At 74.1% G+C, this 53,704-nt stretch carries 57 protein-coding genes (1 of these 57 cut by a window edge); 25 read left to right on the forward strand and 32 right to left on the reverse strand.

From position 1 onward, the window contains the following. A partial coding sequence (locus AB0J46_RS45160) for a transposase (RefSeq protein WP_364341630.1) occupies positions 1 to 317 on the reverse strand: 317 nt, incomplete at its 3' end. A 395-nt stretch (positions 318 to 712) separates the two neighbouring features. Beyond that, entirely contained in the window at positions 713 to 1,216 is a 504-nt protein-coding gene (locus AB0J46_RS45165; RefSeq protein ID WP_364341632.1) for a GNAT family N-acetyltransferase, read from the reverse strand. Between AB0J46_RS45165 and AB0J46_RS45170 the strand changes: the two genes are divergently transcribed. Then, positions 1,215 to 1,451 (forward strand): hypothetical protein, encoded by a 237-nt coding sequence (locus tag AB0J46_RS45170; protein WP_364341634.1) that lies wholly within the window; start codon positions 1,215 to 1,217, stop codon positions 1,449 to 1,451. The two genes, AB0J46_RS45165 and AB0J46_RS45170, sit on opposite strands and share 2 nt — an antisense overlap. Before the next feature lie 426 nt (positions 1,452 to 1,877). On the opposite strand, the gene AB0J46_RS45175 is transcribed toward AB0J46_RS45170, so the two are convergent. Then, on the reverse strand, positions 1,878 to 2,459 hold the full coding sequence (locus AB0J46_RS45175) for a TetR/AcrR family transcriptional regulator (protein WP_364341636.1): 582 nt from the start codon (positions 2,457 to 2,459) through the stop codon (positions 1,878 to 1,880). A 149-nt stretch (positions 2,460 to 2,608) separates the two neighbouring features. On the opposite strand from AB0J46_RS45175, the gene AB0J46_RS45180 reads away from it, so the two are divergent. Genes AB0J46_RS45180 through AB0J46_RS45195 form a run of 4 tightly spaced genes read left to right on the forward strand, consistent with a single transcriptional unit; the run spans position 2,609 to position 6,509 of the window. Next, positions 2,609 to 3,217, forward strand: coding sequence for a CatB-related O-acetyltransferase (locus AB0J46_RS45180; RefSeq protein WP_364341638.1), 609 nt, complete (start codon positions 2,609 to 2,611; stop codon positions 3,215 to 3,217). 57 nt (positions 3,218 to 3,274) lie between these two features. Continuing rightward, positions 3,275 to 4,561 (forward strand): erythromycin esterase family protein, encoded by a 1,287-nt coding sequence (locus AB0J46_RS45185; protein WP_364341640.1) that lies wholly within the window; start codon positions 3,275 to 3,277, stop codon positions 4,559 to 4,561. Continuing rightward, positions 4,558 to 6,105: an FAD-dependent monooxygenase gene (locus AB0J46_RS45190; protein WP_364341642.1), complete on the forward strand. Its 1,548-nt coding sequence runs from the start codon at positions 4,558 to 4,560 to the stop codon at positions 6,103 to 6,105. The genes AB0J46_RS45185 and AB0J46_RS45190 overlap by 4 nt, the downstream gene beginning before the upstream one ends. Beyond that, a complete protein-coding gene (locus tag AB0J46_RS45195) occupies positions 6,102 to 6,509 on the forward strand; it encodes a VOC family protein (protein ID WP_364341644.1) in 408 nt (135 codons plus the stop codon). Before AB0J46_RS45190 ends, AB0J46_RS45195 begins: the two co-directional genes overlap by 4 nt. 65 nt (positions 6,510 to 6,574) lie before the next feature. Here AB0J46_RS45195 and AB0J46_RS45200 read toward each other — a convergent pair whose 3' ends face one another. The 3 genes from AB0J46_RS45200 to AB0J46_RS45210 all read right to left on the reverse strand — a co-directional run bounded on the left by AB0J46_RS45200 (position 6,575) and on the right by AB0J46_RS45210 (position 10,796). Further along, positions 6,575 to 7,357 carry an endonuclease/exonuclease/phosphatase family protein gene (locus tag AB0J46_RS45200; protein ID WP_364341646.1) on the reverse strand — a complete coding sequence of 261 codons (783 nt, stop codon included), beginning with the start codon at positions 7,355 to 7,357 and terminating at the stop codon, positions 6,575 to 6,577. A gap of 209 nt (positions 7,358 to 7,566) precedes the next feature. Then, on the reverse strand, positions 7,567 to 9,831 hold the full coding sequence (locus AB0J46_RS45205; RefSeq protein ID WP_364341648.1) for an alpha/beta fold hydrolase: 2,265 nt from the start codon (positions 9,829 to 9,831) through the stop codon (positions 7,567 to 7,569). Continuing rightward, positions 9,828 to 10,796 carry an ATP-binding cassette domain-containing protein gene (locus AB0J46_RS45210; protein WP_364341650.1) on the reverse strand — a complete coding sequence of 323 codons (969 nt, stop codon included), beginning with the start codon at positions 10,794 to 10,796 and terminating at the stop codon, positions 9,828 to 9,830. The genes AB0J46_RS45205 and AB0J46_RS45210 overlap by 4 nt, the downstream gene beginning before the upstream one ends. A 152-nt stretch (positions 10,797 to 10,948) precedes the next feature. Here AB0J46_RS45210 and AB0J46_RS45215 point away from each other — a divergent pair, with 152 nt between their 5' ends. Genes AB0J46_RS45215 through AB0J46_RS45225 form a run of 3 tightly spaced genes read left to right on the forward strand, consistent with a single transcriptional unit; the run spans position 10,949 to position 13,433 of the window. After that, positions 10,949 to 12,160 carry a sensor histidine kinase gene (locus tag AB0J46_RS45215; RefSeq protein ID WP_364341652.1) on the forward strand — a complete coding sequence of 404 codons (1,212 nt, stop codon included), beginning with the start codon at positions 10,949 to 10,951 and terminating at the stop codon, positions 12,158 to 12,160. After that, a complete protein-coding gene (locus AB0J46_RS45220) occupies positions 12,145 to 12,852 on the forward strand; it encodes a response regulator transcription factor (RefSeq protein ID WP_364341654.1) in 708 nt (235 codons plus the stop codon). Before AB0J46_RS45215 ends, AB0J46_RS45220 begins: the two co-directional genes overlap by 16 nt. Before the next feature lie 20 nt (positions 12,853 to 12,872). Further along, the gene (locus tag AB0J46_RS45225; RefSeq protein WP_364341656.1) at positions 12,873 to 13,433 is read left to right on the forward strand and encodes a GNAT family protein; all 561 of its coding nucleotides are present in this window, start codon (positions 12,873 to 12,875) and stop codon (positions 13,431 to 13,433) included. A gap of 13 nt (positions 13,434 to 13,446) precedes the next feature. Here AB0J46_RS45225 and AB0J46_RS45230 read toward each other — a convergent pair whose 3' ends face one another. The 6 genes from AB0J46_RS45230 to AB0J46_RS45255 form a co-directional block, all read right to left on the reverse strand. Continuing rightward, positions 13,447 to 13,854: a nuclear transport factor 2 family protein gene (locus AB0J46_RS45230; RefSeq protein ID WP_364341658.1), complete on the reverse strand. Its 408-nt coding sequence runs from the start codon at positions 13,852 to 13,854 to the stop codon at positions 13,447 to 13,449. Between the two features lie 150 nt (positions 13,855 to 14,004). Continuing rightward, positions 14,005 to 15,009, reverse strand: coding sequence for a C-terminal binding protein (locus tag AB0J46_RS45235; RefSeq protein ID WP_364341660.1), 1,005 nt, complete (start codon positions 15,007 to 15,009; stop codon positions 14,005 to 14,007). Then, entirely contained in the window at positions 14,996 to 16,768 is a 1,773-nt protein-coding gene (locus AB0J46_RS45240) for an IlvD/Edd family dehydratase (RefSeq protein WP_364341662.1), read from the reverse strand. Before AB0J46_RS45240 ends, AB0J46_RS45235 begins: the two co-directional genes overlap by 14 nt. 103 nt (positions 16,769 to 16,871) lie before the next feature. After that, positions 16,872 to 17,651, reverse strand: coding sequence for an LLM class flavin-dependent oxidoreductase (locus tag AB0J46_RS45245; protein WP_364341664.1), 780 nt, complete (start codon positions 17,649 to 17,651; stop codon positions 16,872 to 16,874). Continuing rightward, entirely contained in the window at positions 17,651 to 20,002 is a 2,352-nt protein-coding gene (locus AB0J46_RS45250; protein ID WP_364341666.1) for an excinuclease ABC subunit UvrA, read from the reverse strand. Before AB0J46_RS45250 ends, AB0J46_RS45245 begins: the two co-directional genes overlap by 1 nt. A gap of 72 nt (positions 20,003 to 20,074) precedes the next feature. Then, positions 20,075 to 20,629: an NAD(P)H-dependent oxidoreductase gene (locus tag AB0J46_RS45255; RefSeq protein WP_364341668.1), complete on the reverse strand. Its 555-nt coding sequence runs from the start codon at positions 20,627 to 20,629 to the stop codon at positions 20,075 to 20,077. Positions 20,630 to 20,745: 116 nt separating this feature from the next. Between AB0J46_RS45255 and AB0J46_RS45260 the strand changes: the two genes are divergently transcribed. Beyond that, complete coding sequence (locus tag AB0J46_RS45260) at positions 20,746 to 21,663, forward strand: AraC family transcriptional regulator (RefSeq protein ID WP_364341670.1); 918 nt, start codon at positions 20,746 to 20,748, stop codon at positions 21,661 to 21,663. Between the two features lie 27 nt (positions 21,664 to 21,690). On the opposite strand, the gene AB0J46_RS45265 is transcribed toward AB0J46_RS45260, so the two are convergent. Continuing rightward, positions 21,691 to 22,209, reverse strand: a complete 519-nt coding sequence (locus AB0J46_RS45265) for a hypothetical protein (RefSeq protein ID WP_364341672.1) — start codon at positions 22,207 to 22,209, stop codon at positions 21,691 to 21,693. Positions 22,210 to 22,409: 200 nt separating this feature from the next. On the opposite strand from AB0J46_RS45265, the gene AB0J46_RS45270 reads away from it, so the two are divergent. The 3 genes from AB0J46_RS45270 (at position 22,410) to AB0J46_RS45280 (ending at position 24,730) form a co-directional block, all read left to right on the forward strand. After that, on the forward strand, positions 22,410 to 22,994 hold the full coding sequence (locus AB0J46_RS45270; RefSeq protein ID WP_364341674.1) for an isochorismatase family protein: 585 nt from the start codon (positions 22,410 to 22,412) through the stop codon (positions 22,992 to 22,994). 13 nt (positions 22,995 to 23,007) lie between these two features. After that, positions 23,008 to 23,910 (forward strand): DJ-1/PfpI family protein, encoded by a 903-nt coding sequence (locus AB0J46_RS45275; RefSeq protein ID WP_364341676.1) that lies wholly within the window; start codon positions 23,008 to 23,010, stop codon positions 23,908 to 23,910. A gap of 226 nt (positions 23,911 to 24,136) precedes the next feature. Then, positions 24,137 to 24,730: a pyridoxamine 5'-phosphate oxidase family protein gene (locus AB0J46_RS45280; RefSeq protein ID WP_364341678.1), complete on the forward strand. Its 594-nt coding sequence runs from the start codon at positions 24,137 to 24,139 to the stop codon at positions 24,728 to 24,730. A gap of 15 nt (positions 24,731 to 24,745) precedes the next feature. On the opposite strand, the gene AB0J46_RS45285 is transcribed toward AB0J46_RS45280, so the two are convergent. Continuing rightward, positions 24,746 to 25,723 (reverse strand): phosphotransferase, encoded by a 978-nt coding sequence (locus tag AB0J46_RS45285; RefSeq protein ID WP_364341679.1) that lies wholly within the window; start codon positions 25,721 to 25,723, stop codon positions 24,746 to 24,748. 105 nt (positions 25,724 to 25,828) lie between these two features. Between AB0J46_RS45285 and AB0J46_RS45290 the strand changes: the two genes are divergently transcribed. From AB0J46_RS45290 to AB0J46_RS45310, 5 genes are all read left to right on the forward strand, one after another. Next, positions 25,829 to 26,323, forward strand: a complete 495-nt coding sequence (locus AB0J46_RS45290) for a DUF6653 family protein (RefSeq protein WP_364341681.1) — start codon at positions 25,829 to 25,831, stop codon at positions 26,321 to 26,323. Positions 26,324 to 26,368: 45 nt separating this feature from the next. Next, positions 26,369 to 26,983 carry a TetR/AcrR family transcriptional regulator gene (locus tag AB0J46_RS45295; protein ID WP_364341683.1) on the forward strand — a complete coding sequence of 205 codons (615 nt, stop codon included), beginning with the start codon at positions 26,369 to 26,371 and terminating at the stop codon, positions 26,981 to 26,983. 99 nt (positions 26,984 to 27,082) lie between these two features. Next, the gene (locus AB0J46_RS45300) at positions 27,083 to 28,594 is read left to right on the forward strand and encodes a nitrilase-related carbon-nitrogen hydrolase (protein WP_364341685.1); all 1,512 of its coding nucleotides are present in this window, start codon (positions 27,083 to 27,085) and stop codon (positions 28,592 to 28,594) included. 77 nt (positions 28,595 to 28,671) lie between these two features. Continuing rightward, the gene (locus AB0J46_RS45305) at positions 28,672 to 29,889 is read left to right on the forward strand and encodes a histidine kinase (RefSeq protein WP_364341687.1); all 1,218 of its coding nucleotides are present in this window, start codon (positions 28,672 to 28,674) and stop codon (positions 29,887 to 29,889) included. A 44-nt stretch (positions 29,890 to 29,933) separates the two neighbouring features. Then, a complete protein-coding gene (locus AB0J46_RS45310) occupies positions 29,934 to 30,524 on the forward strand; it encodes a response regulator transcription factor (protein ID WP_357978136.1) in 591 nt (196 codons plus the stop codon). Here the strand turns inward: AB0J46_RS45310 and AB0J46_RS45315 are convergent. Beyond that, positions 30,514 to 31,158 (reverse strand): TetR/AcrR family transcriptional regulator, encoded by a 645-nt coding sequence (locus AB0J46_RS45315; RefSeq protein WP_364341689.1) that lies wholly within the window; start codon positions 31,156 to 31,158, stop codon positions 30,514 to 30,516. The genes AB0J46_RS45310 and AB0J46_RS45315 overlap by 11 nt on opposite strands. 99 nt (positions 31,159 to 31,257) lie before the next feature. On the opposite strand from AB0J46_RS45315, the gene AB0J46_RS45320 reads away from it, so the two are divergent. Further along, on the forward strand, positions 31,258 to 32,688 hold the full coding sequence (locus AB0J46_RS45320; protein ID WP_364341691.1) for an MDR family MFS transporter: 1,431 nt from the start codon (positions 31,258 to 31,260) through the stop codon (positions 32,686 to 32,688). On the opposite strand, the gene AB0J46_RS45325 is transcribed toward AB0J46_RS45320, so the two are convergent. Continuing rightward, on the reverse strand, positions 32,627 to 33,106 hold the full coding sequence (locus AB0J46_RS45325) for a MarR family winged helix-turn-helix transcriptional regulator (RefSeq protein WP_364341693.1): 480 nt from the start codon (positions 33,104 to 33,106) through the stop codon (positions 32,627 to 32,629). The two genes, AB0J46_RS45320 and AB0J46_RS45325, sit on opposite strands and share 62 nt — an antisense overlap. 95 nt (positions 33,107 to 33,201) lie before the next feature. Between AB0J46_RS45325 and AB0J46_RS45330 the strand changes: the two genes are divergently transcribed. Next, positions 33,202 to 34,608 (forward strand): FAD-binding oxidoreductase, encoded by a 1,407-nt coding sequence (locus tag AB0J46_RS45330; RefSeq protein WP_364341695.1) that lies wholly within the window; start codon positions 33,202 to 33,204, stop codon positions 34,606 to 34,608. A 46-nt stretch (positions 34,609 to 34,654) separates the two neighbouring features. Here AB0J46_RS45330 and AB0J46_RS45335 read toward each other — a convergent pair whose 3' ends face one another. After that, positions 34,655 to 35,257 carry an RICIN domain-containing protein gene (locus tag AB0J46_RS45335; RefSeq protein WP_364341697.1) on the reverse strand — a complete coding sequence of 201 codons (603 nt, stop codon included), beginning with the start codon at positions 35,255 to 35,257 and terminating at the stop codon, positions 34,655 to 34,657. A gap of 138 nt (positions 35,258 to 35,395) precedes the next feature. Here AB0J46_RS45335 and AB0J46_RS45340 point away from each other — a divergent pair, with 138 nt between their 5' ends. Further along, complete coding sequence (locus AB0J46_RS45340; RefSeq protein WP_364341699.1) at positions 35,396 to 35,977, forward strand: hypothetical protein; 582 nt, start codon at positions 35,396 to 35,398, stop codon at positions 35,975 to 35,977. Here AB0J46_RS45340 and AB0J46_RS45345 read toward each other — a convergent pair. Continuing rightward, complete coding sequence (locus AB0J46_RS45345; protein WP_364341701.1) at positions 35,946 to 36,734, reverse strand: class I SAM-dependent methyltransferase; 789 nt, start codon at positions 36,732 to 36,734, stop codon at positions 35,946 to 35,948. The genes AB0J46_RS45340 and AB0J46_RS45345 overlap by 32 nt on opposite strands. 203 nt (positions 36,735 to 36,937) lie before the next feature. Between AB0J46_RS45345 and AB0J46_RS45350 the strand changes: the two genes are divergently transcribed. Then, positions 36,938 to 37,387, forward strand: a complete 450-nt coding sequence (locus AB0J46_RS45350; RefSeq protein WP_364341703.1) for a hemerythrin domain-containing protein — start codon at positions 36,938 to 36,940, stop codon at positions 37,385 to 37,387. A 27-nt stretch (positions 37,388 to 37,414) separates the two neighbouring features. Here the strand turns inward: AB0J46_RS45350 and AB0J46_RS45355 are convergent, their stop codons facing one another. The 9 genes from AB0J46_RS45355 to AB0J46_RS45395 all read right to left on the reverse strand — a co-directional run bounded on the left by AB0J46_RS45355 (position 37,415) and on the right by AB0J46_RS45395 (position 46,971). Then, a complete protein-coding gene (locus AB0J46_RS45355) occupies positions 37,415 to 40,072 on the reverse strand; it encodes a multicopper oxidase domain-containing protein (protein WP_364341705.1) in 2,658 nt (885 codons plus the stop codon). A 57-nt stretch (positions 40,073 to 40,129) separates the two neighbouring features. Beyond that, entirely contained in the window at positions 40,130 to 41,125 is a 996-nt protein-coding gene (locus AB0J46_RS45360; RefSeq protein ID WP_364341706.1) for a hypothetical protein, read from the reverse strand. Positions 41,126 to 41,235: 110 nt separating this feature from the next. Next, positions 41,236 to 41,673: a hypothetical protein gene (locus tag AB0J46_RS45365; RefSeq protein ID WP_358300499.1), complete on the reverse strand. Its 438-nt coding sequence runs from the start codon at positions 41,671 to 41,673 to the stop codon at positions 41,236 to 41,238. Next, a complete protein-coding gene (locus AB0J46_RS45370) occupies positions 41,670 to 42,041 on the reverse strand; it encodes a hypothetical protein (RefSeq protein ID WP_364341708.1) in 372 nt (123 codons plus the stop codon). The genes AB0J46_RS45365 and AB0J46_RS45370 overlap by 4 nt, the downstream gene beginning before the upstream one ends. A gap of 7 nt (positions 42,042 to 42,048) precedes the next feature. Next, a complete protein-coding gene (locus tag AB0J46_RS45375) occupies positions 42,049 to 43,239 on the reverse strand; it encodes a TIGR04053 family radical SAM/SPASM domain-containing protein (protein WP_364341710.1) in 1,191 nt (396 codons plus the stop codon). Continuing rightward, on the reverse strand, positions 43,236 to 44,663 hold the full coding sequence (locus tag AB0J46_RS45380) for a nitronate monooxygenase (protein WP_364341712.1): 1,428 nt from the start codon (positions 44,661 to 44,663) through the stop codon (positions 43,236 to 43,238). The genes AB0J46_RS45375 and AB0J46_RS45380 overlap by 4 nt, the downstream gene beginning before the upstream one ends. Next, positions 44,656 to 45,213, reverse strand: a complete 558-nt coding sequence (locus tag AB0J46_RS45385) for a hemerythrin domain-containing protein (protein WP_364341714.1) — start codon at positions 45,211 to 45,213, stop codon at positions 44,656 to 44,658. Before AB0J46_RS45385 ends, AB0J46_RS45380 begins: the two co-directional genes overlap by 8 nt. A gap of 14 nt (positions 45,214 to 45,227) precedes the next feature. Then, positions 45,228 to 45,719 (reverse strand): hypothetical protein, encoded by a 492-nt coding sequence (locus AB0J46_RS45390; protein ID WP_364341715.1) that lies wholly within the window; start codon positions 45,717 to 45,719, stop codon positions 45,228 to 45,230. 85 nt (positions 45,720 to 45,804) lie between these two features. Continuing rightward, positions 45,805 to 46,971, reverse strand: coding sequence for a globin domain-containing protein (locus AB0J46_RS45395; RefSeq protein WP_364341717.1), 1,167 nt, complete (start codon positions 46,969 to 46,971; stop codon positions 45,805 to 45,807). A gap of 211 nt (positions 46,972 to 47,182) precedes the next feature. On the opposite strand from AB0J46_RS45395, the gene AB0J46_RS45400 reads away from it, so the two are divergent. Continuing rightward, entirely contained in the window at positions 47,183 to 47,608 is a 426-nt protein-coding gene (locus tag AB0J46_RS45400; RefSeq protein ID WP_364341719.1) for a pyridoxamine 5'-phosphate oxidase family protein, read from the forward strand. Between the two features lie 51 nt (positions 47,609 to 47,659). Here the strand turns inward: AB0J46_RS45400 and AB0J46_RS45405 are convergent, their stop codons facing one another. Beyond that, on the reverse strand, positions 47,660 to 48,415 hold the full coding sequence (locus AB0J46_RS45405) for a sigma 54 modulation/S30EA ribosomal C-terminal domain-containing protein (protein ID WP_364341721.1): 756 nt from the start codon (positions 48,413 to 48,415) through the stop codon (positions 47,660 to 47,662). Between the two features lie 122 nt (positions 48,416 to 48,537). Further along, complete coding sequence (locus AB0J46_RS45410; protein ID WP_364341723.1) at positions 48,538 to 49,005, reverse strand: MarR family transcriptional regulator; 468 nt, start codon at positions 49,003 to 49,005, stop codon at positions 48,538 to 48,540. 69 nt (positions 49,006 to 49,074) lie between these two features. Between AB0J46_RS45410 and AB0J46_RS45415 the strand changes: the two genes are divergently transcribed. From AB0J46_RS45415 to AB0J46_RS45425, 3 genes are read left to right on the forward strand one after another with little or no spacing between them, the layout of a single operon-like run. Continuing rightward, positions 49,075 to 49,851, forward strand: coding sequence for an SDR family NAD(P)-dependent oxidoreductase (locus AB0J46_RS45415; protein ID WP_364341801.1), 777 nt, complete (start codon positions 49,075 to 49,077; stop codon positions 49,849 to 49,851). 55 nt (positions 49,852 to 49,906) lie between these two features. Next, positions 49,907 to 50,731 carry an SGNH/GDSL hydrolase family protein gene (locus tag AB0J46_RS45420; protein WP_364341725.1) on the forward strand — a complete coding sequence of 275 codons (825 nt, stop codon included), beginning with the start codon at positions 49,907 to 49,909 and terminating at the stop codon, positions 50,729 to 50,731. Beyond that, on the forward strand, positions 50,728 to 51,369 hold the full coding sequence (locus AB0J46_RS45425; RefSeq protein ID WP_364341727.1) for an SDR family oxidoreductase: 642 nt from the start codon (positions 50,728 to 50,730) through the stop codon (positions 51,367 to 51,369). Before AB0J46_RS45420 ends, AB0J46_RS45425 begins: the two co-directional genes overlap by 4 nt. Positions 51,370 to 51,679: 310 nt before the next feature. Here the strand turns inward: AB0J46_RS45425 and AB0J46_RS45430 are convergent, their stop codons facing one another. From AB0J46_RS45430 to AB0J46_RS45440, 3 genes are all read right to left on the reverse strand, one after another. Then, positions 51,680 to 52,396, reverse strand: coding sequence for an alpha/beta hydrolase (locus tag AB0J46_RS45430; RefSeq protein ID WP_364341729.1), 717 nt, complete (start codon positions 52,394 to 52,396; stop codon positions 51,680 to 51,682). A 133-nt stretch (positions 52,397 to 52,529) separates the two neighbouring features. Further along, the gene (locus AB0J46_RS45435; protein WP_364341731.1) at positions 52,530 to 53,036 is read right to left on the reverse strand and encodes a GNAT family N-acetyltransferase; all 507 of its coding nucleotides are present in this window, start codon (positions 53,034 to 53,036) and stop codon (positions 52,530 to 52,532) included. Between the two features lie 82 nt (positions 53,037 to 53,118). Continuing rightward, positions 53,119 to 53,704: the 3' portion of an acyl-CoA thioester hydrolase/BAAT C-terminal domain-containing protein gene (locus AB0J46_RS45440; RefSeq protein ID WP_364341733.1), read on the reverse strand. 260 nt of this gene lie beyond the right edge of the window; the window shows 586 of its 846 coding nt (coding positions 261-846); its start codon lies beyond the right edge, outside the window; it ends in the stop codon at positions 53,119 to 53,121.

Genomic DNA, 53,704 nt, shown 5'->3' on the forward strand with positions numbered 1-53,704 from the left:
GCCAAGTGACCCCTACGGCCCATCGAGGCCGAACCCGAGCTACCTGTCTCACCCCGAACGTTCAGCACCACCTCACGCAATTTCGCAACAGCCACGGTGCCGGCGCGGGTGTCCCACTCGCGCCGGCGGTAGCCGTTACGGGCGTCGGTCCGCTCGTTGCTGCGCTCGCCGTACGGCGCTCCGCACAGGGTGTCGGCCTCGGCCGCCATCAACGCCTCGGCCATGGTCTTGACCATGGATCGCAACACGTCGGGGTCATCGGTCTGGATCTGCTTCGCCAGCCACTGCTGGGGCGTCACACTGTTGTCCGCGGCCATCGCCTTGATCTCCTTCGTTGTTCGCACTCGAAGGATCACGCGATGGCCGTCCTCATTTCACGGCTGCCACGCTTGTGACCAGGTCAAACTCGCACACCACTCCCGTGGACGCAACCGACACGAAAGTGCGACGTTGTGAACCCCGCCGCGAACAGGCATGGTCCGCGCGATATCGAAGCAGACGTGCGCCGACTCATGCCCGTGGCCCTGGCTTGCCTGATCCACGTGCGCCTGGTGCGCCCCCTACATCAGCTGTCCGGGGCGTGGCCGGCCGCCGAGCTACTGCAGCAAGTCCTGCCGCAACCGGGCCTGGGAGGTGCCGGACAGAGCGGCAACTTCTGAGTAGTCGGGACTACCTGGTGGCGGGGCCACGCTCGGGAGGAGGGGACGCCCAGTCAGTACGCACGACGAAGCTCCTCACCGATCGGCGAGGGTTGCCGCCGTGCCGCCTTGTCGAGCCAGACCCGGTCGCGCAGTTCGATGCCGTCGATGAGCAGCCCGGCGGGGTAGCCGGTGGCGGGGGTGAAGGCGTCCCGCTCGATCGCCCGCATGCGGAACCCCTGCCGCTGGTAGAACCGCAGATTGCCGATGTCGGCCGCGGCAGTGGCGACCACCAGCGTCGTGCCGCCCTCCCCCACGACGAGGTCGGTCGCGGCGCGAACGAGACGCGTGCCGATCCCCTGGCCCTGAAAGTCCTCGCGGATCGCCATGTTCTTGATCTCCACCTCGCCCGGCCGTCCGGTGTCGATCAACTGCAGGTGCCCGACGATCTCCTCCCCGGACCGCGTCACCAGCACGCGGCCCAGATCAAGATAGGAGTCCAGCTGCGCCGGGGAGTCCTCGGCCAGCGCGAACAGGGGACGTAGCGCTTCGCGGGCGCCGGTGTACAACTCCGTCATGTCTGGAGTGTCGCAAGCCGGCACCACGATCGGCTGCCGCCGTAAGCCCTTCGTAACAGCGCTGGTTGACGGTTGGCGACAGCTTCGGGAGAAGGACGCCTGTCTGCGCGACGGGGACATGCTGACCGTCCAGGCGGTCGACCGGCTCGGCCGCAACCTCCTGGAAGGGCTCATCGTCCTCAACGACCTGTTCAGCGCGGCATCGCGGCCGGTGAGCACACCGAGCGCTCCCTGATCCTCGACCTGTCCCTGGCACTGTCGGAGGACCGGCGCCGCGACATCGTCCGCAAGACCAGGAACGGCCTGGAGGCTGCCCTTCATCGCGGCCGGGGCGGCGGCCGCCGCAGACGCCGTGCCAGTGTCCTGGCCCGCCTGCTGACGCGTGGCCAAGAGCTGCAGGAGCTCGGCGCCGAGCCGGCGGTAGTCGTCAGCGACGGTGCCCGTGGCGGCTGCGATGCGCCGCTCAGGGGAAGCACAGCCTGATCTGGACGACCCGAACGTGGCGCGCCCCAAGTTCGGGCGGCCGCGGCTGGCGCTGCTCGGGCCGCCGGTCACGTCCCCGTCGATGGAGGTCGGGGAGTTCGGTCGCGAACGGCGCGCACCACGCACCGGCCGGTCGCGCCGCACTCACCGCAGCCTGGCCGCGCCCGGTCGCGTCCGCTCACGGGCGGGGCCTCATCCCGGCGAAGAGCGCATCGAGGATCCGGTCGACGTAGGCGTGGGTCAGCGGCTCCTGGGTGATCAGGAGCCGGAAGTACAGCGGGCCGGACAGGATCGCCATCGCCAGATCGAGATCGAAGCCGGGCGACAGCTCACCCTGGTCGCGGGCCGCCCGCAGCCGGGCGACGGTCTTGTCCGCCTGCGGGGCGATGAAGCGCTCGTTGAGCGCGGCGGCCACCCGGCCGTCGTGCTGCGCCTCGCCGACCAGGGCCTGGAACAGGGCGCCGTACGACGGCCCGGCCAGCAGGTCCACGGCCGCGTAGATCTGCGCGCGCAAATCGGCGGCCAGATCACCGGTGTCGGGGTAGTCCAGTCCGCTCTCGTTCAGCGACAGCAGGGAGTCGAGCAGCAGGGCGCCCTTGGACGACCATCGGCGGTAGAGGGTCTGCTTGCTCGCGCCGGCGCGGGCCGCGACCGCCTCCATGCTGAGGTTGGCGTAGCCGATCTCCTGGCCGAGCTCCAGCGTGGTCCGCATGATGGCCTCGGTCCGGTCGGCGCCGCGGCGGTGGGGTGTGCGGGTCATGAGGCCACCTTATCGGTACGGAACGTTCCGTACTTGACATCGGCGGGCGCACACCGACATCATCCTATCGGTACGGAACGTTCCGTACTGATAATGGAAAGAGCGGATTTGTGCTACCTGTTCCCGCCGACTCGACAGTGGTGCACCCGATGCCCGACCAGCCACGGGTGGTGCTGCTGAAACCCCTGGTCTCCGCACCGCTGATCGAGATCGGCGAGTTCTCCTACTACGACGACCCGGACGATCCGACCGCCTTCGAGACCCGCAACGTGCTCTACCACTACGGGCCCGCGAAGCTGGTCATCGGCAAGTTCTGCGCACTCGGCGAGGGAGTGCGGTTCATCATGAACGGCGCCAACCACCGCATGGACGGCCCCTCGACGTTCCCCTTCCCGATCATGGGCGGTTCCTGGGCCGAGCACTTCGACCTCGTCACCGGCCTGCCCGGGCGGGGCGACACGGTGGTGGGCCACGACGTCTGGCTCGGGTACCGGGCCATGGTGATGCCCGGTGTCCGCATCGGCCACGGAGCGATCATCGCCTCCGGCTCCGTCGTCGTGGACGACGTGCCCGAGTACGGCATCGCCGGCGGCAACCCGGCCCGGCTCATCCGCCGCCGCCACAGCGACGCCGACGTCGACCGCCTGCTGGCCGTGGCCTGGTGGGACTGGCCGCTCCCGCTCATCACCGAACACGTCCGCACGATCATGTCGGGCAGCGTCGGCGACTTGGAGAAGGTGGCGGCCACGCAGGCGTGAGACCGCCCGTCCACCTTCCAGCACCTGATCTTCCAGCACCGGAATCGAGCCATCAGCATGTCCACTTCGTCGCACCCCGACCCGTTCACGGGCTGGCTGGGCGGCCAGGCCGCCCAGCTCACCCACCTCGACCCCGAGGCGCCGCTCGACGACCTGGAGCCGCTGCGCGACCTCATCGGCGACGCCCGCGTCGTCGCGATCGGCGAGCACTCCCACTTCATCGACGAGTTCATCCGCATGCGCCGGCGCCTCCTGCGGTTCCTGGCCGAACGCTGCGGCTTCACCGTCCTGGCCTTCGAGTACGGCTTCAGCGAAGGCTTCCCCCTCGATGCCTGGGCCCAGGGCGAGGGCACCGACGGCGACCTGACGGGGCACCTCGCCGAGGCGGTCCCCGTGGGCGTCGACGACCCGCTGCGCTGGATCCGCCGGCACAACGTCACCGCCACGCGGCCGGTGCGTTTCGCCGGAATCGACATCCCGGCGGCCGGCGGCTCCCTGCTGCCCGCCCTGGCCCCGGTCGCCGACTACCTGCGCCGGATCGACCCCGAAGCCATGCCGTTCATCGAGACGGCGATGCGGATCGCCGGATCGTTCGCCGGCGCCTCCGCCGCCTCGGCCGCGCCCGCGTGGGCCCGCCTGCCCGCCGCCGACCAGGACGCCCTCACCGCCGCCCTGACCCGTCTGCTCATCCGCTTCCGCGCCGTCGAGCCGCTGTACGTCTCCCGCGGCGACCGGCCTGGCTTTGACATCGCCCTGCGCCGCCTCGAAGGCGCCTGCCAGGCCGACTACGGCTTCCGCGGCATGGCCGGCCTGTTCGCCGGGACCGGGCTGACCGCCGACACCTCGGCCCGCGACGCCTACATGGCCGAGTCGGTCCTGTGGCACCTGGAGCGCTCCGGGCCCGGAACCCGCATCGTGCTGGCCGCCCACAACGCCCACATCCAGAAGGCGCCCATCTCCTTCGACGGGCAGCTCACCGGCTTTCCCATGGGACAACGCCTGCACGACGCGCTCGGCGACGCGTACTTCGCCCTCGGCCTGACCAGCACCGGTGGGCACACCGGAGAGATGGTCCGCGACGAGGAGGCGCGCTTCGGCTTCCGCATCGAGGACACCGCGCTGGAGCCGCCCGAGCCGGGCAGCGTCGAGGCCGCCTTCGCCGGCGCCGGCCTCGGGCTCAGCCTCGCCGCCCTCCGCCCGGCGCGCGCCCAGGTGCCCGGCCCCGAGCGGATCCGCCTGCAGAGCACCTTCCTGCACACCCCCGTCCTGGACGCCTTCGACGGCATCCTGCACACCCCGGTCTCCACCGTGGCCCGCGACCTTGAAGAAGGAAGAACCCCGTGACCCGAACCGACGTGATCATCGTAGGCGCCGGCCCCGCCGGCCTCATGCTGGCCGCCGAGCTGCGGCTGGCCGGCGTACGGCCGCTGGTGCTGGAGCGCAAGCCGAAGCGCCGTGACGTCCCCAAAGCCGGCGGCCTCGGCGGGCAGATCCTGGAGCTGCTGCGCTACCGGGGTCTGCTGGAACGCTTCGAGGCGGCCTGCACCGGCCCCGTTCCGCCGCCCCGGTTCCCGTTCGGCGGCGTGCATCTGGACCTCACCCAGCTGGCCGACCCTCCGCTGCACGCCCTGCCGCTTCCGCAACAACGGCTGGAGCAGCTGCTCGACGACCGCGCCGGCGAGCTCGACGCCGAGATCCGCCGCGGGCACGAGGTGACCGGGATCAGCCAGGACGACGCAGCGGTGACCGTGGACGTGCTGGGTCCAACCGGCCCGTACCAGGTGACCGCCCGGTACGTCGTCGGCTGCGACGGCGCGCGCAGCCGGGTGCGTGAGCTGGCCGGCATCGGCTTCCCCGGCCTCACCTATCCGGAGGTCAACCGGCTGGCCCAGGTCACGCTGCCCGGCGAGGTGGGCGTGCTCGGCAACGGCGACCTCGACGTCCCCGGCTTCGGCACGATCAGCGCGGGCTTCACCCGCACGGACCACGGCCTGCTCGGCATCGGCTCCTCGCCCGGCTCCAGGTCCGTCTCGCTCTACACGATCGAGGACGAGAGCACCGAGTACGACGACGACGTCCCCATGACTGTGCCCGAACTCCAGGACAGCATCCACCGCGTTGTCGGCGCGCGGCTGCCCGTGGCCGAGGCGAGCCGGCTGTCGCGGTTCACCTTCAAGGCCCGCCAGGCCGAGCGCTACCGCCAGGGCCGGATCCTGCTGGCCGGCGACGCGGCGCACCTGTTCCCCGCCACCGGGGTGGCACTCAACGCCGGCCTGCTCGACGCGGTCAACCTGGCCTGGAAGCTGGCCGCCGACCTGCACGGCCAGGCCCCGGCCGGCCTGCTGGACACCTACCACGGCGAACGCCACCTCGCCGGCGCCCGTACCATGCTGCACACCCGGGCCCAGGTGGCGCTGCGGCGCGGGCACGACGCCGCCGCCGAAGCGCTGCGCGAGGTCTTCACCGAGTTGCTCAGCGACGAGCAGCCGCTGCGCCGCATGGGAGCACTCGTCGCCGGCACCGACGTCCGCTACCCCATGCCCGGCGCCGGCCCCCACCCGCTGGCCGGCGTCTTCGCCCCCGACCTCCCCCTGCACACCGACCAGGGCGTCACCAGCGTCGCGGTGCTCCTCCACGCGGCCCGGCCCGTCCTGCTCGACCTCGCCGGCCGTCCGGAGCTTCGCGCGGTCGCCGCGCAGTGGCGGGATCGCGTGGACGTCCGCATCGCCAAGACCGACGAGCGTCCGGCCGACGCACTGCTGATCCGCCCGGACGCCCACATCGCCTGGGCCGCCGGCCTCGACGAATCCGCGGACAGCGCCACGCCCGCGCTGCGTGAGGCACTCTCCGCATGGTTCGGAACGCCTTCGACACAGGAGGAGGCATGACGAGCAGACTCACCGAGTTGACCGTCGACTGCCACGATCCGGAGAGACTCGCGGCCTTCTGGTGCGCGGTTCTGGGCCTCAGGGTGATCGACCGGAACGGGCCCAAGGTCGAGATCGGCTCCTGGGAGCCGACCGTCGAAGAGGTCCGCGCCCGCCAGATGCCGCCCACTCTGCTGTTCATCCGGGTGCCCGAGGGCAAGACCGTGAAGAACCGGCTCCACCTCGACGTCAGCCCGATCGACTGCAGCACTGACGACGAGGTGACCAGGTTGCTCGGCCTCGGCGCCATCAGGAGAGACGTCGGCCAAGGCCCGGACCGAAGCTGGGTGGTCATGGCCGACCCTGAGGGCAACGAGTTCTGCGTCCTGCGCACCCTGGCAGTGACGCGCGCACAGCTGGCGTAGTGGACGCGTCCGGGCGTCGGATGTTCGTCCCCGGCGATGATCTCGCGGGCCTGACCGAGCTCCGGCTACCGCGTCACCCAGGCGTGCAGCGGGACGTGATCGGACCACGTGCTCCTGGCGTGATCGACGAAGCATTTCCGTACGCGACCCTCGCCGGCGAACACGTAATCGATCTTCCGCTTGCGGGTCACGTAGGTCCAGCGCCGGCGCGGGTCGCATTCGTCGCGGCCCTTGTAGGCCGCGGCGGCGTCGCGCGGCACCAGGTTGAGGTCGCCGCCGATCACGCCGCGGCCGAGCTTGAACAGCTCGCGCAACTGGATGTGCCGGTAGGGCCTGCCCTTCTGCCTGTCGTCGTAGCTCGATCCGGACGAGAAGTGCGCGGTGCAGAACGCCCGGTCGGCCGTGCAGACGGCGTACCTGCGGGCTCCCCACGGCGGCGAGGTCAGCGCGTGCGCGACGAGGCCGGTGCCCGCTCCGGCCACGGCCAGGGTGACGCTCAGCACCCCACGCGGCCTGCCGCTCGTGTCGGGAAGGCACTGGTACGGGGAGCCGTCCGGGTACACCAGCCCGGCCGACCCGACGCTCCACTCCCGGCCGGTACGGCGTTCGAACTCGTGTTCCAGGTCGGCGTCCGCGCCCGTGCAGAACTCCTGAAGGAAGACGACATCCGCCTCGGTCGCCAGCGCTGCCACGTGCCAGGCCAGCTCGGCGTTCGAGCGGCGGAAGAGCGCGCACCCGGGATTGGTGCCCGCGCAGACGTTCCACGTCATCACGTGGACGAGAGGGGGCTGCGCCTGTACGGACAGGCTCGGGAACAACAGCCCGGCGATCAAGAGCTGCCTGATCATCGTCACCGAGATCCCTCCACACATGATCGGAGCCATCAAGGACCGCTCAACCGGCAGGACAGCGGTCAACCGAAGTCCGACGCCTGCCTGATCAGCCCAATGCGGTCGGAGAAACCGCATTCGTCATTGTCCTGGCGGTGCAACATGAAGGCCAGGTCTGCGAGCGGCGCCGTGGTGCTCGTCCCTGGAAGACAGATCGGTGCCCGTGGTCATCCGGTGGGCGGGCAGGTGGTGCCGGGCGGCGGGAGTCTCAGGCTCGTCAGGTAGCGGTTGACGTGGGCGGTGACGCAGCCGGTGTCGCCGTAGAGGTAGAGCGTGTGGCCGTGTCCCTCGTACCGGACGCTGGACGAGCCCGGCACCGGGCGGACGATCTCCGCGACCTCGTCGTGGTCCGTCCAGCTGCCGACCCCCAGGAACGGCGGCAGGCCGCGGGCGGGCAGCGGCGCCGGCGGGTTGGTGACGGGCGCGGGCCAGCCGACGCAGGCCAGCGGCCACCAGGCCCGCTGCCCGGCGAAGTCCGGCGACAGCTCCGCCGCCCTCCGGAGCGCCTCGCGGTAGGCGGCGTAGCTGCCGTATCCCGCGCCGTCCAGGCATTGCGTCATGTTCTGCCCGGCGAGCGAGGGCACCTTGGGGCTGCCCGACGACTGCCGCACGTAGTCGGCGAACCCCGAGGCGTCGCCGCCGGCGGCCTTGTCGATCGCGGCGGCGAGCTGCACCCAGCGCGGCACGTCGGGTTCCCGGCCCGGCGAGGTGAAGCTGGGGGCGGCGGCGACCTTCAGGTCGAACCCGGTGTAGGCGGCCCCGGACGGATCGTTCTTCACCGGCACCGGTGAGCGGTCGGCGGCGGTCACCAGCCCGCGCCACACCTCGCCGACGTCCCGGCCGTGCAGGGCGCAGGCCGTGGCCGTGCGGCACCAGGCGGCGAACCGCTGCAGCTGACGCTCGGCCCGCGCGTACATGCGGGGCTCGCCGGCCGCGGTGTCCTCGGTGTGGCCGGCGGCGCCGTCCATCACCATGGCGCGGACGCGGGAGGGGAACAGGCGGGCGTAGGCCGCCGCGGGGCGTCCGCCGTAGGAGTTGGCGAGGAAGCTCAGCCGGTCCTCGCCCAGGGCGACGCGGACGGCCTCGATGTCGCGGGCGACGGAGGCCGAGTCCATGTGGTCGAAGAGCTCCGGGTCGGCGGCGCGGCACCGCTGGGCGTGCTCGCGGTTCGTCCGGGCGAGGGCGGCGTACTCGGCGCGGTCGCGCGGCAGGGTGATCCACGGGCCGGTGGCCAGGCATTCGTACGGCAGCACGCCGCCGGGTTCGACCGTGTTGCGCGGGGCGAGGCTGATCACGTCGAAGCGGTCGCGCAACGGCGTGAACTTCCCGTGGAACTGTTTCAGGTCGTCGATGCCCGACGCTCCGGGGCCGCCTGGGACGGAGAAGAGCGTGCCGATCCGGCGTGCGCCGCCGGAGGCGGGCAGGAGGCCGAGCGGGACGGCGATCTTCCGTCCGGCCGGCTTGCTCCAGTCCACGGGCACCTGGACGGAGGCGCACCGCATGTCCCGGGGGGCGTCCTTGTCCGCGCACGGCCGCCAGACCAGGGAGGACGGTCCGGTCGAGTCGCCGGCGGCGGGCACCGCCATCAGGCCCGCCAGGAGCGCGGCGGCGCCGACGGCCAGGACCCTGCGCCTGCCGCCCTTCGACGCGGTGACCGCGGCGCCCGCCGTCAGCGCGGCGGCGAGGTAGGCGAGCAGCAGCGCGGCCGCCGCCGGCGGGGACAGCAGGCCGCCGCCCACCCCGGCGATCTGGCCCGGCAGGTTCTCGATCATGTACGACCCGGCCCGCGCCCGCAGCGGCGACGGCAGGGTCTGGGCGGCGACCGGGAGCACCAGGAAGAGCATGACGAGTGCCACCAGGCTTCCGGGGGTGGACCGCAGCGCCGCGCCCACCCCTAGCCCGATCAGCGCCGCGGCCGTCATGGACAGCCCGGCGGCCACCACCGAGGTGAGCACCCCGGGGTCGGAGAGCGGTGTGCCCAGGGTCCGCCCGTCGAGCAACACCTGAGCGGCGCGCTCGCCGAGCACGGCCTGGGCGGCCAGGTGCATGGCGAAGGCCAGCAGCTGACCGGCGACCAGGGTGACGGCCGCCAGTCCGGGGACCTTGGCGAACAGGAACAGCTGCCGCCGGGGCACCGCCACCAGGCTCGTCCTGATCATGCCGGTGGCGTACTCGGAGGTGATGGTGAGGGCGCCCAGCGTGCCGAACACGAAGTAGGCGACCGGCAGGCCGGTGCCCAGGCCGTTGCCGTTGCCGGTGAAGCGCAGCCGCTCCTCGGCCGTCTGGTGGTCGAACCCCCGTCCCATCAGGTACGCCACCCCGGCGCAGGCCAGCACGGCGACCAGGGAGACGGCCAGCAGGTACGCGTTCGAGCGCAGCGAGCGCAGCTTGAGCCATTCGGCGGCGACGGCGTCCGTCGCCGGGGCGGTCATCGGGCCGCCTCCGCGGTGACGGGGCGGGCGCCGTACTCGACGCTGTCCTCGGTGAGCTCCAGGAACGCCTCCTCCAGCGACGCGCTGCGCGGGGTCAGCTCCCGCAGCGCGATCCCGGCCCGCAGCGCCAGGTCGCCGATCACGCCGGCCTCCAGTCCCCGGACGGAAAGGCCCGGGACGGGCAGGCCCTCGGTCCCGGGCGGGTCGTGCGCGGGCGGGTCCGCGGGCTCGGCGGTGACGGTCGCGCCGTGCCCGCGCAGGATCTCCGCCAGCCGTTCCGGGTCGGTGGCGCGCACCAGGACGTCGCGCTGGAACCGGGCGGCGAGCGCGTCCGTCGTCGTGTCGGCGATCAGCCGGCCACGCCCGACCACGACGACGTGGTCGGCGGTGAGCGCCAGCTCGTTCATCAGATGGCTGGACAGCAGGACGGCACGGCCCTGGGCGGCGAGCGAGCGCAGCAGGTCGCGGATCCAGCGGATGCCCTCGGGGTCCAGCCCGTTCAGCGGCTCGTCGAACATCAGCGCCTTCGGGTCGCCCAGCAGCGCCGCCGCGATGCCCAGCCGCTGCTTCATGCCGAGGGAGAACCCGCCGATCCGCCGGTCCGCGACGTCCGCCAGCCCGACCTGGCCGAGGACGGCGGCCACCCGCCGCGGGCCGATGCCGTTGCTCCGGGCCAGGCAGCCGAGATGGGCGCGGGCCGTGCGGCCGCCGTGCACCGCCCCGGCGTCGAGCAGCGCCCCCAGCGTGTGCATGGGCCGGCGCAGCGACGCGTAGGGGCGGCCGTCCACCACCGCCGCGCCGGCGGCGGGCGTCTCCAGCCCGAGCACCGCGCGCATGGTCGTGGACTTCCCGGCGCCGTTCGGGCCCAGGAATCCGGTCACCAGGCCCGGTCTCACGGTGAAGGTCAGGTCGTCCACGGCGAGTGTGCGGCCGTAGCGCATGGTCAGTCCTCTTACCTCGATCACGTCTCCCCCTCGTCGGCTGGTCTCGTCGAGCCTGGCGAGCCGCGGCCTCGGCCTCCATGGGTGCGCGCCCACCCCCGGGGGTGGGAAAACGCCACCCCGGGGGTGGGGCCGGCCCCACCGCCTTCTCCTCGCCGATCGGGCAGACTGCAGCTGTGACGGCAAGACGACCCTCGCCCGGCGGGCCGGCGTGGCGGGTGGTGGCCGGCCTGGCGGCGTACGCGCTGAGCGCGGTGGCCGGCCTGGCGCTGAACGCCGTCACCGGCGTGGCCGCGCTGGGGCTGCTCGTCCTGGTGCCGGTGAGCGCCGTCCTGGTGCCGGTGCCCGGTCTCGGGCGGGGGCCGCTCGGCCGGCTGCTCGCGGCCGCCCGCCGCCTGGCCGGGTTCCAGCGCCGCTGGGCGGGCCGGACGCTCGGCCTGGACGGCGACGGGACCAGCACGGGGAACAGCACGGGGGACAGCGACGGGGACGGCGGCGGCAGGTGGCGGGAGCTGGCCTGGCTGGCCGTGCACGGCGTCACCGGACCCGCCCCGTTGGTGGTGGTGTGGGCGATGTTGTCCGCCCTGGACTACGTCTTCCTCCGGCTGCGGCCGGCCGAGACGAGCCTGCTCAACACGTTCGCCCTGAGCATGTCCACCGTGGCCATCGCCGTGGTGGTGCTCCTGGCCGTCCCGCTGTTCCGTACCGGGCAGGCGCGGCTGGCGCGGCGGCTGCTGGACGCCCGGCCCACGCCGGACACGCGGATCCGGGAGCTGACCGCGTCCCGGGCCGCGCTGGTCGACGCGCGCGCGGCCGAGCTGCGCCGCATCGAACGCGACCTGCACGACGGCGCGCAGGCCAAGCTGATCGCCATCCGCATGCACCTGGGGCTGGCCCGCGGCTCCGGCGACCCGGAGGAGACCCTGCGGATGATCGACGAGGCGCGCGAGATCGCCGGCCAGGCGCTGAGCGACCTGCGCGACCTGGTACGCGGCATCCATCCCCCCGTGCTGACCGACCGCGGCCTGGCCGGCGCCATCGAGGCGTCCGCGCTGCTGTGCCCGATGCCGGTCGAGATCGACATCGACCTGCCCGGCCGCCCGCAGCCGCCGGTGGAGTCCGCCGTGTACTTCGCCGCGGCCGAGGCGCTGACCAACGTGACCAAGCACAGCGGCGCCTCCCGCGCCTGGGTGCGGCTGCGGCACACCGCCGGCGTGCTCCGGCTGACCGTGGGCGACGACGGCGGGGGCCCGGTCCGCCGCGACCGGGGCACCGGCGTGCGCGGCATCGAGGACCGCCTGTCCGCCTTCGACGGCTCGCTCACCGTCAGCAGCCTTCCCGGCGGCCCGACCGAACTGACCATGGAGGTCCCGTGCGCGTTGTCATAGCCGAAGATCTCGCGCTGCTGCGGGACGGCCTGGTCCGCCTGCTGTCGGCGCACGGCTGCACCGTCGTGGAGGCGGTGGACAACGGGCCCATGCTGCTGGCGGCGCTGGTCCGGCACCGTCCCGACGTGTCGGTGATCGACGTGCGGCTGCCGCCCGGCTTCACCGACGAGGGGCTGCGCGCCGCGCTGGAGGCGCGCGCCCGGGTGCCGGGGCTGCCGGTGCTGATCCTGTCGCAGTACGTGGAGCAGCTGTACGCCAGGGAGTTGTTGTCCGACCGCTCCGGCGGGGTCGGCTACCTGCTGAAGGACCGGGTGGGCGACGTCGACCGGTTCGTCGACGCGGTGCGCCAGGTGGCCGCCGGCGGCACTGCGATGGATCCGGAGGTCGTCTCCCAGTTGCTGACCCGCCGCGACAGGGACGAACCGCTGGCCGCGCTGACGCCCCGCGAGCGCGAGGTGCTGACGCTCATGGCGGAGGGCCTGTCCAACCTGGCCATCGCCGCCCATTTCCAGGTCACCGACAAGGCGGTCGGCAAGCACACGAACAACATCTTCGCCAAGCTCGGCCTGCCTCCCTCCGACGACCACAACCGGCGCGTCATGGCGGTGCTGACCTACCTGCAGGCCGTGCCCGCCCCGCCGAGATCAACGGGCCCGGCCGCCCGTGAGAGGATTCCCCCGCAAGACGGGTGAATCCTGGACGGAAGGCAGCAATGTTCGCGATCTCCCTGGGCGACGACGGCGCGGAGCTGCGTCCGCTGGAGCCCTGGCGGGCCGAGGAGTTCCTGAGCCACATGGACCGCGGACGCGAGTTCATCGGACGGTTCATCTCCCTGCCCGACCTCGTCACCGACCTGGAGTCCGCCAGGTCGGTGCTGCAGGCGTACGCGGACAAGGCCGCGGCCGACACCGGGCGGATCTACGGCATCTGGACCGGCGGCAGGCTGGTCGGCGGCGTGCTGTTCCGGACGATGGACGTCCGGCACGGCACCGCCGAGGCGGGCTGCTGGCTGGAGCCGTCGGCGGCGGGCAAGGGCCTGGTGACCAGGGCCGTCCGCGTGATCGTCGACTGGGCCGTCGAGGAACGCGGCATCCACCGCGTGGAGTGGCAGGCCGCGGCGGGCAACACCGCCAGCATCGCCGTGGCCCGGCGGCTCGGGATGAGCAGGGACGGCGTTCTGCGCGAGAGCTACCCCCACCGGGGCGTGCGGCACGACGTCGAGGTCTGGTCCGTGCTGGCCCCGGAGTGGCGGGCCGGCCGCCGGACGGGCTGAACCGCTCGCGCGGCTACCCGGCCTCGTCCAGTTGCCTGGTGGTCTGGTCGATCCGGCGGATTCGGCCGTCCGGGGCCAGGCGGCCGAACATGAAGACCTCCGCCGTGAAGGTCGTGCCCTTGCGCAGCCTCGTGCGCAAGGTCCACCGGGCGGCGATCCGGTCGCCGGAGACCAGCGTCTCGTGGATCTCGACCCCGGCCCCGTCGCCGGCGGCCATCGCCTCCTGGTCGACCTGCCGCCGGACAGGGCGGACGTGGTCGATCATGCGCTGCCGGTCGATCACGAACCCGTCGTTGCAGTACTCGAAGTCCGGGACGAAGTAGCGATCGATGATCGTGGCCGGCTCCTCGGGGGAGACGGCCATGTCCCGGGTGTAGGCGGTCAGGAAGTCGGCGAGGTCGCGCTCGCAGGTGATGCCCATTCGGCGTCCTTGAGGGTGTGGGGGTGGCTGCCGTCCCGATCCTCGCCGCCCGCGCCCGCCGCCGTCGTCGTACGGCCGGAGACAGTCGGCGCTACTCCCGCCGTCGTACGCTGCCGCGCGGCTACGGCGCCGGGACCATCCGACCGCCCGTCAGGGCCGGACCGTCACCTCGTTCACGGGGCTGCGCGGCGCCTGCCCGGTCAGGACCCGGACGGCCTCCTCCGCGGCGAACCGCCGCACCGTCTCCACCGCCTGCTCGGAGTAGTAGGCGGCGTGCGGGGTGACGATCACGCCGGGCAGCGTGAACAGCGGGTTGTCCGGACGCCAGTCGCGCTGCTTGGCCGGCTCCTCCTCCAGGTCGTCCATGGCCGCGCCGGCGATCCACCCCTCGGTGAGCGCCTGGTACAGCGCCTCGTCCTGCACGATCGGGCCGCGCGCGGTGTTGACGAGGATCGCGTCCGGCTTCATCCTGCGCAGCGTCACGCGGTCGAAGGCGTGGTGCGTCCCCGGGGTGAGCGGGGCCTGGATCACCAGGTAGTCGGCGCCCGCCACGAGCTCGTCGAACGACACCGGCCGCACGTGGTGCGCGAGGATCTGGGAGTCGTCCATGAAGGGGTCGTGCGCCCAGACCTCGACGCCGAAGGGCCGCGCGCGGGCGGCGATGAGCTGGGCGATGGCGCCGAAGGACAGCAATCCGAACACCCGCCCGCGCAGCCGCAGGATCGGCTCGCCGCTCTGCCAGCGCCACACGCCGCGCCGGGTGGCGCGGTCGTACTGGCAGATCTTGCGGGCGGCGGCGAGCCAGAGCGCGACGGCGTGGTCGGCGACCTCCTCGGCGCACCACTCGTTCGGCGCGTTGGTGACCTGGATGCCGTGCCTGGTCGCGGCGTCGACGTCGACGATGTCCACGCCCGTGCCGTAGCGGGCGATCACCCGGCAGCGGGTGAACGCCTCGACGGCGCGGGAGCCTATCTGCGCGTACTGGGTCAGCACGCCGTCGGCGTCCCGGCCCTTCTCGATCACCTCGTCCTCGCTCTTGCACTGCTCGGCGCGGAGCTCGAACCCGGCGGCCTCGACGATCGCGCGTTCGATGTCCACGTCGCCGAAGTCGGAGTCGGCGATCATGACGGTGCCTCTGGCGTCAGTGCGAGTCACGGGGAATCCCCTTGGTGTGTACGAGGTCCTGGTACGACAGGGCCAGCTCCAGGCATCCCCCGCCGTCGAGCTGCCCGACCGTGGCGCGGTAGATCTCCTGCCACGGTGTCTGGTTCTCCAGCGCCGGCGGCGTGTGACGGGCCCACCGTGCGGCGATCTCCTCCTCCGTCAGCAGCACGTCGACGCGGGCGTTGTCCACGTCGACGCGGACGAGGTCGCCGGTGCGCAGGATGGCGAGGTTGCCGCCGGCGGCGGCCTCGGGGCTGGCGTTGAGGATGGAGGGCGCGTCGGAGGTGCCGCTCTGGCGGCCGTCGCCGAGCGTGGGCAGCGTGGTGACGCCCAGCCGCAGCAGCGCGGACGGCGCCTCCATGTTCACCACTTCGGCCGACCCGGGATAGCCGATCGGCCCGGTGTAGCGGATGACGAGGATGCAGCCCTCGTCCACGCCGAGCTCCGGATCCTGGATGCGGGCGTGGTAGTCCTCGGGCCCCTCGAAGACGATCGCGCGGTAGTCGCGGACCGCGCGGAACTCGTCGCTGAGGACGGAGGTCTTCATGACGGCCGAGTCGAACAGGTTGCCCGTCATGATGAGCAGCCCGCCGCGCGCGGCGACCGGGTCGTCGTAGGGACGGATGACCTCCGGGTCGCCGGGCGGGGCGTCGGCCAGGTTCTCGGCCAGGGTACGGCCGGAGACGGTCATGGCCTCGCCGTGCAGCCGCCCGGCCGCCAGCAGCGTCCGCATGACGGCGGGCACGCCGCCCGCGCGGTAGAAGTCCTCGCCCAGGAACTCCCCGGCGGGGGCGACGTCGGCCAGCACCGGGACGTCGGCTCCGACGCGCTGCCAGTCGTGGATCGTCAGCGGCACCCCGGCGTGCCGGGCGATGGCGTTGACGTGGATGGGCACGTTGGTGGAGGCGGCGATGGCCGAGGCGACGACGATCGCGTTCTCGAAGGCCCGCATGGTCATGATCTTGCGCGGGGTGAGGTCCTCGCGTACCAGCTGCACCGCCCGCAGGCCCGTGTCGTAGGCCATCTGCGCCCGGCGGCGGTAGGGCGCGGGGATCGCCGCGCAGCACGGCAGCGACATGCCGAGCGCCTCGGCCAGGCTGTTCATCGACAGGGCGGTGCCCATGGTGTTGCAGTGGCCGATGCTGGGCGCGGAGGCGGCCACGCGCGCCATGAACTCGTCGTAGTCGATCTCGCCGGTGGCCAGCAGCCGCTTCGACTGCCAGATCACCAGCCCCGACCCCGACGCGGCCATGCGCCTGCCCTGGTGGTAACCGTTGAGCATCGGCCCGCCGGACAGGACGATCGCCGGGATGTTGACCGTCGCCGCCGCGGCCAGGCACGCGGGCGTGGTCTTGTCGCAGCCCGTCGTCAGGACGACGCCGTCGAGCGGATAGCCGTAGAGCACCTCGACCAGCCCGAGGTAGGCGAGGTTGCGGTCGAGGGCGGCGGTCGGGCGTTTGCCGGTCTCCTGCAGCGGGTGGACGGGGAACTCCAGCGGGATGCCGCCGCCGTCGCGGATGCCGTCCCTGACCCGGTCGGCCAGGGCGAGGTGGTGGCGGTTGCAGGGCACCAGGTCGCTGCCCGTCTGGGCGATGCCGATGATCGGCCGGCCGGACTGGAGCTCTTTCGGGGTCAGCCCGAAGTTGAGGAAACGTTCGAGGTAGAGAGCCGTCATCTCCGGATTGCCGGCGTTGTCCCACCAGGCCTGGCTGCGCAGGCCGCCGCTCTCGGGATGCCCGGTCGGGCGCATCAGCTCGCTCCTCACTTGCGCGGGCCGCCGGCCGGGTGCTGTCGTGGCGCACCTCAGGCGGGCGATGACTGGCCTACCCCGCCGGCGTCATCGCGCAAACGCCTCAGATCATCGCCGCCATCACCTGCTCGACGCTGCTGACCTCGGGAAACTCGATGAGGCACCACGTCGCGCCCGCGTCCTCGTACGGGCCGGGATGCACCCCCGGCGGGACCCCGACCGCGACCTCGAAGCCTTCGAGCCCGCCCCGGTGCTCGGCGACGACGGCCAGCATCTCCCGCAGCCCGATCGGGGTGGTCTCGGGACAGAGACCGTCGAAGCGGGCGGCGCGGCGGAGCGGTGCCTGCCGGACCGACTGGGCGGCGACCCAGACGGGGATCCGCGGCCGCTGCACGGGCTGGGGCTGGAACGCCAGGTCGTCGACGCGGTAGTGGCGGCCCCGGTGGCGGACGGGCAGGCCGGTCCAGAGCCGGCAGATGACGTCGAGGCCCTCGTCGAGCATCTCCGCCCGGACGCGCGGGTCGCCGGTCTCGCCGAGCCTGCTCAGCTCCCCGCCGTCGTCCGCGCCGAGCCCGACGCCGAGCACCATCCGCCCGCCGCTGAGCTGGTCGAGGGCGGCGGCCTGCCTGGCCACCTCGTACGGCCTGCGCCGCGCCAGCGGCGTGACCCTGGTGCCGATGCGGACGCGCTCGGTGGCGGCGGCGATCGCGGCCAGGGCGATCCAGGCGTCGCAGACGGCCAGCCCCGGGCTCAGCGGGCGCACGACGTGGTCCCACAGGAAGACGCCGTCGAACCCGGCGTCCTCGGCGCGGGCGGCCAGGTCGGCGAGCACCCGCGGGTCGGCCAGCTCCCCGAACGGCGGCAGGTACAGCGCGCGGCGCATCACAGCAGGCCCTTCAGGTGCGGCGCGGTACGGCTGCGCGGGCTGGCGGCCACCTGCGCCGGCGTGCCCGCGGCCACCACCGTGCCCCCGGCCGACCCGCCTCCCGGCCCGAGGTCGATGACATGGTCTGCGGTCGCCACCACCCGCATGTCGTGCTCGGCGACCACGACCGTGCCGCCGCCGCCGACCAGGTCGTGCAGCCGGTCCATGAGCACGTCGGTGTCGTGCGGGTGCAGGCCGGTGGACGGCTCGTCGAGCAGGTAGATCGTGGACTCGGCGCGGCGGCCCTGCAGCTCGGCGGCGAGCTTGATGCGCTGGGCCTCGCCGCCCGACAGCTCGGTGGCGGGCTGCCCGAGCCGCAGGTAACCGAGCCCCACCTCGTGCAGCGTCTCCAGCGGGCGGCGTACCGCGGGCACGTCGCCGAGGAAGCCGGTGGCCTCGTCGACCGTCATCTCCAGGATCTGGGCGATCGTGCGGTCGCGGTAGGTCACCCGCAGCGTGTCGGGGTTGTAGCGGGCGCCGCCGCAGTCGGGGCAGGGCGCGTACGTCGTGGGCAGGAACAGCAGCTCGACCGCGACGTAGCCCTCGCCCTGGCAGGTCTCGCAGCGTCCGCCGGGCACGTTGAAGGAGAACCGGGCCGGGCCGTAGCCGTGGGAACGCGCGCCGTCGGTGGCGGCGAACAGCTTGCGCACCGTGTCGAACAGGCCGGTGTAGGTGGCCAGGTTGGAGCGCGGGGTGCGGCCGATGGGCTGCTGGTTCACCCAGACCACCCGCCGCTCCTCGGCGGCGGCCTCGGCGACGGCCGCCAGCAGGCTGCTCTTGCCCGCCCCCGACACGCCGGTGACGGCGGTGAACACGCCCAGCGGCACGTCGACGTCCACGCCGCGCAGGTTGTTGCGGGTGAGCCCGCGCAGCTCCAGCCGGCCCGCCGGCCGGTGCGCCGGCCGTTCCGGCACGACGGTGTGGAACAGGTAGCGGCGGGTCACCGACCCGGCGACCTCGCGCAGCCCGGCAACCGGCCCGCTGTACAGGACGCGCCCGCCGTCGCCGCCCGCGCCGGGGCCGACGTCCACCACCCAGTCGGCCTGGCGCACGACGTCCATGTCGTGCTCGACCAGGCAGACGGTGTTGCCGGTGTCGCGCAGGCGGCGCAGCAGGTCCGACAGCGCGGCGGAGTCGGCGGGGTGCAGGCCGGCCGAGGGCTCGTCCAGGACGTACACGACGCCGAACAGCCCGGCGCGCAGCTGGGTGGCCAGCCGGATCCGCTGCAGCTCGCCGCTGGACAGGGTCGGCGCGGGCCGGGCCACGCTCAGGTAGCCCAGCCCCAGCTCGTCCAGCACCTCGATGCGGTCGAGGATGTCGCGGGTGAGCGCCCCCGCCGGTCCTGGTTCGTCCCGGTGCGGGCGGAGCACGCCGGCCAGTTCGCCCATCGGCATCGCGGCCAGCTCGACGACGGTGCGGCCCGCGTACGTGACCGCCAGCGCCTCGGGACGCAGCCGCCGCCCGCCGCAGAGCGGGCAGGTGCGGGCGGTCATGAACCGTTCGGCGCGCAGGCGGCTCTTCTCGCTGGCCGAGGACGCGTACGCCTTGAGCACCAGCCGCCGGGCGCTGGCGTACTTGCCCTGGTAGGGACGGTGGATCCGGCCCGCCTCGCGTACCGGATGGACGGTGACCACCGGCTCCTCGTCGGTGAACAGGATCCAGTCCCGCTGCTCCCGCGGCAGGCTGCGCCAGGGCGCGTGGATGTCGTAGCCGAGCGTCGCCAGGATGTCGCGCTGGTTCTTGCCCTGCCAGGCGCCTGGCCACGACGCGATCGCGCCCTCCGCGATGCTCAGCGACGGGTCGGGCACCAGTGACTCCTCGGTGACCTCGTGCAACACCCCCTGCCCCTGGCACTGCGGGCACGCGCCCGCGACGGTGTTGGGCGAGAACGCGTCCGAGTCCAGGCGCGGCGCGCCCGCCGGGTAGGCGCCGGCGCGGGACATCAGCATGCGCAGCGAGTTGGAGACCCGGCTCAGCGTGCCGACCGTGGACCGCGCGGACGGCGTGGACCGCCGCTGGCCGAGCGCGACCGCGGGCGGCAGGCCGGTGATGTCGTCGACGTCGGGCATCGGCAGCTGCTGCAGCAGCCGCCGCGCGTAGGGCGCGACCGACTCCAGGTAGCGGTGCTGCGACTCGGCGAAGATCGTGCCGAACGCCAGCGACGACTTGCCCGACCCGGAGACCCCCGTGAACGCCACCAGCGCGTCGCGCGGGATCGCCACGTCGACGTCCCGCAGGTTGTGCACCCGCGCGCCGCGCACCCGGATGCCGCTGACCACCTCGTCTTCCACTCTGCGCAATCTACCCATCGCCCGCCGTGCGACCGCCGGGCGGCCACCGTGTGGCTCCCGTGTGGCTCCCGTGCGGCTACCGGGGCGGGATCACGCCGCCCGCAGCGGGCGCAGCGCCGAGCCCCAGGCGAGGACCTGGTCGAGGACGGCGTTCAGCCGGTCCTCGTGGGCGGCGGCGGGCCGGAAGCCGTCGGCGAAGTCGGTGTGGATCGACAGCCCGACCTGGTTGGACACGGTGGCCACGCCGAGCAGGCCCAGCACGTGCCGCAGGTGGGCGATGGCCCGGGGCGCGCCGTCCACGCCGTAGCCGACGAATCCGGCCGCCTTGTTGGTCCACTCGGCGTACAGGAAGTCGAGGGCGTTCTTGAGCGCGCCCGGGTAGGAGTTGTTGTACTCCGGGGTCACGATCACGAACGCGTCCAGCTCCGAAATCGTGGCCGACCAGCGCCTGGTGTGCTCGTGCCGGTAGTTGCCCATGGCGGGGTGCTCAGGTTCGTCCAGGTTGCCCAGGTCGTAGTCCTTCAGGTCGATGAGCCGGTACTCGGCGTCGCCCCGCTTGGCCGCCAGATCGCGGACCCAGTGGGCCACCGCCTCGCCGTTGCGGCCAGGACGGGTGCTGCCGATGATGATGCCTACCTTGAGCATGTCCCTCTCCCTCAGTTCGGTTACGGAAACCAACCGTAGGGAGAGCGGCTGAGATACTGAATGCGCTGCTATCCACCATTTATACGCGAGCGTCTCAGCCCTTAGACTCGATCGTCATGGACGTGCTGAGCGACGTGATGGCCTTCATGCGGTGCGGGCGCCCTGCCTCCTCCCGCATCTCCTGGCGGGCGCCGTGGGGGGTGGCGTTCCGCTCGGTGCCGGGGTCGGCGGGGTTCCAGGTGGTGCTGCGGGGGTCGTGCTGGCTGATCCCGCCGGACGGCGAACCCGTGCCGCTCAGCGTGGGCGACGTGGTGTTCCTGCCGCACGGCGACGACTTCGGGCTGGCCGACGATCCCGCCCGCCCGCTGGCCGAGGCCGACTGCGAGCCTCACTCGGAGTTGTTCGCGTCGGCCGGGTTCGGCGGCACGGGGGCCGAGACGGTGGTCCTGTCCTGCGGCTACCGGCTCGACCTCGACCGGACCCACCCCATCCTGGGCTCGCTGCCCGGCGTGATCCACCTGCCCGCGACGCTCGGCAGCCGTCCGGAGCTGCGGGCCGCCGTCGAGCTGCTGGCCGCCGAGATCGACAGCCCGCGGCCCGGCACCGACACCGTCGTGTCGTCCCTGCTCGACATGTTGCAGCTGTACGTCCTGCGCGCCTACTTCGAGACCCAGGACGAGCCGTGCACGGTCTCCGGCTGGGCCGCCGCGCTGGCCGACCCCGTCGTCGGCCGGGCGCTCGACGCCATCCACCGCGACCCGGCCCGCCGCTGGACCGTCGAGTCGCTCGGCGCGCACGCGGGCATGTCCCGGGCCGGCTTCGCCCGCCGCTTCACCGGGCTGGTGGGGCAGCCGCCGCTGGCGTACCTGACGTGGTGGCGGCTGATGAGCGCGGCCCGCCTGCTGCGCGAGTCCGACGCGCCGGTGGCGCGGGTGGCCGAGCAGGTGGGGTACGGGTCGGAGTTCGCCTTCGGCAACGCCTTCAAGCGCGAGTTCGGCGTCGCCCCCGGCCGCTACCGCCGCTCGGCGGCCTGATCTTCCGGGCCGCCGCGGGCGGGCGGGTCAGGGGCCCCAGCGTTCCTGGGCGTACTGGCGGCGGACGCCGGCGGACTCGCCGATCCGGGTCCAGGAGCGGCCGTCCTTGCGGGCCGCGCGCACGGCGGCGTCCAGGTGGCCCTGGGCCCGGCGCACGGCCTCGGCGGCCTGCCGGACGGCGACCAGGCTCGGCGGGTCGAGGTGGGTCTCCCACTCCGCGCGGATCGCGACGGCCACGTCGTCGGGTGCGGCGCCGGACAGCAGGCATTCGCTCAGCGCGTAGATGCGCCGGGCCGCGAAGTCGTGGCGCGTCTGGGCCACGCGTTCCCACAGCGGCCCCTGCCATCCGCAGGCGCAGTGGCCGCGCCAGCCGATCGCGGTGCGGCCGTCCACGATGTCGCCGCGGCCGTAGCCGATGCGGCCGTCGGAGCCGATCGGGTGCACCCTCGCCCCGCCGTCGGCCGGGCCGGTGGAGACCCGCCCGTCCGGGAAGACGGCGGCATCCCAGCCTTCGTGGCGTCCGTCGTCGCCCTCCCACCACTTCATGACACGCCCCCTCCAGAGATCGTCCGGATCAGCTGGCGCCTCCATGGTGGCAGGCGGCACCGGCCCTTGCGAGGGCCCGCGGATTACGGTGTCACGCTGGGGGGATATCGGCCCGGCGGCGGGGCGCCGACTGGATCGGTCCACACGCTGACCAGGTCGTGCCTTCCGCCGGGGTGCCTCGTCCGGCCAGCCTGGGTGGCATGATCAGCGCCCTCGTCGTCATCGACGTCCAGAACTCCTTCCTGCAGCTGCCCGACTGGCGGCACACGTCCAGGCCGGACATCGTCCCGCAGGTCAACCGCCTGGCCGAGGCCGCCAGGCAGGCCGGGGACGCGGTCGTGTGGGTGCTCGGGTCGCGGCCCGGCTCGGGCACGGTCTTCGATCCGGCCCGCGGGTTCGTCCAGCTGATGGACGGCCTGGAGCCCCTTCCGGACGAGCCCGTCCTCACCAAGTCGGCGCACAACGCCTTCACCACCACCAACCTCCACCAGTTCCTCACCCGGCGCGGCGTCAGGCGGCTGACCGTCTGCGGCATCCGGACCGAGCAGTGCTGCGAGACCACCGCGCGTCTCGCCTCCGACCTGGGCTTCGAGGTCGACTTCGCCATCGACGCCACCGCCACCACGCCGCTCCCCCACCGCGACGCGCCCGGCGACGTCCCCTTCGACGAGCTCGTACGGGACCCGCGCACGCTCGGCGTGGACGAGATCCTCACCCGTACCGAATACGCTCTGTCGGGTCGTTTCGCCACGATCAGGACCGTGGACGAGCTCACCGGGAACTGAGGAGGCGCCGGTCATGTCCCGAGTCGTCTTCCTGCTCATCCCGCGGGTGCACCTGCTCGACGTGGCGGGGCCCGCCCAGGTGTTCTCCACCGCCGCCGACCTCGGCCGGCCGTACACCATCGACTACGTCGCCGAGGAGCGCGAGGTGGCCAGCGTGCAGGGGCTGACGCTGCACGCGCGGACCTCGTGGCCGTCACTGACGGCCGACGACCTGATCGTCGTACCGGGCTGGCGGGGGCCGGCCCGGCCGGCGAGCGGCGAGACGTTGCGCCGGCTGCGCGAACACCACGCGTCGGGCGGCACGGTGGCCAGCGTGTGCGCGGGGGCCGACGCGCTGGGCCGGGCCGGGCTGCTCGACGGCCGCCGGTGCACGACCCACCACACCGTCCAGGACGAGCTGGCCCGCCTCTATCCGCGGGCGAGCGTCGCCAGGGACGCGCTGTACGTCGAGGACGACCGGATCGTCACCTCGGCGGGCGTGGCCAGCGGCATCGACGTGGCGCTGCACCTGGTGACCACCCGGCACGGGCCGTACGCGTCGGGGCAGGTGGCCCGCGCGATGCTCGTGCACGCCCACCGCGACGGCACGGCGGAGCAGGTCAGCCCGCTGCTGCGACGGCGTTCGCACGTGGACGAGACGGTCCACCGCATCCAGGACCTGATCGAGACCCGGTTCACCGAGCGGCTGCCGCTGAGCCTGCTGGCCGGGGCCGCGGGATGCAGCGAGCGCACGGTGACCCGGCTGTTCCGGCGGGCCACCGGGCTCACCCCGCTGGCGTACCAGACCGCGCTGCGGCTGGAGCGGGCCGAACACCTGCTCGGCCGCGGCGCGACCGCCGAGGTCGCCGCGCGCGAGGTGGGCTTCGCCGACGCCCGGATGCTCCGCCGGCTGCGCACCCGCGCGACGGCCTCCTGACCGTCGCCGCGGCAGGCCAGGCGGCGGGTCGGAACGGAGTGGCGCGGGTCAGAGCGAGGTGGTGCGGTGGCGGGAGCGGAACTCCGCCAGCAGTTCGTCGGTGACCCGCGCGCCCGCGGCGACGGCCGCGTGCACCTCGCGGAAGTACCCCTCGTAACCCGCTGCCACCCGCGGGACCGACGCCCGTCGCCCCCACGCGAAACGGCGAAAGGGGATAATCCGGATCATGGGAAAGACCTACGACCGGATCGACGGCCGGTTGCGCACATTCATCGAGTCCCAACCCATCTTCTTCACGGCGACCGCTCCCCTGGCCGGCGACGGCACGGTCAACCTCTCGCCCAAGGGCCTGAAGGGCTCGTTCGCCGTCCTGGACGACCACACCGTGGCCTACCTCGACTTCGCCGGCAGCAACGCCGAGACCATCGCCCACCTGCGCGAGAACGGCCGGGTCACGCTGATGTGGTGCGCCTTCGACGGCCCGCCGAACATCGTGCGCGTGCACGGCCACGGCGAGCCGGTCTTCCGCGACGACCCCCGCTGGGCCGGGCTGCTACGGCACTTCCCGGACATCGACCCGGCCCCGCACGGCCTGCGCGCGATCATCGTCGTGACCGCCCGGCTGATCCGCGACACCTGCGGGTACGCCGTCCCGTTCATGACCTACGACGCCGACCGCCCGCTGCACGGCTCCCGCTTCGCCCGCGAGGACGACGAGTCGCTCGACGCGTACTTCCACAAGAAGGAGCACGTGGCGACCAGCATCGACGGCCTTCCCGGGCTGCCGCTCCCGCTGCCCCCGCTCCCCCGCGAAGCCTGACCGGACGGGCCGGCGTCACAGGACGGCGAGGGCCTTGGCGATGTTCCACTCGGCCAGGTCCAGCATCCAGCGCCGGTCGGGGAAGTCGGTCCCGGCGATGCGCAGCGGGCCCTCGATCAGCGAGAGCACCTGCGCGTACCGGTAGAGCTCCAGCCGGTCGGGGTCGAGGGCGGGCGGGCGCAGCGCCGGGTAGGCGTCCTCGAAGCGCATGCGCAGCCAGGCGTGCTCCCACTCGGCGTCGAAGTAGGCCAGGCCCTCGAAGTCGATCATGACGGGTTCGCCCGCGGGCGTGACGAGCACGTGGTCCGGCCCGAGTTCGCCGTGCACGAGCCCGTACCGTTCGCGGGGGGCGACCGCGTCGCGCAGGCGGCGTACGTGGGCGGCGACCCGGTCGTGCGCCCGGCCCATCCGGGCGTCGCGGTCGGCGACGGCGGCGAGATGGGCGAGCGCGCGGTCCAGGACGACGTCCTCGGCGGGCCGCGACGGCCGGGCCCGGCCGTCGGCCAGGTGGGCGAGCTTGCCGTAGGACGGGCCGAGGGTGCTGTGCATGCGGCGCAGGGCGTCGCCGAGCGCGGCCAGCGGCCCGGCGGCGGCGGCCGGGTCGTGTTCCATCAGGGCCTCCAGCGTCGTGGCGCCCGCGTCCTCGACCACGGCGAGGGCGGCGCCGAGGTGGCGGCCGCCGGGGTCGAGCGCCAGCAGCCGGGGCACCCGCACGTCCGCCGCGGTCAGGGCCGCGTGGCCGGCGGCGAACAGGTCGGCTCCCGAGGCGTCGGTGAAGGGGTCGTCCTCGACCGCCGGGGACGGCGGCCAGTAGTTCTCGCCCTCCGCCCAGAGGTAGAGGATCACGCTGGTCGCGTCGTCCAGCCGGAGCCGGTAGACGCCCTTCTTGCTGCCGCCGGTCAGCCGGTCGAGCGCGGCCGGCCGCCGGTCGGCGCCGAACTGCTCGGCGACCAGGTCGCGCACGTCGTCGGGCCGCAGGAACGTTCGAGTCATGATCGTTTCTATCACCTCATATCCTTTGAAAACAAAACTTCAATCTGGTTTTATGGATGCAGAGCGCCGGGGAGGTCCCGGCGGTTCCCCCCACGAGGAGCGACGATGAAGCTCACCCAGGCCGCGGCCGCCACGTTCGGACTCGACGACGAGGCGTGGAAGCGGCACGCCAACCCGTGGAGCGTGTGGACCCGGATGGCCGGGCTGGCGCCCATCCTGCTGCCGATCTACTTCCGCGAGGCGCTCGGCTGGTGGTCCCTGGCCCCGATCGCGGCGGGCGTGATCTGGATGTGGCTCAACCCCCACGCGTTCCGGCCGGTGCACGAGCCGCGCAGCTGGGCGTCGAAGGGCATCTACGGCGAGAAGCTGTACGCCGCCGACCACTCGCCGGCCGCGGCGGCGCACCGCCAGATGATCCGCCGGCTGCTCGCCATGGCCGCCGTCGGCCTGGGCATCATGGCGTACGGGCTCGTCCGCGTCGAGCCGTGGCCGTCCCTGTTCGGCCTGACGCTCATCATCGTCTCCCAGCTGTGGCAGATCGACCGTTTCGTGGCCATCTACGAGGAGGGCCTGCGCCGCGCCGCCGCCGCGGGTTCGTGAAAACATCTGATCGGCATAACTGGTCGTGCAGGAAGGTTGTCCCCGATGCCGCCCGCGTTCACCGCAGAGGAGAAGGCCCGCATCACCGCCCTGTTGCTGGCGAACGGCGAGAAGCTGTTCACCGGCCAGGGGCTGCGCAAGACCTCCCTGGAGGAGCTGATGGCCCCCACGGGGGTGGCCAAGAGCAGCTTCTACGTCTTCTTCGACTCCAAGGAGGCGCTGTACCTGGAGCTGATGCTGCGCCAGACCGGCGAGGTGCGGCGCCGGGTCATCGACGGCGCGCTGATGAGCGCCGACGACCCGCGCGAGGCGCTGCGCCGGTTCCTGCACGCCACCGTCGAGGAGTTGTCGGTCAACCCCCTGTGGCGTCGCCTGATGACCCATCCGGAGGAGATGCAGGCGGTGGCCCGCAAGCTCGACCCCGAACGGGTCGCCGCGATGTCCGGCAGCCCGGCCGCCGCCCTCACCGAGTACGTCACCGCCCGCCGGGCCGCGGGCGAGCTGGTCGACGCCGAGCCCGCCGTCATCATCGGCGTGCTGCAGTGCGTGCTGCTGGTGCCGATGTTCGCCGAGCGGCTCGGCGACCCGGCCCTGCACGCCGGGATCACCGACCTGCTCATCGACATCGTCGCCGCGGGGCTGGCCCGGCCCGGCGGCTGACCTCCCCGCAGATGGCCTCCCGGGGGTGGAGATAACTACAGGGGGAGTCGAGAGTCAGCCGCAATGGCGGCCGCCGCGCGATCGGCGAGGCTCCTGTTCATGGCAAACACCGCAACCACGACAATCCCCCACCTGGCCGGTGGCCGGCGAAAATACGCCTGGCTGGCGGCGGGGATCGTGCTCGGGCTGTTCGGCACGAACAGCGAATGGTCGGTCCCGCTGGCCGGATGGCTGTTCTCCATCGGCCTCATGCGCTTCACCCGCGGCTCGGGCGGGGCGGCCGGGCTCGCGGCCGTCGGCCTGTCGGCCGCCGCGACGACGGTGGTCTTCGTCGCGGCGGCGGGCCGGCTCACCGTCCTGCCGATCCTGCTCGGCTGCCTGCTGCTCAGCCTGGTCCTGAGCCTGCCGCTGCTGGCCGACCGGCTGCTCGTCCGGCGGCTCGGCCCGCTCACCGGCACGCTGGTCTTCCCGGCCGCCCGGGTGACGGCCGAGTTCCTGATCGCCACGGTCAGCCCGCTGGGCACGATCTTCGGGCCGCTGGCCGCGACGCAGTCGGCGAACCTGCCGCTGCTCCAGACGGCCTCCATCACCGGCGTCTACGGGATCAGCTTCCTGATGGCGTGGGCCGCGCCGGTCGTCAACCTCCTGCTGGAACGCCGGGTGGCCTGGCCGTCGGTCCGGGGCGTCACGCTGACGTACGTCTCGGTGCTCGTCTCGGTGCTGCTCGGCGGCGGCCTGCGGCTGGCGGCCGCGCCGGCCGCGCCGGAGCTGGTGCGCGTCGCCGGGATCAGCGCCTCACTGGCCGCCGAACAGCGCATGCGGGAGATCGACAACTTCCACACCCCGCGGGTCCTGCCGGAGCAGAAGCCGACGCTGCGCAAGGCGTTCGCGGTGATCGACGACGACCTGTTCGCCCGCACCCGGACCGAGGCCGACGGCGGCGCCCGGATCGTGGCCTGGGCCGAGACCGCCGCGGTCGTGCTCGGCGAGGACTACCCCGGCTTCCTGCGCAAGGCCCAGGAGCTGGCCAGGGAGAAGGGCGTCTATCTCGACATGGGGGTGGCCGTCGTCCTCGACGGGGAGCCGCGCTCCCGCGACCTGGCCGTGCTGGTGACGCCCGAGGGGCGGGTGGCGTCGGTCTTCGACAAGGCGCATCCGGTGCCCGGCATGGAGAGCCTGCGGCCGGGCGACGGGGTCGTGCCGGTGACCGGCACGCCGTACGGGCGGCTGGCCCACGTCATCTGCTTCGACGCCGACTTCCCCGCCACGCTGCGCACCCGCGCCGACGTCATGTTCGTACCGGCCAACGACTGGAAGGGCATCGAGCGCATGCACGCGGCGAACGCGGTGTTCCGGGCCGTGGAGAACGGCTACAGCCTCGTCCGGACGGCCAGCAACGGCCTGGCGATCACCGTCGACGCCTACGGCACCCCCCTGGCCAGGGCGAACTACTTCGGCACGGCGCGGCAGAGCATGGTCGTCTCCGTCCCGACCCGCGGCGCCTGGACGCTGTACGGCCTGGTCGGCGACCTGTTCGCCGGGCTGTGCGCGGCCGCCCTGGCCGGGCTGACCGGGCTCGCCGTGCTCCGGCGGGCCGCGTACCGGGGCTGACCATGGGATTTCCGGAGGAAGGTGCGATGATGCCACGGGCGCGGAACGCGAAGACGCGGACGACGGGGAGACGAGGGGTGCAGGCGAGACTCACGACGCCGGTGCGGGCGCTGGCCATGATCGGACTGTCGGTGGCCGGCGTGCTCGCGGCCGTCCTGGTCGTGATCGGCGCGGTGCCGGCGGTGGCCGGCGTGGGCCGGGGGGCGTTCCGGCAGGCGGTGTCGCTGCAGCGCGCGGTCGCCGACGCGGCCCGGCGGCTGGCGGGCCGGCTCGGCGTGCGCGTCGAGCGTCCCTACGGTCCGGGGACGGACGCGTCCGCGCTGCTGAGGGACCCCGCGACCTGGCGGGACGTGCTCTGGGGCGTCCTCGACCCGCTCATGGGCACGTGGGCGTCCGCGCTGGCGCTCGGCATGCCGCTGTACGGCCTGTACGGCGTGGCGGTGCAGCCGTTAGTGTGGCGGGCCAACCTGCGGGCCGGCGGCGCGAACGCCTACGGCGTCATCCACGTCACCTCGACGGCCGCCGCGCTGGCGGCGATCCCGGTCGGGCTGGCGCTGATCGCGCTCGGCCTGTACATCGGCCCCCCACTGCTGCGCCTGCGCGCCCGGTGGGCCGGCGCGCTGCTCGGGCCGTCGCGCAGGGCCGCGCTGGAGCAGCGGGTCGAGACGCTGGTCGAGACGCGCGCCGACAGCGTCGACTCCCAGGCCGCCGAGCTGCGCAGGATCGAGCGCGACCTGCACGACGGCGCGCAGGCCCGGCTGGTCGCCCTGGGCATGGGGCTGGGCCACGCCGAGCGGCTGTTCGACGAGGACCCGGAGGCGGCCCGCGCCCTGCTGGCCACGGCCCGCGAGTCCTCCTCCAAGGCCCTGGACGAGCTGCGCGACCTGGTACGCGGCGTGCATCCGCCGGTCCTGGCCGACCGCGGCCTCGCCGACGCGATCCGGGCCCTGGCCCTGGACTGCCTGCTCGACGTCGAGGTCACCACCGACCTGGCCGGACGGCCCGCGCCGCCGGTGGAGTCGGCCGTCTACTTCGCGGTCAACGAGCTGCTCGCCAACACCAGCAAGCACGCCGGGGCGGCGACGGTCCAGATCACGCTCGCCTACCGGCACGGGCTGCTCAGCTGCGACGTCGTGGACGACGGCGGCGGCGGCGTCGATCCGGCCGACGGCACCGGGCTGCGCGGCATCCAGAGCCGGTTGGCCGTCTTCGACGGGACGATCGCCGTCGACAGCCCGCCCGGCGGGCCCACCCGGGTGCATCTGGAGGTGCCGTGCGCGATCAGGTCCGAGTAGTCGTCGCCGAGGACCTGTTCCTCATCCGGGACGCGCTGGTCCGCATGCTGACCGAGCACGGCTTCACGGTCGTGGCCGCCGTCGACAACGGGCCGTCGCTGCGCAAGGCGCTGGCCGAGGAGCGGCCGGACGTGGCGGTCGTCGACGTGCGGCTGCCGCCGTCGTTCACCGACGAGGGGCTGCAGGCCGCGATCCAGGCGCGCCGCGACCGGCCCGGCTTCCCGGTGCTGGTGCTGTCGCAGTACGTGGAGCAGCTCTACGCCCGCGAGCTGCTGGCCGACGGCGCGGGGGCGGTCGGCTACCTGCTGAAGGACAGGGTGGCCAACACCGGGCAGTTCATCGACGCCGTCACCTCGGTGAGCCGGGGCGGCACGGCGATGGACGCGCAGGTCATCGCCAAGCTGCTGACCCGCGGCGACGCGCGTGGCCGCACCGGCGAGCTGAGCCCGCGCGAGCGGGAGGTGCTGAGCCTGATCGCCGCCGGGCGGTCCAACACGGCGATCGCGCACCAGCTCGTGATCTCCGCCAGCGCGGTCAACAAGCACATCTCCAGCATCTTCGGCAAGCTCCAGCTGCCCGAGTCCGAGGACGACAACCGCCGGGTGCTGGCCGTCCTGGCCTATCTCAACCGCTGACCGGGGCGCGGCGGGCGTAGTCGCCGATGGCGGGCCGCAGCAGGTCGTAGGCCTGCCGCGCGGTGCGGGCGAGGGCCGCGAAGATCTGCTCGGACTCCTCCCCCGCCAGGACCCGGCGCTGGGCCTCGTCGAACAGCAGCCGCTCCACCCCGGCGAGCGCGGCGGCCACCAGGCGGGGCGTGAGGCCGCCGTCGCCGGTCTCCTCGGCCAGGACGGCGGCGAGTTCGGCCTCGGCCTGGTCGTGCAGCTGGCGCAGGCGGGCCCGCAGCACGGGTGTGTCGCGTACCATCCGCTGCCAGTCGGCGCCGGCGTCGGGGATCGCGCCGTCGCGGCGGCGCAGCCGTTCGTCGTAGTCGCGGTGGGCGGCCTCCAGGGCCGACTCGCCGGGCTCGCGCCGCGACACGGCCCTGGCCAGGCCGTGGACCACCTCCTCGTGCCGGTCGAGGATGAGGTCCTCCTTCAGCGGGAAGTGGTTGGTGACGGTCATCTTGGCCACGCCGGCGGCGGCCGCGACGTCGGCGATGGTGACGTCGTCGTAGCCGCGCTCCAGGAACAGGCCGGTCGCGACGTCGGAGATGAGCTGCCGGGTCTGGTGTTTCTGGCGCTCCCGCAAGCCCTTGGATCGTTCGGTCACGAGCTGATGCCCTTCCGCACGTTCATTAGGTTTGACCTAATAGTTAGGTCGGACCTAGTGTTTGGAGTCGTCCTAGGCAATCGATCCTAAGGGTGTTCGATGACCGCCACCTCTGCCGCCGGGGCCGCGCGCGACCGGCTCGATCCGCGCCTGCTGCGCATGGGGATCGTCCTGATCGCGGCCCCGATCCTGGCCACGATCGACGCCACCGCCGTGGGCATCGCGGCCGACGCGATGGCGGCGCACTTCCGCACGTCGCTGACCGACGTGCAGTGGGTGGCGGCCGGCTACCTGCTCGCGATCGCGGTGGTCATGCCCCTGTCGGGCTGGCTGAGCCGGCGGTTCGGGGCCAGGCGCACGTGGATGGCCGCCGTGGCGGTCTTCACCGCCGGCTCGGCCCTGTGCGGCCTGGCCTGGTCGCTGCCGGCCCTCATCGCGTTCCGGCTCGTGCAGGCGGTCGGCGGCGGGCTGATGAACCCCGTCGGCCAGGCGATCCTGGCCCAGGCGGCCGGGCCGTCCCGGATCGGCCGGGCCATGAGCGTGCTGACGATCCCCGTCATGTTCGCCCCGGTGCTCGGGCCGATCGTGGGCGGCCTGGTCGTCCAGCAGCTCGACTGGCGCTGGATCTTCTACCTCAACCTGCCCGTCTGCCTGCTCGTCCTGCCGGTGGCCGCCCGCGTCCTGGCCCGGGACGAGGACGAGGACGGGGACGAGCCCGGCGGCGTGCCCAGGCTCGACCTCCTCGGCCTGGCGCTGCTCTCCCCCGGCCTGGCGGCGGTGGTCTACGGGCTGACGACGGCGGGCGGGCGCGAGGGGGCGTGGACGCCCGCCGCGCTGGTCGGGGCGGGGCTGGCGCTGATCGGGGGCTACCTGGTGCACGCGCTGCGCACCCGCCGTCAGCCGCTGATCGACGTACGCCTGTTCGCCAAGGGCGGGTTCACCGCGGCGTGCGTGGCGCTGTTCCTGCTCGGGGCCTCGCTCTACAGTTCCATGATCCTGCTGCCGCTGTTCTTCCAGCACGACCGGCACGCCGACACGCTCTCGACGGGCCTCCTGCTCACCCCGCAGGCGCTCGGGGCCGCCGTCGGCTCGTTCGCCGCCGGGCGGCTGGCCGACCGCCACGGCCCGCGCGCCGTCGTGACCGGCGGGCTCGTGCTCTCGCTGGCCGGGCTGCTCGCCTTCACCCAGGCTCCCGCCCGCCCGGACACCTGGCTGCTGACCCTCTGCCTGGTCCTGTACGGCCTGGGCATCGGCGGCGTCTCCGCGCCCACCATGGCCGCGGCGTACGCCTCGGTCGACCGGCAGCAGACGCCGGGCGCCGCCGGCGCGCTGAACGTCGTCAACCGGCTCGGCGGCTCACTGGGCACCGCCATCCTCACCACCGTCCTGGACGGCGGCCTGCGCCAGGGCGGCGGCCCGGCGCACGCCTACGGCACCGCCTTCTGGTGGGCGTTCGGACTGTGCCTGGTCACCCTGGTTCCGGTGGCCTTCTTCCGCTCGGCGCGGCGTGATGGTCGGCCAGGCGGGTGAGCAGGTCGACCAGGCGTTCGCGGTCGGCGGGGGGCAGCGGGGCGAGGAACTCGTCCTGCGCGCGGGCCAGCAGGCGGTCGAGCTCGGCCAGCCGGCGGCGGCCCTCCGCCGTGATGGTGACGATGTTGCGGCGGCGGTCCCCCGGGTCGGGCGCGCGTTCGACGAGCGCGCGCCCGGCCAGGTCGTTGACGGTCGCCACCATGTCGCTGCGGTCGATGCCGGTACGCCGGCCGAGCGCCGCCTGGCTGGCCGGGCCGTACTCCTCCAGCGCGGCCAGCAGCGCGTAGTGGTAGCGCCGGACCTGGGCCTGGGCGAACGCCTGGTCCACGATCCGGTTGGCGGCCAGCGCCGCGTGGTTGGTCAGCCTGCTCGGCAGCGCGCGCAGCCGCTCCGGCGGCCTCCCCTCCGGGATGTTCACAGAGGCAATCTAACAAGTCGTTGGCACCACCCACGAATGTTTGTATTGTTGGCCGAGCCAACGTTGGCCCGACCAACTAGTGAGTGAGGTGCAACATGTCCGACGTCCGGACCGGCCCGACGCACGACGTGGCGGCCCTGGCCGCGCTGATCCGGGGCCGCACGCTCCTGCCGGGTGACGAGGGCTTCGCGGACGCCTGCTCCGGCTGGCTGCTGACGGTCGAGCACAAACCCGCGGTGGTCGTGGTCGCCGCCGACGTCGGCGACGTGGCCACCGCCGTCACGTACGCGGCCCGGACGGGACGCGCGGTCGCCGTGCAGTCCACCGGGCACGGCAAGTCGCTGCCCGCCGACGGAGCCGTCCTCATCGCCACCGGCGAGCTGCGCGAGCTGTCGGTGGACCCGGACGCCCGTACCGCGCGGATCGGCGCGGGCCTGCGCTGGGGCGAGGTGGTCGCCGCGGCGGCCCCCCACGGGCTCGCGCCGCTGTGCGGATCGTCGGCCGAGGTCGGGGTGATGGGCTTCCTGACCGGCGGCGGGCTCCCGCTGGCCGCCCGCACGTACGGGTTCGCCGCCGACCGCGTCCGCTCGCTCGACGTCGTCACCGCCGACGGCCGGCTGCGGACCGTCTCGCCCGGCGCGGAGCCCGACCTGTTCTGGGCGGTACGCGGCGGCAAGGGCAACTTCGGCGTCGTCGTCGCGGCCGAGCTCGAGCTGCTGCCGCTGCGCACGGTCCACGGCGGCGAGCTGTACTACCCGGGCGAGGACCCCGGGCACACCGCCCACGTCCTGCGCTCCTACCTGGCCTGGGCGAGGGAGCAGCCGGAGGAGATGTCGTCCTCCGTGACGCTGGTGCGCTTCCCCGACGCGCCGCAGTTGCCGCGGGAGTTCCGCGGCCGCTCGATGGTGCAGGTCCGGACGGTGTACGTCGGGGACGAGGAGCAAGGCGCCCGGCTGGTGCAGCCGTTGCGCGCGCTCGGCCCGGAGAAGGACACCTGCGCGGCCATGCCCTACAGCCGGATCACCGAGATCTACCAGGACCCCCGTCACCCGGTCTCGGCGCACCTGCGCAGCGCGCTGCTGCGCGAGCTGGACGACGACGCCGCCGCGGAGCTGGCCTCGTTCATCGACCCCGCCCGGACGCGGGGCCCGTTCCCGGGCATCCAGCTGCGCCACCTGGGCGGGGCGCTGGACCGGCCGCCCGCCCGCCCGCACGCGGCCGGCACCCGGGGCGCGGCCTTCCTGCTGTGGATGCGGCTGCCGGCCCCGCCCGGACGGGCCGAGGCGGCGCGCGCGGCCGCCGACGAGGTACTGGACCGGCTGCGGCGCTGGGACACCGGCGCCCTGCTGCCGGGCTTCCTGTTCGACCACGACGCCACCCCGGACGCGGTCAGGCGGGCCTACTCCGAGGCGGACCACCGGCGGCTGTCCGCGCTCAAGGCCCGGTACGACCCGGACCGGCTGTTCCGCGTCAACCACAACATCGCCCCGGCCGCGTCGTGAGGCGGCGCCGGCCCGGAGCGGTCCGGGCCGGCGCCGTCCGGCCCGGTCACACCTGGCGGAAGTACCACAACTGCTGGCCCGCGTACTCGTCGCAGGTCCACTGCTGGATGTTGGCGCCGTTGTGCGTCCAGCCGTGGTCGACGTCGAGGCACTTGCCGCTCTTCTGGTTCTCCAGGAAGTAGAAGGTGTTCCACCACGCGTCGGTGTAGGCGTACTTCCAGCGCCACATCTGCTGCGGGACGTTCACGCACTCCCACTGCTTGACGTTCGCGCCGTCGAAGGTGTAGCCGTTGTCGACGTCCAGGCACTTGCCGCTGTGCTGGGCGCGCAGGAAGAACCACTCGCTCCCGGGGGCCACCCGCTGGAACTGCCAGTGCTGCTGCGGGACGTTCACGCACTCCCACTGCTTCACGTTCGCGCCGTCGAAGGTGTAGCCGTTGTCGACGTCCACGCACTTCTCCGGCGCGGGGAAGCGCCTGCGGATCTCGAACAAATAGGACCAGGGCTCGGCGAGCGTGCGCCCGCGGGCCGCCACGGCCCCGGAGGCCGGAGCCGCCGCCGACCACAGGGGCACGGCGACCGACACGACCATGATCACGGCCAGCAGCCCCCGGCGGCCGATCCGTCGAAGATGTACGCCCTTGCGCACCGTATGCTCCTTTCCGCTGTTCCGTCCCTTGCAGGGTGCGCCCGCGGCGGCGGGAGGGCATGAGTACCGCCCTACTCAGGTGGGCCGGCCGCGGCGGCGGGCTGGCCATCGAGGGGTGGGAGCGTCCATGATCGGCTCATGCTGAGCACCAGTGAGGGCGCGCCGACGAGCGCCTACGTGACCCGCCGGCCGCTGCTCGCCGGCGCCAACCCGTACGTCACCCTCTACGACGGCGACGTCCCCACCGGGTACGCCTCCCTGTGGCAGGTCGACTGGTCCACGCACGGCGCCGGCGCGGTGATGGTGGTGTGGACGCCCGCCGGGCTGCGCGTCGTCAGCGACGACCCGGAGCTCGGGACGTGGATCGAGGAGCACTTCGTCCGGCACTTCGACGAGGCCACGGCGCTGCCGTCCTGGCCCGCCGCTCGGGTGCAGCGGGCCGCCGTGGACCTGCGCGTGGATCCCGCCACGGGCACCCATGCGACGGCGGCCGGCCTGGCGGTCAGCATCACCGGGCCGCTGGACGCCAGGCCGTTCTCGATGGCCGACTTCCCGCTGCTGGGCGTCAGCCACGGGCTGTCGATGCAGATCATCCCGTGCGAGCACGCCTCGATCACCGTGGACGGCGTCCCCGTGCCGGGCCGGCCGGCCGTCACGTGGCCCGGCGGCCGGCCCGTCTCCTCGGCAATCACCACCGTCCACGAGGCGTGGAGCAGCTGACCGGAGGCCCCGGCCGGGAGGGACGGGCCAGCAGGGCGAAGCGGTGGGCGTGGGCGGTCAGCGGCCGGCCGCCCGCCATCCGGTCGTGCAGCGCGCGCAGGCGTTGGCCGTACCGGACGGCGTCGAAATCGGGGACCTGCCACGGCACCATCCGCAGGAACAGCACGAGCGCCCCGACGTCGTGGAACGTCGTCCGCACCCGCGCCCGCGCGGTCCACGTCACGGTGATCCCGGCCTGGGCCAGCCCGGCGGCGGCACGGGCGAGGTCCCAGCCGCGGTACGCGAGCGGTGGCGCGCCCAGGGCCCGGTTGACCTCTTCGAGGTCGCGGCCGCCCACCTGCTGGGTGACGAAGACCCCGTCGTCGGCCAGCACGCGGCGGACCTCGCGCGGGTCGTAGGACTCGTGCCGGTTCGCCACCACGGCGAACGCGCCGGCGGGAAACGGCAGCACGTCGTCCTCCCGGATCTCGGCCACCTCGACCCCGAGCGGCTCCAGGCGGCGGCGGGCGATCGGCAGGTTGGGCGGGTGGCCCTCCGTGGCGGCGGTGCGCGGCGGCAGCGGCGTCAGCCCGGCCAGGAACTCGCCGCCGCCGGTCCCCATGTCCAGCAGCGAGGCCGCGCCCTTCAGCCGGTCGCGCAGGAGGCGCTCGTAGCTCCAGGGCAGCGGCTCCTCGACGACCCGGCCGCGCAGGGCGGTGAAGTCCCAGCCCTCGATCGCCGCCGCCGAGGCCCGCGCGACCAGTTCGCCGTACTCCATGGCCGTGATCGTCGCCGACGCCGCGGGCGCCCGTCATGTGGTTTTTCCGACGGAGGTCGGGGACGATCCGGGACTTTCGGCCCTGACCGGCGCGTCGTCCCGCCGGGAAGGGTGGAGGCGAGGGGCGGCCCGAGGAGCGGCACGCGTATGCGCGCGCCCCGGCTGCCGCCGTCCAGAAGCGACCCTCCTGTAAGGACGTGACCATGTGCAATTACTGCGGCTGCCGGGAGTTCCCACTGATCGGCCGCCTGTCCCAGGAGCACTGGGACATCCAGGAGTGCGCGGGGGCGCTGCGCCGCGCGATCGGGGAACTGCGCCACGGTGACGCCGTGGCGCTGCTGGCGGACCTGATGGCCCGGCTCGTCCCGCACACCGACACCGAGGAGCGCGGGCTGTTCGCCGAGCTGCGCGCCGAGGGGTCGCTGGCCGAGGAGGTGGAACGGCTGTGCGCCGAGCACGCCGACATCCACGGCATCCTCGGCGCGATCGACCCGGCCGCGCCCGACTGGCCCGCCGTGCTGGACGCCCTCGACCGCCTCCACTGGCACATCGACCACGAGGAGCACGGCCTGTTCCCTGCGGCCGTCATCATGCTGCCGCTGGCCGCCTGGGACCGCATCACACCCGACCAGTCCCCGGCGCCGACCGGCTGACCGGCTCACCAGCCGGGCGGCGGCGGGTCAGTCCCGCGGCGGGGCGCCGACCTTGAACAGGCCGTGCGCGCCCGCCTCCGCCTGCCGCATCGTGTGGTCCACGATCGGGTACGTGCCCGCCTCCGGGAAGACCAGTTCGGCGAAGCCGCCCTGCGCCGGGGCCAGGTCGAGCGCCTGCGCGCCGCCCGCGTCTCCCGTGCGCAGCCGGTAGGCGCCCTCTTTGTAGACCGTGTCGAACGGCGCACCGACCACGTGCAGCGACGTGCCCGAGCTGGGCCCGGCCGCCACCGCCCAGATGCGGACCCGCTCCCCCGCCGTGGCCGCCAGCGGGGCGTGGTCGTAGCCGGCGGCGGTGCCGTTGAACATCCAGCCGTCCGGGGCGCCCTGCCGGATCTTGGCGACCTGCGCCGGGCCGCCCGGCTCGCCGAGATACAGCTCGCCCTGGACCAGCAGGTACTCGCGGTCGACCGAGGGCAGGTCCGGCGGGTCGATGACGACGGCGCCGTACATGCCGTTGGCGATGTGCTGGGTCATCGGCATGGTCGAGCAGTGGTAGAGCCACGCCCCGGCGTAGTCGGCGCGGAAGCGGTAGGTCAGCCGCTCGCCCGGCTGGATCGTGCGCATCGGCCCGTCCGGTGCGGTGGCGCCGGCGTGGAAGTCGATGCCGTGGCCCATGGTGCCGGCGTTGACGAACGTCACGACGAACACGTCCCCGACCTTGCCGCGCAGCACCGGGCCCGGCATGGCGCCGTTGAACGTCCAGACGCGCTGCCGCACCCCGGGCGCGACCTCCTGGACGAGCCGGTCGTCGGCGCGGATCTCGACGTGGTGCTCGGTGCCGCCGGGCGCGGGCCTGAGCGTCGCGTCGTGAGGTCGCCAGCCGGACGACATGGGCGCCGCCAGATCGAGCGGGCCGGACATGGCGGGCATGGTGGGCATGGCGGGGGCGGCTTCGGTCGTCGTGTGACCGGTGTGGCCGGTGGCCTCCTGGGGGCGGGACGCCGCCGTGGTGCCGGTCGGGGCCAGGCGCATGGTCATGCCCGCGGCGCGGTGCCCGGCGACCGTGCACCAGCCGTCCACCGGACCGCCCAGCGGCGTCAGGCGCAGCGTCACGCTCTGGCCAGGGGCCAGCATCGGGGTGCGTTCGCCGGTGGCCAGGCGCAGGTCGTGCCGCTGGGCGTCGGCGTTGGTGACGCGCAACGTCAGCACGGTCCCCACGGGGGCCTCGATCACGGCGGGACGGATGCGCATCCCGGACAGCGTCACCTCGACCGTGCGGGAGCCGGTCGCGGCCACCGCCGCCGGTCCTGCCCCGCCGGACGTGGCGACGACGACCGCGGCGGCCGTCAGCAGACACCCGGCGACCACCCCGGCGACGGCGGGCAACGCCCGCCGCCACCCCGGCCCGCCGTCCGGAGAGGCGGCGGGCGGGGAGGCGGCGGGCGGGCGGGGGCGGGTCAGGGCGGTCGCCGCCAGCGCGACGAAGGCCAGCGCGGCGGCCAGCACCGACGCCCACCCCAGCAGCGCGACCGGCCGCGGCACCGGCAGGACCAGCAGCGGGACTCCCACGTTGAGCGCCGTCAGCCGCGCCGGCCAGCCGCGTTCCAGCAGCGCCGCGTTCTCCTTGAACCGGGCCGGACCGCCGCCCAGCACCGCGGGCAGCAGGTGCAGCAGCGACCCGAGCAGCACCTGCGCCACGAACCCGACCAGCACCAGCGGCAGCAGCGGGGCCAGTGCGGCGGCGACCTGGTGCGCCGGCCTGGTGGCCACCACCACCAGATCGGCGGCCAGCGCCACCTCGAACCAGACGATCGCCGCGCCCAGCATCCACGCCGCGCCGGTGTGCGGCCTCCTGCGCCGCAGCGCGTCGCCCAGGGGGACGAGCACCGCCAGCCCGCCGGCCGCGTACGCCGCCAGCCCCGCGAGCGCCACCCATCGCCAGCCCGCCAGCAGCCCGGTGACGGCCACCGTCAGTCCCGGCGCGGCCAGCCACAGGCCTGCGCGTGAGGCCCGGCGGGTCCGGTCCGACATGCGGGTGCGCAGGACCGTCGGCCACAGGGTGAACAGGGTGCCGAGCACGGTGAGCCCGATCCAGCCGAAGACGTTCACCTGGGCGTGGGCGGCGCTCATGCGCTCGTGCAGCGCGCCCTGGACGGTCCGGGCGGCCATCAGCCCGCCGAGGGTTCCGCCGGCGGCGAGCGCGCAGGCGGCGGTGACGTACCAGCCGATGACGTGGCCGAACCGGCCGGGCAGCGCGCCGCGGACGAGCCGGACCAGGACGGCCGCGTGCCACAGCACCACGCCCGTCAGCAGCGCCGCGCCCACCGCAGCCAGGTGCCACGGCCCGTACGCCACTCCGGCCAGCACGGCGACCGTGGCCGTGTTGAGCAGGGCCAGCCGGGTCAGGCTCGCCCGCTCGGACGGGCCGCGGACGCGCAGCAGCGCCACCGTGAAGTGCTCGCTCCAGATGAGCACGGCCGTGCTGACCGCGCCCAGCAGGAACACATGGATCAGCAGCCACGACGGCGCCGGCAGCACGTCGCCCGCCAGGGCGGCGACGACGGTCAGCGCCAGCCAGGCCACGACGATCGCGTTCGCCCGCAGGTGCCAGGACGCGCGGGCCCGCCTCGGCGGCGGCGGCAGGTCGATCGGCCTGCCGCTCTCTATCCGGATGTCGACCGGCATCCCGGGCACCTTCCTGTCTGTGGCCATTGAGGGCCGGCGGATCGGGGGCGGCCCAGCTCAGGCACGCCGGGCCCCCGTCCGGTCGAGGACCTCGTACACCGGGCGCCGGGGGACGCGCGGGACCGGCGGCCCGTACCCCAGCCTGATCAGCATCTGCACGTGCCCGAACGGGCCGGGCCGGTCGCCGCGGTGCTGCGGCGGGCGCAGGTCGAGCGGCTGGCTGAACATCGAGGCCGCCACGCCGTGCGCGGTGGCGGTGAGCAGGACGCGTTGCAGGGCCTGCCCGGCGCGCAGCCAGTCGTGCGGGCCGTCCCCCTGGGTGAACAGGGCGACGAGCTGCGGCTCGGCCTCGAAGTCGGCGACCTCGCCGCCGCCGAAGCCGCGCATGGGCAGTTCGCCGGAGCGCGGGCGCGGGCCGAAGGCGTGGGCGGGGACGCCGTCGGGGCCGCCTTCCGTCCGGGTCCAGCGGGCCAGCTCGGCCCGGTAGGCGGCGTCGGCCGTCAGCGTGTCGTCGGCCAGTGCGACCATGTCCAGGACCCGCCTGGCCGTCCCGCCCTTGACGAGGAGCAGCGTGGCGTCCTCGTCGTGGGCGGCGTTGACCAGGTCGAGCAGGACGTCCCTGGGCAGCGGGCGGCGCTCGAAGGGGAAGCGGTTGGTGCGCCGGTGCGGGATCATGTCGTGCAGCAGCCGCTCGTCGGGGGTGGGCGGCCCGCCGGGCGTGGCCCGTACGGTCGCCAGCAGCTCGGGCCGGCCGCCCGGGTCGGGCAGCGGCAGGACGCCGGGGTCGTGCCCGGTCATCCGGACCGCCAGCCGCAGGTTGAACAGCGCGGCCCCGCAGCTGATGCCGAGCCCGCGCCCCAGGGGGTCGGTGACGGCGAGCAGCCGGTCGAGGTCGGCGTACAGCTCCATGGTGGTGTCGTCGAGGCGGCGGAAACGCCAGGGCTGGGTGTTGTGCACCGAGGGCGCCGCGCCGGCGGCGGCGACGATCCGGCGCACGCCGGCATGTGAGGCGAAGGGTCCGTCCCAGGGGCGGGCGACGCCGGCGCCGGTCATCGCGGGGCTCCCGGCACGACGGTTACTGCGGGCATGTCTCCACGATGGCGCGGCCGGCGGTGCCGCCGTCAGGGACCAAAGTCCCTTTCCGCGCCTCCGATCGGCCATGATCAGGTGGCGGGCAGCGCGGCGGCCAGCAGCACGACGCCGATCGACCCCACCAGGGCGCTGACGGCCATCGTCCGGGCCAGGCGGGGCCGGGCGCGGGCGGCGGCCCAGCCGTGCAGGGCGGCGGCGGCCATGACGGCGCAGAACAGCAGGAGCTTGGCGGCCAGGACACGGCCGTAGCCGGGTTCGGCGAGCGAGGCCCAGGTGACGCCCTTGTGCCAGGCGATGGCCACGCCGGTGGCGAGCTGGAGGGGCAGGAACAGGGCGGCGGTGAGCAGCCCGAACCGGCGGCCGACGGCGCCGAGCACCAGGGCGCGGCGCTCGTCGTCCAGCAATCGCCGGGCCAGGGGCAGCAGGACGAGGGAGACGGCGAGCTGGCCGCCGACCCACAGCGCGGCCCCCAGCACGTGCAGGAAGCGCACCACCGCCCACCAGGTCATCGCGCGCCCACCCGGTCGCCGGTCGCCGGCCGGCGGGGGATGCCGGTCGCGCCGAGGTGGAGCCGGGCGTAGAAGTCCTCCAGCGCGGCCAGGGTGCTGTTGATCGTGCTGGGGGCGTAGCGGCCGTGCAGCTCGCCGTGGTAGGCGTGGGCGGTGCGGACGGCCACGGTCGTGTCGGCCAGCGGCTCGCCCGCCAGCAGGCCGCGGTCGGAGGCGGCGGCGACCCAGGTCAGGTAGCGGCCGACGCGGCGCAGGTAGCTGGCCTTGCTGGAGGCGGCCAGCGGCGAGCCGGCCAGCGCGGCGGCGTAGGCGGCCAGCATCGTGTCGTAGGGCGCGGCCAGCGCGCCGGGCCTTCTCCTGTCATGCACGGGCGGCTCATACATGGGCGGCCAGTTCCTTCTGGTAGGGGAAGCTGCCGGGCTCGTAGGCACACCACGGCTCCTCGCCGAGGACGTCCCCCGAGCAGGCGTAGGCGCGGGAGCGGGAGCCGCCGCAGATCGTGCGGAACTCGCACGCGCCGCAGCGGCCGGTCAGCCGATCGGGGTCGCGCAGCGCGGTGAACAGCGGCGAGGAGCGGTAGACCTCGGTCAGGGGCCGGTCGCGCACGTTCCCGGCGTCCAGCGGGAGGAAGCCCGAGGGGTGCACGGTCCCGGTGTGGGAGACGAAGACGAACCCGCGTCCGGCGTTGACGTCCACGGGCGGGCGGCGGGTGCGCCGCTCCTCGATCAGCCCCGCCTGCTCGGCCCGTCGCCGCAGGGTGCGGTAGAGCGGGCCGAGCCGGAGCGCCTCGGCGTGGTCCACGCCCTGTCCGGCCAGAATGAGCCGTTGCACGGCGACCCGCCGGAAGTGGTGCGCCTCGGTGGTCTTGACCGGGATCGCGGTGCCGACGTCGTGCACGAAGTGCAGCACGTCCTCGGTCTCCTGCGCGGTCAGGGCCGACAGGTCGCGGCCCCGGCCGGTGGGCACGAGGAAGAACACGCTCCACAGCAGCGCGCCCTCCCGGCGTACCAGGGCGGCGATGTCCGGCAGGCTCGCCAGGTTGTGGCGGGTCACGGTGGTGTTGATCTGCACCTTGAGCCCGGCTTGGCGGGCCGCCCGCCAGGCGCGCAGGGTGCGGGTGAACACGCCGTCGTAGCCGCGGAAGGCGTCGTGGACGGGCGCGGTCGCGCCGTCGAGGCTGAGCGAGACGGCGGCGGCCCCGGCCTCGCGCAGCCGGGCGAGGTTGGCCGGGTCGAGGGCGGGGGTGGCCGACGGGGACACGGCCGGGGCCAGGCCGCGGGCGCGGGCGTGGCGGACCAGGTCGAGCAGGTCGGGCCGCTCGAACGGGTCGCCGCCGGTGATCACGAACAGCGGCGGGGGCGTGCCGAAGTCCGCCACCTGGCCGATGAGCCGGTACGCCTCCTCGGTGGTCAGCTCCGCCGGGTGCCGGTCGGGCACGGCTTCGGCGCGGCAGTGCAGGCAGGCCAGCGGGCAGGCGCGGGTGGCCTCCCAGATCACGATGAACGGGCCGGCGGCGACGTCGCGCCGGACGCGGCGCAGCGGCCGCCCGCCGGGTGGTGCGGTCATGCGGGTGCTCCTCGCAGGAGGTGGTCCACGACGTCGGCGGCCGAGTGGTCGTCGGGCAGGCCGTCCAGGAAGCCGAGGTCCTGGCCCAGGGTGAGCAGGGCGGGCTCGTGGTAGCCGTCGGCGCGGTGCTGGCCCAGGCCGATGGCGGCGGTCAGCCCGTTGCACAGGCACTGGCGGCCCTCGGCCTCCTCGGCGGGCCGGCCCTTGCGGACGTAGGCGTCCACGGGTTCGGCGGGGCAGCGGTAGCCGATCGCGCCGCCGGGCCGGACGTACGGGGTGCGCAGGTAGCCCAGGTCGCACAGCCGGGGACGCCGGTCGAACACCTCGGGCTCCGACAGGGTGCCGGGCAGGCCCGCGACCTTGAACGGGAAGCCGGTGGGCGAGGCGCGCGGGTCGTTGCGCACCTCCAGCGCGCCCCGGCGGGCCCGGCTCAGCATGCGCCGCCGCAGGCCGTCGTCGAGGCCCGACTCCCGGCACAGCGCGAACGCCGTCCCGACCTGGATGCCGGCGGCGCCGGTGGCCCGCGCGCCGGCCGCGCCGCCGGGGGTGGCGTAGCCGCCGGCCAGCCAGAACGGCAGGCCGATCGCGGCGACCTTGGCGGTGTCGGCCTCGTCGCGCGGCCCGTAGACGGGTTCGCCGCGCTCGTCGAGCACCAGCCGGCCGCGTGGCGGCGCGCTGTGCCCGCCGGCCACCGGCGTCTCCAGGACGAACCCGTCGGGCCTGGTCACCGGCGAGCGGGCCAGGTAGGCGGCCAGCACGTGGGAGGAGACGATCGCCAGCAGCTTGGGACGCCGCAGCGGCTCGGACGGGGCGCCCCCGGGCCACAGCGCGGCCGGGTCGAGGCCGGCCGTGTGGCGGGCGTCTCCGGCGTCGGCCACGGCGACGGTGAGCTCGGCCGGGCGGTGCGCGGCGAAGGCGTCGAGCAGCGCCGGGATCTCCGCCGGGATGCCGGCGCCCATCAGCACGTAGTCGACGCCGGCCAGCATCGCGCCGTAGGCGGCGGCGGGCGTGGCGAGCTGGATCTTCTCCAGGTAGTTGACGCCGACCGGCCCGTCGTGGCCCTGCTTGGCCAGGAAGACCTCGGCGAAGTTGGCGACCACGGCCAGCTCGTCGCGGGCCCGGCTGGGGCGCAGCCCGAGCCGGGGCACCGGCCGGTACGGCGTGCCGGGCGCGATCCCGCCGGGCACGAAGTAGCGTCCGAGCACCCGTTCGGCGATCTCGGGGACGGGGAAGCCGGCCAGTGCCCGGCGCAGGTCGCCGCCGGGGTCGCCGCGCTGGAGGCGGCGGGCCAGGGCGACGTCCAGGGCGGTGCCGGACACCACGCCGAGCTGCCCGGTACGGGCGACCGCGCGCGCCAGCCGCCACCCGGACACCGCGACGCCCATGCCGCCCTGGATCAGGACGGGGAGTCCGGCCTCAGACACGCCGCGCCCGCAGCGTGCCGGCCCAGGTGAGCACGTCGGCGTTGATCTCCCTGGCCACCTCGCGGGTGGCCAGGATGTGCACGACGTCGTCCTCGGGCAGCGTCTCGACCATGAGCGACAGGCCGTCGCAGTCGCTGACGTGCGGCAGGATCTCCCGTGCCAGGGCGACGCCCCAGGCGGCCTGGTTCTCGTCGATCTCGCCCAGGCCGTCGACCGCCGCCAGGTCGGCCAGCTCGGCCAGCTCGCGGATGTTGCGGATCGTGTCGTCGTGGTCGCTGAGCAGCTTGTCCACGTAGTGCGCGCCGAGGACGGCCGTCAGGCCGGGGTACATGGCCTCCTCCTCGTAGCGGAAGTGCGGCCCGACGACCGCCGACAGGGCCGCCACCAGTTTCCCGGCCCGCGCCGCGTCGCCGGTGCCGAAGGCGTCGATCAGCGCGAGCAGCAGGTCCCTGACCTCGCGGTGCTCGGCGTGGAAGGTCTCGGTGAAGTGATGGCCGATGGACAGCACACAGTCCTCCAGCTGGGTGGTTCCGGACGTCGCCGGTCGCATGGTTCCCGTCCCCGTCACTCGTCGGCGGCGAGGGTGGCGCCGCAGGTCAGCAGGGCGGCGCCGGTGAGCGTCAGCAGCCCGCCGAGGCCGATGGCCAGGTTGCCGAGCTGCCAGGCCTGGTAGGCGTTGAGCAGGGAGGCGCGCAGCATCTGGCCGGTGAAGGCGGTCTGCCGCAGGCCCTCCAGCTCGGCGTCCGCGCCGCCCGCCGCGAACAGCTCGGCGCTGACCTGCGCGTACGTCCGGCCGCCGGTGGCGGTCAGCACGTTGCGGCCGATCACCTGGGCGTAGGCCCTGGCCTGCGGGCCGGTCAGCACGGCGCGGCCCTGGTGGGCGGCGAGCTCGGCGGGCAGCCCCTTGCCGGGGAAACTGATGGCCTGCCGGCGCAGCTCGTCGCGGATCTCGCCGCGCGCCTGGACGCCTCGGGCGGCCATGACGGGTCCGGCGGCCGTCATCGCGGCGCCGGCGGCGCCCAGCAGCGCCCTCGCCGCGCCTCGGACAACGCTCATCTCATCCTCCTGGTCACGTGGATCGCCGGTGGACCGGCGGGTGGGCCGACGGGCGGGCCGCCGGGCGGGCCGCCGGGGCGGGCGGTCAGCCGGCGGCGAGCCACAGGTCGGGCCCGAAGACCTCGTAGTGCACGTCGCGGGCCGCCACGCCGGCCTTGAGCAGCGCGGCGCGCGCCTCGCGCATGAACGGCAGCGGCCCGCACAGGTAGGCGACCGCGCCCTGCGGGATCGGCACGCCGCCGAGGTCCATCAGGCCGTCGCGGTCGGGGGCCTGGGCGCCGTGCTCGTACCAGAAGACGTGGTCGGGGGCCAGGCGGGTCATGTCCTCGCGCAGCGCGTGCCGGTCGGGCGAGCGGTCGGCGTGCAGGGCCAGGACGCGGCGGCGGGAGCCGGTGGCGGCGAGGTGGTCGAGCATGGCGACCATGGGGGTGGCGCCGATGCCGGCGCTCACCAGCACCAGCGGCGCCTCGGAGTCGTCCAGGGTGACGTCGCCGAAGGGCGCCGACAGGGTGAGCTCGTCGCCCTGGCGCACGGTGGCGTGCAGCAGGGTGGACACCTCGCCGACGGGGTCGCCGTCCACGCGCTTGACGGTGATCCGGCGCAGGCCGTCGCCGGCGTTGGACAGCGTGTACTGGCGGAGCTGGCGCACGCCGTCGGGCATCTCGACCTGGACGCTGACGTACTGGCCGGGGCGGGCGGGCGGCGGGGGCTCCTCGCCGAGCGGGGTGAGCAGGAAGGAGGTGACGTCGGGCGTCTCCTCGCGGCGGCCGGCCACCCGCCAGCGCCGCCACGTGCGGCCCTCGACGGCGCCGGCCTCGGCGTAGAGGCGGGCCTCCATCGCGATCAGGGCGCCGGCCATCAGCCAGTACACCTCGTCCCAGGCGGCGGCGACCTGCGGCGTGACGGCCTCGCCCAGCACCTCGGCGATCGCGCCGAACAGGTACTTGTGCACGATCACGTACTGGTCGTCGGTGACGCCGACCGCGGTGTGCTTGTGCGCGATCCGCGCGAGCAGGTGGTCGGGCCGCTGGTCGGGGTGGTCCAGGAGGGTGGTGGCGAAGGCGGCGACGGAGGCCGCCAGCGCCTTGCGCTGCTCGCCGCTGGCCTGGTTGCCGCGGTTGAACAGGCCGTCCAGCAGCTCGGGCCGCTCGGCGAACATCGTCGCGTAGAACCGCTCGGTGATGGCGTCGAGCGAGGCGCCCACGACGGGCAGCGTGGCGCGGACGACGGCGGCGGATTCCGCGGACAACATTGTGACCTCCACAGTCCCAGGGTGAGACCCGCGACGGCGGGCCGGTTCTCAGGCTAGGGAGCGGGGCCCGGCCGCTGACCGGGGCGAACGTCCGCACTTGAAGGGTCGAAGGTCCCGGACGGGACATCCGGCCGTCCGGGGGCCGGTCGCCGGGGAAGATGGGACTTTCGTCCCTGCCGCGGGCGGGGGCGGGTGGGGGATCCTGGAGAGCATGCAGCTCGACTCGTCCGGACTGCAGGTGCTCTCCGAGGAGGAGTGCTTCCTGCTGCTGTCCTCGATGCCCATCGGGCGGATCGTGTTCACCGATCGTGCCCTGCCCGCCGTCCAGCCGGTGAACTTCTGCCTCGACGGGCGGTCCATCGTGATCCGCACCGCGACGGGGTCGAAGCTGGCGGCGGCCACCCGGCGGGCCGTGGTGGCCTTCGAGGCCGACGACTTCGACGCCGGGCGGCGTACCGGCTGGTCGGTCACGGCGGTGGGGCACGCGCGCGAGGTGACCGACGCCGCCGAGCTGGCCCGCCTGGCCGAGCTGCCGCTGACGACGTGGGCGCCGGGCGACCGGGACCACTACATCGTGGTGGAGGCCGAGCAGATCTCCGGCCGCCGCATCGCGCCCGCCCGCGCGGCCGTCGTGTGACGGGTTCTTGAACGGGCGGCGCCGCCCCCTGGCCGGGGGCGGCGCCGGTGCTCAGTCCTCGTGCGCGGTGGTCACCAGGCCGTAGTCCCCGTCGTCGCGGCGGTAGAGGAGGCAGCCCGCCCCGGTGGCGGAGTCGGCGAAGAAGACGAACGGGAATCCGGTCAGCTCCAGCCGGTCGAGGGCCTGCCCGGCGGTGAGGCGGGGGGCGGGCAGCGGGCTGACCGAGATCCCCGCGCAGGTCGGCGCCGGCAGGTCGGGCCGGGGGTCGAGCTGGGCGAGGCGGTAGCCGTCGCCGGTGCGGTAGATCACGCTGTCCTGGCCGGTCGCGGTCTCGGTGAACAGCAGGAAGTCGTAGTCGAGGTCGTCCATGTCCACCGCCGCCTCGTCGGGCACGGCGCGGGCGGCCGTGCAGGTCCGGACGATCCGGCGTTCCCCGGCGGGCGGGGCCGGGTGGGGCGGACGGGGGTGGCGGCCGCGCCGGTTCTCCCAGTCCCGGGTGCTCTCCAGCAGCCGCGCCCGCAGCCGGTCGCCGAGCAGGTGGATGGCGGCGCGGGTGGAGCCGGCGCCGGCCCGGGCCCTGATGAGCCGGCCCTGGACGTCCACCACGGCCTCGGCCGTCCGCCGCTCCCCCGCGACCTGCGGTGTGGCGGCGAGCTTGACCGTCGCGCCGAGCACCGGCTCGTGGGCGAGCCGGGTCAGGTCGGCCACGGTGTGGCGGGCACGCCGCACGTCGGCCGCGCGCACGCCGCCGCCGCGGATCCTGACCTGCACGTCGTCGGCGTCAAGGGCGATGGGCCTGTGCCTCATTCGTGAACACCTTCTTCGCATCCGGTGGTGATGATCCAAGCCTCTGGCCTGGGCGGATGCGGCGGCCAGAGCCGTAGGTCCTCCCGCGCGGGGACCTACGGCCCGCCGCGCGGCGGGCCGCGTCAGGAGCGGCGGTAACCGGGATGCACGCCCGGCGTCAGGCCCTGGTCGGCGGCGACCAGCTCCAGCAGGGCGAGCAACTGACCACGCTGGTCGGGGCTGAGGCACGAGGTCAGGTCGGCCTCGTGCGCCATCGCGGTCTTCCTGATGTCCTCCATCACCTTCGCGCCCTGCTCGGTCAGGTGCAGCTCGTGGTTGCGGCGGTCGCCGGCCGAGCGGCGCCGCTCCACCAGGCCGGCCCGGTCGAGCGGGTCGAGCAGCGCGGTGACCCGGCTGGGCACGACGCCGAGGTCGGCGGCGAGCGACTGCTGGCTGCGGCCCGGCTGGAGGGCGATCATCCGCAGCAGCCCGACGTCGGACGGCGACAGGCCGAGCTCGGCGACCCGCGCGGCGAACCGGCCGGCGGCGTGCGCGCCGAGCTGCGCGAGCAGGAAGGCGACGCCCATCGGGCGGTTGCGGGACGCGGACACAGCGCATACTGTACTCCGCACAGAACCTTTCACAACAGTGAACCTTTCTCCAGAGAGAAGCAATCCGTGATGACCACCGACCGGCCTGACTGGCCCAGACATCCAGGACTGGAGGGCAAGGTCGCCCTCGTCACCGGCGGTTCCCGCGGCATCGGCGCGGCGACCTGCCACGCGCTGGCCGCCAACGGCGTCCGGGTCGCGGTCACCGGCCGCGACACCGAGGCGGTGGACCGCGTCGTCGCCTCGATCACCGCCGAGGGCGGCCGGGCGCTGGCCGCGCCCGGCGACGTGACCGACACCGGCGCCCTGGCCCGCATCCGCGCCGAGGTGGAGGCCGCGCTCGGGCCGGTGGACATCCTGGCCCCGTTCGCCGGCGGGCAGGGCGCGCCCGCGCCGACCGCGGGGCTCGACCCCGGCCGCTGGCGCGCCGTGCTGGAGTCCGACCTGACCTCGGTGTTCCTCACCGTCCACGAGTTCCTGCCGGGCATGCTGGAGCGGCGGGACGGGTCGATCATCCTGATGTCGTCCACCGCGGGCCGGCAGCCCGGAGGCGCCAACGCCGCCTACGCCGCCGCCAAGGCGGGCGTGGTCATGTTCGCCCGGCACCTGGCCGCCGAGGTGGGCGGCGACGGCGTGCGGGTCAACTGCCTGGCGCCCTCGGCCGTGCTCAACGACAAGCTCGCCGCGCTGCCCGCCGAGCGGCTCGCCCAGCTCGCCGCGGCCTTCCCGCTCGGGCGCGTCGGCCGTCCCGCCGACGTCGCCCAGGCCGTCCTCTACCTCGCCTCGCCCGCCGCCTCCTGGGTGACCGGGGCGACCCTCGACCTCACCGGCGGACGGGTCTCATGATGAACGCCACGCTCCGCCCGTCCCCCGCATCCACCGTCCAGACGGAGGCCATGTCATGACCGACCCGATGACCGAACGGCTCGTCCGGTTCCAGCGGCCCGGCGCCCTGCCGTACCTGATCGGCGCGGACGAGGCCCGCCTCGCCGCCCTGTTCGGCCTCGACGCCGACGCCTACCGCGCGCTGCTGGACGCCTTCGACCACCAGACCCGGCAGGCCGCCGAGACACTGCTGGCCCGGCCCGGCCTCGCCGACGCCGTCGACCGGCTGCCCCTGCACCCCGAGGGCTCCCGCGACGTCTTCCACGTGGTGGCCCTCGGCGAGAGCACCACCGCCGACCGCCTGTCCTGGTTCGAGATCCTGCGCCAGCTGGTCGCGCTGCGCCGTCCCGGCGACGCCGTCCGCTTCACCAACCTGGCGATCACCGGCAGCACCACCACCCAGGCGCTCACCCAGCTCCCCGCCCTCGGCTTCCAGCGGCCCGACCTGGTGCTGTGCATGATCGGCGCCAACGACGCCCAGCACCTGGCCCCCGACGCGCCCACCCTGGTCAGCGCCGCCGAGACCGAGCGCAATTTGGCCATGCTGCACGACCTGGCCCAGCAACGCGGGCCCGTCCGCTGGGTCTGGCTCACGCCCAGCCCCTTCGACGAGCCGCGCGCCGCCGCCTACCCGCACTTCCGGCGCGCCGGCATCACCTGGGCCGGCAAGGACGTCGACGCCACCGCCGACCACCTGCTGGGCCGTCCCGAGCCGACCGTGGACACCAGGCTCGCCGTCCGCGAGGACCACCACTTCCTCGACGACGGCGTGCACCTGAGCATCGAGGGCCAGCGCGAGATCGCCGAGGCCGTCGTACGGGCCCTGGCCGGTGCGGCATGAAGCTGATGGTCCTCGGCGCGACCGGCGGGACCGGCCGCCAGGTGGTCGAGCAGGCGGTCGCCGCCGGGCACGACGTCACCGTCCTGGCCCGCGACCCCGCCCGCGTCCCGGCGGGCGAGCGGGTGAGCGTGATCGGCGGCGACGTGCTGACCCCCGGCCCCTGGCGGGACGCCGTCGCCGGGCACGAGGCCGTGCTGTCCTGCCTGGGCAGCACCGACCGCGGCCACCCCACCACCGTCTACTCCCAGGGCACCGCCAACGTCATCGCCGCCATGCGCGACAGCGGGGTGCGCCGCCTGCTGTGCCTGTCGTCGGCGGGTCTGGACATCCCGCCGGGCACGCCGCTGGGCCGCCGCCTGGTCACCCGCTTCGTGATCCAGCGCCTCTACCGGCACGGCTACGCCGACATGAGACGCATGGAGGCCGCCGTCACCGCCGCCCACGACATCGACTGGACGATCGTGCGCCCGCCGATGCTCACCGACGGGCCCCTGACCGGCCGCTACCGCACCGCCGAGAACGCGCCCCTGGCCAAGGCGGGCTCGATCTCCCGCGCCGACCTGGCCCACTACCTGCTCGACCACCTCACCGACGAGCACAACCGCCACGCCGTCGTCGAGATCGCCGGCGGCTCCTGACCTGCCAGGCGAACGCCGGCGAAGGCGACATTCCGGCGGGGTGGTCCGGCCGGGATCCGCAGGGGCGTCTGGCCGGCCGGGCTCTGCCTGGTCAGCTCGGCGCTGCGCCGGAGGCTGTCGCCGTCGGCGCGGAGCTGCTCGGTGCGCAACCGCCGGCCCCGGTCCCGCGCCTCCGGGCCGTCCGCCCCCTGCGTCTGCGCTTCTCCGGACGGCGTCGCCGCCGCCCGCCCGGACGGCAGGACCATCGCCGCCGTCGTGGCCACCGCGGCCGCCCCCGTCAGCCGCAGCAGCCGACCGGCCGGCGGCGGCCTCAGGCCAGCCGGTCGGCGAGGAAGCGCAGGGCGCTGTCGATCTCGAAGTCCGGCACGTCCGCGTGCCCGCCGGGGTTGGCGTGCAGCGTCTTCTCGGCCGAGGCCAGGGCGTCGAACAGGGCCAGGGCCTCGGCCCGCGGCACCCGTTCGTCGTCCCACTGCAGCAGGAACCGCACCGGGACGGTGATCCCGGCGGCGGCCTGGGCCGAGGCCGGCGCGGTGCCGCTCAGCCCCAGGACCGCCGCGCCGATCCGCGGCTCGGCGGCCACCAGCGGGATCCCCAGGGCACAGCCCAGCGACACGCCCCAGTAGCCGACCGGACCCTGGTCGCCGAGCGCGTCCAGGACCGACCGCCACTCCGGCACGGTCTGGGCGGCCAGCAGCGTGTGCAGCTCGGCCAGCAGCGGGGTGGGGTCGCCCGCGCCGGCCATCCGCTCCCGCATCGCGGCGATGATCCGCTCGTGTTCGGCGCTTCTGGGCCGGTCGCCGTGGGCCGGCGCGTCGATGGCCGCCGCCGCGAAGCCGCGTTCGGCTGCCAGCCGGTGCGCGCGTCCCACGACGCCCGGGGCCTGCTTGTGCTGCCCGCCGCCGTGCCCGATGAGGACCAGGCCGCGGGGTTCGGCGTCCTGCGGGGTCCACAGGACGCCGGGGAGGTCGCCGAGGGCGAAGGATCGTTCGATGACGCCGTCGGCCGACGTCCGGGAGAGAAAACGCATGCGCGTCCTGAGCCTTTCGGGATGCCTTGTGCGGGCGCTCCCTAGGCGATGCGCGTGAGGGAGCCCCGACCTGTCACAACGTTGATCGGTCTCACCTCCTCAGTTCGATGCGTGGCGAAAACGTACCACACCATCAGATTTCGGCTGCGGTGAAGGAGATCCACACATCCGGCGGGACGTCCGGGCGGTTCGGGACGGGCCGGCGCTCCTCCGTCCACGCCTCGCCGGCGAACTCGGTCGCGACGCGCCGCCAGAACGCCACGCCCGCCGTGTTGGCGTCCTGGAAGGCGATCCGCCACGGCCCGGGATGCCGGGAGATCACCTCCCGGACGACCCGCAGCCCGATCCCCGACCGGCGCGCCCCGCGGACCACGAAGAAGCTGTTCAGCACCCGCACCGGGCCGGTCGCCGCACGGACGAACGCGAACCCGACCGGCCGGTCGCCGCTGGTGAACAGGTAGGCCGTCCAGTCGTCGTCATCGAGGGCGGTGCGCAGGCGGTCGCCGTGGTAGGTGCCGTCGGGGTCGGGGAGCCCGCCCTGGAAGTCCGCCATGTCGTGACGGAACATCAGCCAGAGGCGTTCGACGGCGGGATGGTCCGCGGCCTCGACGGGCCGCACAATTACCGGAGAAATGGTCATACAAGCACTCTCGGCCAGATGCAACATCCGGCCGGAAGGTACAAACTAGCAGAAGACGATCATCGCAGGGGAGCCGCGGGCGTCAGCCGTGCAGCAGGTCGAGGATGTGCGGCCAGGCGTCGGCCCCGAGCCCGGCGTCGGCGACCGGGTCGCCCCCGTAGACGAAGTCCGGCGACTCGGGGGCGGGCCCCTCCCCCGGCAGGCGCGGACGATGACCGGCCTCGACCCGGCTGACCACCCGCACCGGGCGGCCGGCGGCACGACGCCGGGCGGCCAGCCGCGCGGCGAACGGCAGGGACGGCCACATGGCGTCATCCCCGCCCGCCACCAGCAGCACGTCGGCCGCCGCCGCCTCGATCGGGATCTCCGCGGCCGGCAACAGATCGGCGAACGTGCGCTCGCTGAGCTCGTACAGCTCGCGCAGGGCCAGCGGGCCGTGCTCGGGCTCGGCCTCGGCCCAGTCGTCGTCGTACGGGACGAACGGCAGCGGCCGCCCCCGCCACGTCCAGGACGACCGGTAGGGACGTCTCTCCCCGTCCGGCCCCGGCCCGACGTTGCCCCACACGAGCGAGGTCGGCGACAGCGCCACCACCCCGCCGATCCGCCGATCCCGGACGGCGGTCAGCAGCGCGGCCTCGGCCCCCTTCGACATGCCCAGCACGCAGACC

Origin of the sequence: Nonomuraea sp. NPDC049758, assembly GCF_040674635.1 — a bacterium.
Classification (GTDB): Bacteria; Actinomycetota; Actinomycetes; order Streptosporangiales; family Streptosporangiaceae; genus Nonomuraea.

What these genes read in the sequence shown, in the direction of transcription:
- AB0J46_RS45290 (WP_364341681.1), top strand. Translation starts at nt 25,829, where the DNA reads ATGAAGCTCACCCAGGCCGCGGCCGCCACGTTCGGACTCGACGACGAG.
- AB0J46_RS45200 (WP_364341646.1), bottom strand. Translation starts at nt 7,357, where the DNA reads ATGATCAGGCAGCTCTTGATCGCCGGGCTGTTGTTCCCGAGCCTGTCC.
- AB0J46_RS45435 (WP_364341731.1), bottom strand. Translation starts at nt 53,036, where the DNA reads ATGACCATTTCTCCGGTAATTGTGCGGCCCGTCGAGGCCGCGGACCAT.
- AB0J46_RS45395 (WP_364341717.1), bottom strand. Translation starts at nt 46,971, where the DNA reads ATGTTGTCCGCGGAATCCGCCGCCGTCGTCCGCGCCACGCTGCCCGTC.
- AB0J46_RS45420 (WP_364341725.1), top strand. Translation starts at nt 49,907, where the DNA reads ATGACCGACCCGATGACCGAACGGCTCGTCCGGTTCCAGCGGCCCGGC.
- AB0J46_RS45430 (WP_364341729.1), bottom strand. Translation starts at nt 52,396, where the DNA reads ATGCGTTTTCTCTCCCGGACGTCGGCCGACGGCGTCATCGAACGATCC.
- AB0J46_RS45425 (WP_364341727.1), top strand. Translation starts at nt 50,728, where the DNA reads ATGAAGCTGATGGTCCTCGGCGCGACCGGCGGGACCGGCCGCCAGGTG.
- AB0J46_RS45205 (WP_364341648.1), bottom strand. Translation starts at nt 9,831, where the DNA reads ATGACCGCCCCGGCGACGGACGCCGTCGCCGCCGAATGGCTCAAGCTG.
- AB0J46_RS45165 (WP_364341632.1), bottom strand. Translation starts at nt 1,216, where the DNA reads ATGACGGAGTTGTACACCGGCGCCCGCGAAGCGCTACGTCCCCTGTTC.
- AB0J46_RS45320 (WP_364341691.1), top strand. Translation starts at nt 31,258, where the DNA reads ATGACCGCCACCTCTGCCGCCGGGGCCGCGCGCGACCGGCTCGATCCG.
- AB0J46_RS45385 (WP_364341714.1), bottom strand. Translation starts at nt 45,213, where the DNA reads ATGCGACCGGCGACGTCCGGAACCACCCAGCTGGAGGACTGTGTGCTG.
- AB0J46_RS45415 (WP_364341801.1), top strand. Translation starts at nt 49,075, where the DNA reads ATGACCACCGACCGGCCTGACTGGCCCAGACATCCAGGACTGGAGGGC.
- AB0J46_RS45255 (WP_364341668.1), bottom strand. Translation starts at nt 20,629, where the DNA reads ATGCTCAAGGTAGGCATCATCATCGGCAGCACCCGTCCTGGCCGCAAC.
- AB0J46_RS45175 (WP_364341636.1), bottom strand. Translation starts at nt 2,459, where the DNA reads ATGACCCGCACACCCCACCGCCGCGGCGCCGACCGGACCGAGGCCATC.
- AB0J46_RS45225 (WP_364341656.1), top strand. Translation starts at nt 12,873, where the DNA reads ATGTTCGCGATCTCCCTGGGCGACGACGGCGCGGAGCTGCGTCCGCTG.
- AB0J46_RS45405 (WP_364341721.1), bottom strand. Translation starts at nt 48,415, where the DNA reads ATGAGGCACAGGCCCATCGCCCTTGACGCCGACGACGTGCAGGTCAGG.
- AB0J46_RS45350 (WP_364341703.1), top strand. Translation starts at nt 36,938, where the DNA reads ATGTGCAATTACTGCGGCTGCCGGGAGTTCCCACTGATCGGCCGCCTG.
- AB0J46_RS45390 (WP_364341715.1), bottom strand. Translation starts at nt 45,719, where the DNA reads ATGAGCGTTGTCCGAGGCGCGGCGAGGGCGCTGCTGGGCGCCGCCGGC.
- AB0J46_RS45270 (WP_364341674.1), top strand. Translation starts at nt 22,410, where the DNA reads ATGATCAGCGCCCTCGTCGTCATCGACGTCCAGAACTCCTTCCTGCAG.
- AB0J46_RS45375 (WP_364341710.1), bottom strand. Translation starts at nt 43,239, where the DNA reads ATGACCGCACCACCCGGCGGGCGGCCGCTGCGCCGCGTCCGGCGCGAC.
- AB0J46_RS45275 (WP_364341676.1), top strand. Translation starts at nt 23,008, where the DNA reads ATGTCCCGAGTCGTCTTCCTGCTCATCCCGCGGGTGCACCTGCTCGAC.
- AB0J46_RS45365 (WP_358300499.1), bottom strand. Translation starts at nt 41,673, where the DNA reads ATGACCTGGTGGGCGGTGGTGCGCTTCCTGCACGTGCTGGGGGCCGCG.
- AB0J46_RS45345 (WP_364341701.1), bottom strand. Translation starts at nt 36,734, where the DNA reads ATGGAGTACGGCGAACTGGTCGCGCGGGCCTCGGCGGCGGCGATCGAG.
- AB0J46_RS45280 (WP_364341678.1), top strand. Translation starts at nt 24,137, where the DNA reads ATGGGAAAGACCTACGACCGGATCGACGGCCGGTTGCGCACATTCATC.
- AB0J46_RS45260 (WP_364341670.1), top strand. Translation starts at nt 20,746, where the DNA reads ATGGACGTGCTGAGCGACGTGATGGCCTTCATGCGGTGCGGGCGCCCT.
- AB0J46_RS45250 (WP_364341666.1), bottom strand. Translation starts at nt 20,002, where the DNA reads ATGGGTAGATTGCGCAGAGTGGAAGACGAGGTGGTCAGCGGCATCCGG.
- AB0J46_RS45355 (WP_364341705.1), bottom strand. Translation starts at nt 40,072, where the DNA reads ATGCCGGTCGACATCCGGATAGAGAGCGGCAGGCCGATCGACCTGCCG.
- AB0J46_RS45185 (WP_364341640.1), top strand. Translation starts at nt 3,275, where the DNA reads ATGTCCACTTCGTCGCACCCCGACCCGTTCACGGGCTGGCTGGGCGGC.
- AB0J46_RS45240 (WP_364341662.1), bottom strand. Translation starts at nt 16,768, where the DNA reads ATGCGCCCGACCGGGCATCCCGAGAGCGGCGGCCTGCGCAGCCAGGCC.
- AB0J46_RS45310 (WP_357978136.1), top strand. Translation starts at nt 29,934, where the DNA reads ATGCTGACCGAGCACGGCTTCACGGTCGTGGCCGCCGTCGACAACGGG.
- AB0J46_RS45340 (WP_364341699.1), top strand. Translation starts at nt 35,396, where the DNA reads ATGCTGAGCACCAGTGAGGGCGCGCCGACGAGCGCCTACGTGACCCGC.
- AB0J46_RS45245 (WP_364341664.1), bottom strand. Translation starts at nt 17,651, where the DNA reads ATGCGCCGCGCGCTGTACCTGCCGCCGTTCGGGGAGCTGGCCGACCCG.
- AB0J46_RS45180 (WP_364341638.1), top strand. Translation starts at nt 2,609, where the DNA reads ATGCCCGACCAGCCACGGGTGGTGCTGCTGAAACCCCTGGTCTCCGCA.
- AB0J46_RS45195 (WP_364341644.1), top strand. Translation starts at nt 6,102, where the DNA reads ATGACGAGCAGACTCACCGAGTTGACCGTCGACTGCCACGATCCGGAG.
- AB0J46_RS45330 (WP_364341695.1), top strand. Translation starts at nt 33,202, where the DNA reads ATGTCCGACGTCCGGACCGGCCCGACGCACGACGTGGCGGCCCTGGCC.
- AB0J46_RS45400 (WP_364341719.1), top strand. Translation starts at nt 47,183, where the DNA reads ATGCAGCTCGACTCGTCCGGACTGCAGGTGCTCTCCGAGGAGGAGTGC.
- AB0J46_RS45170 (WP_364341634.1), top strand. Translation starts at nt 1,215, where the DNA reads ATGTCTGGAGTGTCGCAAGCCGGCACCACGATCGGCTGCCGCCGTAAG.
- AB0J46_RS45300 (WP_364341685.1), top strand. Translation starts at nt 27,083, where the DNA reads ATGGCAAACACCGCAACCACGACAATCCCCCACCTGGCCGGTGGCCGG.
- AB0J46_RS45285 (WP_364341679.1), bottom strand. Translation starts at nt 25,723, where the DNA reads ATGACTCGAACGTTCCTGCGGCCCGACGACGTGCGCGACCTGGTCGCC.
- AB0J46_RS45360 (WP_364341706.1), bottom strand. Translation starts at nt 41,125, where the DNA reads ATGACCGGCGCCGGCGTCGCCCGCCCCTGGGACGGACCCTTCGCCTCA.
- AB0J46_RS45295 (WP_364341683.1), top strand. Translation starts at nt 26,369, where the DNA reads ATGCCGCCCGCGTTCACCGCAGAGGAGAAGGCCCGCATCACCGCCCTG.
- AB0J46_RS45230 (WP_364341658.1), bottom strand. Translation starts at nt 13,854, where the DNA reads ATGGGCATCACCTGCGAGCGCGACCTCGCCGACTTCCTGACCGCCTAC.
- AB0J46_RS45265 (WP_364341672.1), bottom strand. Translation starts at nt 22,209, where the DNA reads ATGAAGTGGTGGGAGGGCGACGACGGACGCCACGAAGGCTGGGATGCC.